At 71.2% G+C, this 51,392-nt stretch carries 41 protein-coding genes; 25 read left to right on the forward strand and 16 right to left on the reverse strand.

The window, feature by feature from the left end:
* Positions 1-55: 55 nt before the first annotated feature.
* Positions 56-709 (forward strand): Tat pathway signal sequence domain protein, encoded by a 654-nt coding sequence (locus tag JHN45_RS26830; protein ID WP_200717713.1) that lies wholly within the window; start codon positions 56-58, stop codon positions 707-709.
* Positions 710-737: 28 nt separating this feature from the next.
* Here the strand turns inward: JHN45_RS26830 and JHN45_RS26835 are convergent, their stop codons facing one another.
* The gene (locus JHN45_RS26835) at positions 738-1,682 is read right to left on the reverse strand and encodes a lytic polysaccharide monooxygenase (RefSeq protein ID WP_201050953.1); all 945 of its coding nucleotides are present in this window, start codon (positions 1,680-1,682) and stop codon (positions 738-740) included.
* 367 nt (positions 1,683-2,049) lie between these two features.
* Here JHN45_RS26835 and JHN45_RS26840 point away from each other — a divergent pair, with 367 nt between their 5' ends.
* The 4 genes from JHN45_RS26840 (at position 2,050) to JHN45_RS26855 (ending at position 6,953) form a co-directional block, all read left to right on the forward strand.
* Entirely contained in the window at positions 2,050-3,867 is a 1,818-nt protein-coding gene (locus tag JHN45_RS26840; RefSeq protein ID WP_201050954.1) for a S8 family serine peptidase, read from the forward strand.
* A 306-nt stretch (positions 3,868-4,173) separates the two neighbouring features.
* The gene (locus JHN45_RS26845; protein ID WP_200716297.1) at positions 4,174-4,821 is read left to right on the forward strand and encodes a ScbR family autoregulator-binding transcription factor; all 648 of its coding nucleotides are present in this window, start codon (positions 4,174-4,176) and stop codon (positions 4,819-4,821) included.
* A 22-nt stretch (positions 4,822-4,843) separates the two neighbouring features.
* Complete coding sequence (locus JHN45_RS26850; RefSeq protein WP_201050955.1) at positions 4,844-6,016, forward strand: damage-control phosphatase ARMT1 family protein; 1,173 nt, start codon at positions 4,844-4,846, stop codon at positions 6,014-6,016.
* Positions 6,017-6,092: 76 nt separating this feature from the next.
* Complete coding sequence (locus JHN45_RS26855; protein ID WP_201050956.1) at positions 6,093-6,953, forward strand: TIGR03619 family F420-dependent LLM class oxidoreductase; 861 nt, start codon at positions 6,093-6,095, stop codon at positions 6,951-6,953.
* A gap of 74 nt (positions 6,954-7,027) precedes the next feature.
* On the opposite strand, the gene JHN45_RS26860 is transcribed toward JHN45_RS26855, so the two are convergent.
* Positions 7,028-8,272, reverse strand: a complete 1,245-nt coding sequence (locus tag JHN45_RS26860) for an endonuclease/exonuclease/phosphatase family protein (protein WP_201050957.1) — start codon at positions 8,270-8,272, stop codon at positions 7,028-7,030.
* Between the two features lie 168 nt (positions 8,273-8,440).
* On the opposite strand from JHN45_RS26860, the gene cyc2 reads away from it, so the two are divergent.
* Complete coding sequence (cyc2, locus tag JHN45_RS26865; RefSeq protein WP_201050958.1) at positions 8,441-10,594, forward strand: germacradienol/geosmin synthase Cyc2; 2,154 nt, start codon at positions 8,441-8,443, stop codon at positions 10,592-10,594.
* 7 nt (positions 10,595-10,601) lie between these two features.
* Here cyc2 and JHN45_RS26870 read toward each other — a convergent pair whose 3' ends face one another.
* Positions 10,602-12,134: a hypothetical protein gene (locus tag JHN45_RS26870; RefSeq protein ID WP_201050959.1), complete on the reverse strand. Its 1,533-nt coding sequence runs from the start codon at positions 12,132-12,134 to the stop codon at positions 10,602-10,604.
* A 174-nt stretch (positions 12,135-12,308) separates the two neighbouring features.
* Here JHN45_RS26870 and JHN45_RS26875 point away from each other — a divergent pair, with 174 nt between their 5' ends.
* The 3 genes from JHN45_RS26875 to JHN45_RS26885 all read left to right on the forward strand — a co-directional run bounded on the left by JHN45_RS26875 (position 12,309) and on the right by JHN45_RS26885 (position 15,149).
* Positions 12,309-12,914, forward strand: coding sequence for a PDZ domain-containing protein (locus JHN45_RS26875; protein WP_200716303.1), 606 nt, complete (start codon positions 12,309-12,311; stop codon positions 12,912-12,914).
* A gap of 125 nt (positions 12,915-13,039) precedes the next feature.
* Entirely contained in the window at positions 13,040-14,167 is a 1,128-nt protein-coding gene (locus JHN45_RS26880; protein WP_201050960.1) for an aminopeptidase P family protein, read from the forward strand.
* Positions 14,168-14,210: 43 nt separating this feature from the next.
* Complete coding sequence (locus JHN45_RS26885; RefSeq protein WP_201050961.1) at positions 14,211-15,149, forward strand: phosphotransferase family protein; 939 nt, start codon at positions 14,211-14,213, stop codon at positions 15,147-15,149.
* A 95-nt stretch (positions 15,150-15,244) separates the two neighbouring features.
* Here the strand turns inward: JHN45_RS26885 and treZ are convergent, their stop codons facing one another.
* Positions 15,245-16,993: a malto-oligosyltrehalose trehalohydrolase gene (gene treZ, locus JHN45_RS26890; protein WP_201050962.1), complete on the reverse strand. Its 1,749-nt coding sequence runs from the start codon at positions 16,991-16,993 to the stop codon at positions 15,245-15,247.
* Between the two features lie 173 nt (positions 16,994-17,166).
* Between treZ and JHN45_RS26895 the strand changes: the two genes are divergently transcribed.
* The 3 genes from JHN45_RS26895 (at position 17,167) to JHN45_RS26905 (ending at position 19,890) form a co-directional block, all read left to right on the forward strand.
* A complete protein-coding gene (locus JHN45_RS26895; RefSeq protein ID WP_200717085.1) occupies positions 17,167-17,718 on the forward strand; it encodes a DUF1707 and FHA domain-containing protein in 552 nt (183 codons plus the stop codon).
* A gap of 247 nt (positions 17,719-17,965) precedes the next feature.
* Positions 17,966-19,474 carry a M14 family zinc carboxypeptidase gene (locus JHN45_RS26900; RefSeq protein WP_201050963.1) on the forward strand — a complete coding sequence of 503 codons (1,509 nt, stop codon included), beginning with the start codon at positions 17,966-17,968 and terminating at the stop codon, positions 19,472-19,474.
* Positions 19,471-19,890 (forward strand): SSI family serine proteinase inhibitor, encoded by a 420-nt coding sequence (locus JHN45_RS26905; protein ID WP_201050964.1) that lies wholly within the window; start codon positions 19,471-19,473, stop codon positions 19,888-19,890. Before JHN45_RS26900 ends, JHN45_RS26905 begins: the two co-directional genes overlap by 4 nt.
* A 15-nt stretch (positions 19,891-19,905) precedes the next feature.
* Here JHN45_RS26905 and JHN45_RS26910 read toward each other — a convergent pair whose 3' ends face one another.
* Entirely contained in the window at positions 19,906-21,198 is a 1,293-nt protein-coding gene (locus tag JHN45_RS26910) for a M14 family zinc carboxypeptidase (protein WP_201050965.1), read from the reverse strand.
* Between the two features lie 493 nt (positions 21,199-21,691).
* On the opposite strand from JHN45_RS26910, the gene JHN45_RS26915 reads away from it, so the two are divergent.
* Positions 21,692-22,798 (forward strand): cytochrome P450, encoded by a 1,107-nt coding sequence (locus tag JHN45_RS26915; RefSeq protein WP_201050966.1) that lies wholly within the window; start codon positions 21,692-21,694, stop codon positions 22,796-22,798.
* On the opposite strand, the gene treY is transcribed toward JHN45_RS26915, so the two are convergent.
* A complete protein-coding gene (gene treY / locus JHN45_RS26920; RefSeq protein WP_201050967.1) occupies positions 22,795-25,143 on the reverse strand; it encodes a malto-oligosyltrehalose synthase in 2,349 nt (782 codons plus the stop codon). The genes JHN45_RS26915 and treY overlap by 4 nt on opposite strands.
* A 74-nt stretch (positions 25,144-25,217) precedes the next feature.
* Complete coding sequence (gene glgX / locus JHN45_RS26925) at positions 25,218-27,335, reverse strand: glycogen debranching protein GlgX (protein WP_200716645.1); 2,118 nt, start codon at positions 27,333-27,335, stop codon at positions 25,218-25,220.
* A 198-nt stretch (positions 27,336-27,533) separates the two neighbouring features.
* On the opposite strand from glgX, the gene JHN45_RS26930 reads away from it, so the two are divergent.
* The 4 genes from JHN45_RS26930 (at position 27,534) to JHN45_RS26945 (ending at position 31,918) form a co-directional block, all read left to right on the forward strand.
* Positions 27,534-28,340 (forward strand): Tat pathway signal sequence domain protein, encoded by an 807-nt coding sequence (locus JHN45_RS26930; protein WP_201050968.1) that lies wholly within the window; start codon positions 27,534-27,536, stop codon positions 28,338-28,340.
* Between the two features lie 82 nt (positions 28,341-28,422).
* A complete protein-coding gene (locus JHN45_RS26935) occupies positions 28,423-29,739 on the forward strand; it encodes a copper amine oxidase (RefSeq protein ID WP_201050969.1) in 1,317 nt (438 codons plus the stop codon).
* Positions 29,740-29,843: 104 nt separating this feature from the next.
* On the forward strand, positions 29,844-31,085 hold the full coding sequence (locus JHN45_RS26940) for an SAV2148 family HEPN domain-containing protein (RefSeq protein ID WP_201050970.1): 1,242 nt from the start codon (positions 29,844-29,846) through the stop codon (positions 31,083-31,085).
* A gap of 110 nt (positions 31,086-31,195) precedes the next feature.
* The gene (locus JHN45_RS26945) at positions 31,196-31,918 is read left to right on the forward strand and encodes a 3'-5' exonuclease (protein ID WP_201050971.1); all 723 of its coding nucleotides are present in this window, start codon (positions 31,196-31,198) and stop codon (positions 31,916-31,918) included.
* Between the two features lie 119 nt (positions 31,919-32,037).
* On the opposite strand, the gene JHN45_RS26950 is transcribed toward JHN45_RS26945, so the two are convergent.
* Positions 32,038-32,901 carry a phosphotransferase enzyme family protein gene (locus JHN45_RS26950; RefSeq protein ID WP_201050972.1) on the reverse strand — a complete coding sequence of 288 codons (864 nt, stop codon included), beginning with the start codon at positions 32,899-32,901 and terminating at the stop codon, positions 32,038-32,040.
* A gap of 183 nt (positions 32,902-33,084) precedes the next feature.
* Here JHN45_RS26950 and JHN45_RS26955 point away from each other — a divergent pair, with 183 nt between their 5' ends.
* The 4 genes from JHN45_RS26955 (at position 33,085) to erm (ending at position 37,263) form a co-directional block, all read left to right on the forward strand.
* A complete protein-coding gene (locus tag JHN45_RS26955; RefSeq protein ID WP_234469744.1) occupies positions 33,085-34,035 on the forward strand; it encodes a carbohydrate ABC transporter permease in 951 nt (316 codons plus the stop codon).
* Positions 34,032-34,865, forward strand: a complete 834-nt coding sequence (locus JHN45_RS26960; RefSeq protein ID WP_201050973.1) for a carbohydrate ABC transporter permease — start codon at positions 34,032-34,034, stop codon at positions 34,863-34,865. Before JHN45_RS26955 ends, JHN45_RS26960 begins: the two co-directional genes overlap by 4 nt.
* Entirely contained in the window at positions 34,865-36,148 is a 1,284-nt protein-coding gene (locus tag JHN45_RS26965; RefSeq protein WP_201050974.1) for an ABC transporter substrate-binding protein, read from the forward strand. The genes JHN45_RS26960 and JHN45_RS26965 overlap by 1 nt, the downstream gene beginning before the upstream one ends.
* 335 nt (positions 36,149-36,483) lie before the next feature.
* Complete coding sequence (gene erm, locus JHN45_RS26970) at positions 36,484-37,263, forward strand: ErmE/ErmH/ErmO/ErmR family 23S rRNA (adenine(2058)-N(6))-methyltransferase (RefSeq protein ID WP_201050975.1); 780 nt, start codon at positions 36,484-36,486, stop codon at positions 37,261-37,263.
* A 72-nt stretch (positions 37,264-37,335) separates the two neighbouring features.
* On the opposite strand, the gene JHN45_RS26975 is transcribed toward erm, so the two are convergent.
* Positions 37,336-39,579: an MMPL family transporter gene (locus JHN45_RS26975; RefSeq protein WP_201050976.1), complete on the reverse strand. Its 2,244-nt coding sequence runs from the start codon at positions 39,577-39,579 to the stop codon at positions 37,336-37,338.
* Between the two features lie 399 nt (positions 39,580-39,978).
* On the opposite strand from JHN45_RS26975, the gene JHN45_RS26980 reads away from it, so the two are divergent.
* The 4 genes from JHN45_RS26980 to JHN45_RS26995 are packed head-to-tail and all read left to right on the forward strand — an operon-like array spanning position 39,979 to position 42,927.
* Entirely contained in the window at positions 39,979-40,527 is a 549-nt protein-coding gene (locus JHN45_RS26980) for a DUF1697 domain-containing protein (protein WP_201050977.1), read from the forward strand.
* A 46-nt stretch (positions 40,528-40,573) separates the two neighbouring features.
* A complete protein-coding gene (locus tag JHN45_RS26985) occupies positions 40,574-41,596 on the forward strand; it encodes a ketopantoate reductase family protein (protein ID WP_201050978.1) in 1,023 nt (340 codons plus the stop codon).
* 25 nt (positions 41,597-41,621) lie between these two features.
* Positions 41,622-42,254 (forward strand): TIGR03086 family metal-binding protein, encoded by a 633-nt coding sequence (locus JHN45_RS26990; RefSeq protein WP_201050979.1) that lies wholly within the window; start codon positions 41,622-41,624, stop codon positions 42,252-42,254.
* A gap of 55 nt (positions 42,255-42,309) precedes the next feature.
* Complete coding sequence (locus JHN45_RS26995) at positions 42,310-42,927, forward strand: DsbA family protein (protein WP_201050980.1); 618 nt, start codon at positions 42,310-42,312, stop codon at positions 42,925-42,927.
* A gap of 180 nt (positions 42,928-43,107) precedes the next feature.
* On the opposite strand, the gene JHN45_RS27000 is transcribed toward JHN45_RS26995, so the two are convergent.
* From JHN45_RS27000 to cysD, 7 genes are all read right to left on the reverse strand, one after another.
* Entirely contained in the window at positions 43,108-45,558 is a 2,451-nt protein-coding gene (locus JHN45_RS27000) for a GTPase-associated protein 1-related protein (protein WP_201050981.1), read from the reverse strand.
* 140 nt (positions 45,559-45,698) lie between these two features.
* A complete protein-coding gene (locus JHN45_RS27005) occupies positions 45,699-46,442 on the reverse strand; it encodes a sirohydrochlorin chelatase (RefSeq protein WP_200711884.1) in 744 nt (247 codons plus the stop codon).
* A gap of 10 nt (positions 46,443-46,452) precedes the next feature.
* Complete coding sequence (locus tag JHN45_RS27010; RefSeq protein WP_200711885.1) at positions 46,453-47,331, reverse strand: ABC transporter permease; 879 nt, start codon at positions 47,329-47,331, stop codon at positions 46,453-46,455.
* The gene (locus JHN45_RS27015) at positions 47,318-48,124 is read right to left on the reverse strand and encodes an ABC transporter ATP-binding protein (RefSeq protein WP_201050982.1); all 807 of its coding nucleotides are present in this window, start codon (positions 48,122-48,124) and stop codon (positions 47,318-47,320) included. Before JHN45_RS27015 ends, JHN45_RS27010 begins: the two co-directional genes overlap by 14 nt.
* A 13-nt stretch (positions 48,125-48,137) precedes the next feature.
* Positions 48,138-49,250: an aliphatic sulfonate ABC transporter substrate-binding protein gene (locus JHN45_RS27020; protein WP_201050983.1), complete on the reverse strand. Its 1,113-nt coding sequence runs from the start codon at positions 49,248-49,250 to the stop codon at positions 48,138-48,140.
* A gap of 235 nt (positions 49,251-49,485) precedes the next feature.
* On the reverse strand, positions 49,486-50,814 hold the full coding sequence (locus JHN45_RS27030; RefSeq protein WP_200711888.1) for a sulfate adenylyltransferase subunit 1: 1,329 nt from the start codon (positions 50,812-50,814) through the stop codon (positions 49,486-49,488).
* A gap of 2 nt (positions 50,815-50,816) precedes the next feature.
* Positions 50,817-51,392: sulfate adenylyltransferase subunit CysD (cysD, locus tag JHN45_RS27035; protein ID WP_201050984.1), on the reverse strand; the 576-nt coding region annotated here is incomplete at its 5' end.

The following is a 51,392-nucleotide window of genomic DNA, read 5'->3' on the forward strand; positions in this document are numbered from 1 at the left end:
CCCCCCAAAGAACCCCCCGGTTCGACCCTCCATCTCGAAGAAGAGGTACACCCGCATGCGCACTCGCACCGTCCTCACCCTCGTCGGCTCCGTCGCCGCGCTCACCCTCCCCTTCACCGTCCCCGCCTCGGCGGCCGACACCCCCGTGCTCACCACCGGCAGCCTCGGCGGTACGCCCGTCGCCGTCGGCGATGTGCTGACCGCGCCCCTGGCCTCCGGCACCAGCGCCACCCTGTACTCCAGCGCGACCGGCACCAGCGGCATCAAGTGCACCTCGTCGCAGTTCACCGCGACCGTCACCGACAACCCGACCGCGCCGGGCACCGCCACCGAGTCCGTCTCCGGGCAGACCTTCAGCAGCAGCAGCTGCACGAGCAACGTCCTGGGCGTCCTCGGCGTCTCCAGCATCACCGTCGACAACCTGCCGTACAGCACCGCGGCCGTCTCGGACGGCACCCTGACCGTCACCCCGGCCAGCGGCTCCACCATCCAGACCACCGTCAAGCTGACCACCCTGCTGGGCAGCATCACCTGCGTCTACCAGGCACCCAGCCTGAGCGGCACGGCGAGCAACACCGACACCAGCATCAACTTCACCAGCCAGGCCTTCACCAAGACCTCCGGCTCGTCCCTGTGCTTCAGCGCGGGCTACTTCACCGCGAAGTACGCCCCGGTGACGGACAACGGCGCGGCGGTCTACACCAACTAGGAAGTAAGCAGGGCCTGTTCGCGCCGAGCTAGCGTCGGCGCAGTCGCAGGGCCAGGGCGGCGCCCCCGGTGAGCACCAGCACCGCGGCGGCGCCGCCCGCCACCATGGGCGCCGAAGGGCCGCCCGAAGAGGCGTCGACGTCGGACGCCACCGGACTGCTGCCGGGCGCGGTGGTCTCCTCGGCGGGGGAGGCCTTCTGCGCCGCGGCGGACGCCGTGGCGCTGGCCGAAGTGCTCGCGGCCGCAGGGGACTTGGACGTAGACGGTGACGGACTCGCCGTCTTGTCCTTCGAACCGGCCGTCCCCGCCGTGGACTTCGACGAAGGAGTGGTGCCGCCGGGGAACACCACGTCCGAGCACGAGTAGTACGTGTCCTCGGTGCTGCTGTTCTGCCAGATCGTGTAGATCAGTTGCCGCCCCGTCCGGCCCGTCGGCAGCGTCGCCTTGATGCGGTACGCGCCACCCGTCAGCGGCGGGTCCTTCACCTCGGCGAACGGCTGCGTCGGCAGCTCGGACCAGGTGAGCGGCTTCGACGGGTCGTAACCGGCCTTCGTCAGATACAACTTGAACGTGCCGGTGTGCGCGATCGTCGACGCGTACGTCATCGTCAGATTCGCCCCCGGCGTCAGCCGCGTCGACGGGAAGTCGCTACGGGCGAGGTCGAGCCCCTTGTAGTCGGACAGACCGCCGCTGCACAGCTTCCCGTCGGGGATCAGCTGCCGGTCCCGCCCGTTGACGTTCGGGACCCGGATGTTGTCCCAGAACGTGAAGGGCTGTCCGTTCGCCGCCACGGCCGCCTTGCAGGCCGCCGTTTTGGCCGCGCTGCCGCCGTCCGGCGAGCAGGCGTACACCCGGCTGACCGGATACGTCGGCGCCCCGTGCGCCTGCGCCGGACCCGCCGCCCAGACGGTGAGCAGCAGCGGGGCCATGGCGGCGCCCGCCATGGCGGTGCGATGTGCGGTCATCCGGGACATCCGGAACGTCTCCTCGGCCGGGGCGGGAACGGTCTGTCCGTGTCATACGGCCCTCGGGCCCCCCGCGTTCAGTCCGCCCCCACGGCCCTCGGGCTCCGCGTGTTCGGTCCGCTCCCGCCGCGTGAACCGGGGCAGATCGGTCAACCGGCCGATGTCGAGGGCGGTTTCCGGCCCGATCGAGGGTTTCCCCCGTATCTCTATGACCTTCTCTTTGCCTATCGTTTGGCCACAGCTGACCCACAGGCAACCCCTGATGAGGCGGCTGCCGCGTCCGGCGCTCTTCGGATCGACCCCCCGCCGCTTCGACGACGAAGCGAATCGACCGCGGCTCCGCCCTGCTCGGAGTCCGGCCACGAAAGGCAAGCCCTTGCGCACTCCCACGGCATTCCCCACCGGACGGACCCTGATATCCGTCGCCGCGGTCTCCGCGGCCCTCCTTGCCACGGTGGCGACCTCGGTGGCCGTCGCCCAGGAACCCCCCACCGCCCTGACCGCCGCGCCGACCCTGTCCGGCCAGACCGAGGCCGCCCCCGGCACCCTCGCCCAGCGTCTCATCGTCGGCTACAAGTCCGGTGCGGCGGAGGCGAGTTCGAACCGGGCCGCCGAAGCCGACGCCACCGCCAAGGGCAAGGAGACCGGCGAGGACGTCGACTTCCAGCGCCGTCTCGGCACCGGCGCCGCCCTCGTCGGCCTCGGCGACGCGAAGAGCACCACCGAAGTCGCCGACGTCATCGCCGAGTTCAGGTCCGACCCGCAGGTCTCCTACGTCGTACCGGACCGGCTGAACACCCCGCAGGCCGACCCGAACGACACCGAGTACGGCAAGCAGTGGGACCTGTTCGAGGCAGCCGCCGGCATGAACGTCCCCGCCGCGTGGCCGACTTCGACCGGCAGCGGGGTCACCGTCGCCGTCATCGACACCGGTTACGTCACGCACTCCGACCTCGCCGCGAACATCGTCGCCGGGTACGACTTCATCACCGACACCGCCGTCTCGGTCGACGGCGACGGCCGCGACAGCAACCCGGCCGACCCCGGCGACTACTACGCGGCCAACGAGTGCGGTACGGGCATCCCGGCCAGCAACTCCTCCTGGCACGGCACCCATGTGGCAGGCACCATCGCCGCCGTCACCAACAACAGCAAGGGCATCGCGGGCATCGCCTACGGCGCGAAGATCTCCCCGCTGCGCGTCCTCGGCAAGTGCGGCGGCTACGACTCCGACATCATCGACGCCATCACCTGGGCCTCCGGCGGCACCGTCTCCGGCGTCCCCGCCAACGGCAACATCGCCAAGGTCATCAACATGAGCCTCGGCGGCGACGGCGCCTGCACCTCGGCCACCCAGAGCGCGATCACCGCCGCCGTGAACCGCGGCACCACGGTCGTGGTGGCGGCGGGCAACGACAACGACAACGTCGCCAACCACTCGCCGGGCAACTGCGCCAACGTCATCTCGGTCGCCGCCACCAACCGTGCCGGCGCCAAGGCGTCCTACTCCAACTACGGTACGGGCGTGGACATTTCGGCCCCCGGCGGCCAGACCAGCACCGGGACCGCCAACGGCATCTACTCCACGCTGAACTCCGGCACCAAGACGCCCTCCACCGAGTCGTACGCCTACTACCAGGGCACCAGCATGGCCACCCCGCACATCGCGGGCCTGGTCGCGCTCATGAAGTCGGCGAACCCCGCGCTCACCCCGGCCCAGATCGAGTCGGCCATCAAGACCAACGCCCGCGCCCTGCCCGGCAGTTGCTCGGGCGGCTGCGGCGCGGGACTCGCGGACGCGGCCAAGACCGTCCAGGCCGTCAGCGGCAACGGCGGTACGACGACGGGGACCACCTTCTCCAGCGGCACCGCCGTCGCGATCCCCGACGCGGGCTCGGCCGTCGAGTCCCCGATCGCCGTCAACGGCCGTACCGGCAACGCGCCTTCGGCCCTCCAGGTCGCCGTCGACATCACCCACACCTACCGCGGTGACCTCGTCCTCGACCTGGTCGCCCCGGACGGCTCGACGTACCGTCTGAAGTCCGCGAGTACCTCGGACTCCGCCGACGACGTCAAGGCCACCTACACCGTGGACGCCTCCGGCGAGACCGCCAACGGCACCTGGAAGCTGCGGGTCCAGGACACCGCCGCCCAGGACACCGGAACCCTCAACAGCTGGAAGCTCACCTTCTGAATCCACAGGTCGTGCACAGAAACCGACCGGCCGACCCGTAAGGAGAGGCGCGCCCCCACGGGCGCCTCCCCGGGGCGGCCGGTCGTCCGTATGGCCGAGAACGGTTGCTGACACGTGCCACAGATACCGAAAGTGGTCAAGAGTCGGGGTGGGGGTGACAGAGAGGTGCAAGTGATGGGAACGTGAGGGATGTTGGTGGTCTTCGAGGGCTAGGTCGAGGGCGTCGGACGGTGAGCTACTGTGTGCAGGGGGTAACAAAAAACGGCATGAGCCGTTGTTTTTTCCTTCACGGGAGTGTTTCAGTCGATGGTGAGGCAGCTACGGGCCGAACAGACCCGCACAACGATCATCACGGCCGCCGCCGAGCTGTTCGACCGGCAGGGCTATGAGTCCACCAGCCTCAGCGACATCGTCGACCACGCCCAAGTCACCAAGGGCGCCCTGTACTTCCACTTCCCGGCCAAGGAAGACCTCGCCCACACCATCCTGGAGATGCAGGTCAGGGCCTCGCGGCAGATGACCAAGGACATGGACAGCCGGGGCTACTCCTCACTGGAGACGCTGATACGTGTCACTTTCGGCATGACCAGGCTGGCCGTCGAGGGCCCCATCCCACGGGCCGGACTCCGGCTCGCCGCAGGGGAGATCGAGGTACGGCCCCCGATGCCGCACCCCTTCACGGAGTGGCTCGACATCGCCGCCCGCAAACTCGCCGGCGCGGTCGCGGAGGCCGACGCGCACCCCGACATCGACGTGGACGCCGTCGCCCGCACCCTCATAGGCCTCTTCGTCGGTATCCGCGTCATCGGGCGCGCTCTGGAACCGGTTGCCCTCCAGCCCCGCAGAACCGCCGAGATGTGGCACCTGGTGATCCGCGGCGTGGTCCCCGTCCCGCGCCGCGCCCGCTATCTCGGCCTCGCCGCGCGACTGGAGCGGGAGATCGGCGCCGGCTGACCCGCCCGGTACGGTGAGCCGCATGCCCGACACCCCCGCCGCGCCCGTGATCCTCGGCAACGAGCCCGGCTCGTTCCCCCACAGCGTGCTGGCCGAACGGCACCCCGCCATCATCCAGCAGGTACGCGACGCCTTCCCCTACGGCCCCGCACAGCACCGCGCCCTCGACGCCCTGCTGAAGAACTGCACCGAGGGCACGGTCCAGCCTCTCCCCGCCGACGCCCCCGACCGCGCCCAGTGGGCCGCCTGGGGCACCGACGAGTACGCCGGACGCTCCTGGTACGACGTCCCCTGGCTCTGGTCCGAGAGCTACTTCTACCGCCAACTCCTGGGCGCCGTAGGCTACTTCGGCCCCGGCGCCTGGCAGGGCATCGACCCGTTCCGCCCGTTCAAACGCGCCGAACTCGACGCTCCCGAGACGGACGAGGAACTCGCCGCCCTCGACGCGCTGGAGGACAAGTCGCCGGCGGAGCGCGGGCAGGCGCTGCTGCACGGCTCCCTCTGGGGCAACCGCGCGGACCTCGGCTTCCGCCTCTCCGCCGCCGGAGCGGAATCGGCCTCGCGGGCCCCCGTCCCGGCCCTGGTCGCCGACGACAGCGACCGGTTGTGGTCGCTCCTCTCCGGCACCCTGTGCCTCGTCGCCGACAACGCGGGCCGCGAACTCATCCCCGACCTGCTGCTGATCGCCCACCTCCTCGACCAGGGGCGCATCGAACAGGCGGTCCTGCACATCAAGCCCCACCCGTACTACGTCTCCGACGCCACCACCACCGACGTCGTCGACGCCCTGCACCGGCTGACCGGAGCGCCGGGTGCGGCGGCGACGTACGGCCGCCGCCTCTGGTCGGCCATGGCGGACGGCCGCCTCACCGTGCGCGCCCACCCCTTCTCCTGCGCCCCGCTGCCGTACGCCGACATGCCCGCCGACCTCCGTGCCGAGTTCGCCGCGGCCACCCTGACGATCGTGAAGGGCGACCTCAACTACCGCCGCCTGGTGGGTGATTGCCGCTGGGCCCCGACCACACCCTTCGTGGACGTCACGGCCTACTTCCCGGGCCCGGTCGCCGCCCTGCGCACCCTCAAGTCCGATGTCATCACCGGCCTCGCCGCCGACACGGAGGCCGCGTTGGTCGCGGCGGAGGAACAGCGCTGGCGCACGGGCGGCACCCATGCCCTGATCCAGGTGCGGGCGTGAACGGGGTGTCCCCGGCGCCCGTCGTGCTGTTGGGTCGTCACTGACGTTCTTGTCGCACGAGGGGAGTACGACCGAGATGCGTATCGGAGTGGCACCGCACCGTCTGTGGCCCGACCGGGACGAGGAGGTGGACGGGGTCCTTCAAGTCGCCGTCAGAGCAGAGGAGTTGGGGTTCGACCATGTCTTCGCGAGCGGCCACGCGGTGGCCGGTGCGACGGGCGTGACCCCGGATCCGCTGATCCTGCTGGCGGCCGTGGCCGGGGCGACACGACGGATCGGGCTGGTCACCAGCGTGCTGGTGGCGGCGCTGTACAACCCGCTGATCCTGGCCCACCAGACCGCCACCCTCGACCGTCTCTCCGGCGGTCGTCTCACGCTCGGTGTCGGCACCGGCTGGGACACCGAGGAGTACGCGGCCGTCGGCGTCCCGTTCGCAGGACGGGGCCGCCGGACCGACGAACAGCTCGCCGTCGTACGGCAGTTGTGGCGCGGTGAGGGCTCCGCGCGGCTCGGGGTGCTGCCCCGTACCGAGGGCGGACCCGGCGTGTGGATCGGTGGACAGAGCGACGCGGCACTGCGCCGGGCCCTGCGCTTCGGCGACGCCTGGCACGGCTCCGGGGTCGATGCCGAGGGGCTCACCGAGGTGCGGGCGCGGCTCGACGCGCTCGGCGGGGAAGCGGGACGCGATCCCGGTGAACTGGCACTGACGGCAGGGCTGTTCCTCGTGCCGCCCGGGTTCGCGCCCGCCGTGAAGGTGCCGGGACGCCCGCTGGGCGGAGCCGACGCGAGCGCCGAGAGCGTCCGGGACGAACTGGGCCGGCTGTCCGACGCCGGGCTGGTCTCCGCGTCCCTTTGGTTGCCGGTGAGCACGGAGGCGCTGCCGGACGCGCTCGCGTGGGTCGGCGAGGAGGTCGTTTCGCGTCTCGCGGGGGAGTGAAGTCGCCCTTGAGTCAAGGGAGTTGACCATGCCCTGATGCCGGGCCGCCGCTGTGGGAGCGGCCCGGCGTCGGCTCAGCCGAGCCGTACGTCCTGCCACACCATCCGGTGGTCCGAGGTGACGACCGTGGTGCCGTCGCCGACCAGGCGGTACAGCGGGTCGTCGGAGGTCGGCCAGAACACGCCGTTCTTCCCGGGGACCAGGCCCTTGGACGGCAGGACGTGGTCCACGCGCAGATTGCCCGGCGCCGTGTCGTTGAAGTCGCCCGTGTCGTAGGCCGGGTTGCCGATCTGGCCGGTGTTGGCGCCGCCCTGGAGCTTCGCCGCCTCGACTCCGCCCGCGCTGGCGGGCGGCTTCGCGGGCAGGTTGATCGCCGGGTGGTCGAGGAACTGCCGTACGGCGTGGTCGTAGCTGTCGCCGTCGTACGGATCCGCGTTCTGGTCGCCCGCGATCACGAACCGCGCGCCGGGCCGCAGCCCGCCCCGGACGCCCTTGTCGTCGTAGAGATAGGTGCTGCGCGCGTGGCCGCCGATGTAGTCGGCCCACAGCCGGATCTCGTCGTGGTTGCGGCGGCCGTTGCGGTCCTCCGGGCCGTCGAAGGTGGGCGGCGTCGGGTGCGAGACCAGGAAGTGCACGGTCTCGTGGCCGAGCCGGACCGGCACGTCCCAGTGGCTCTTGGAGGAGAGCCGGAAGACCGCGCGGGCCGCGTCGCTGTAGTAGCCCGGCGGGATCACGTTGCCCGGCATGTCCTTCCAGAGGAAGTGCTGGAAGGTGCGCACCGCGCGGGTGTCGATCGGGAACTTGGACAGGACGACCATGCCGTACTGCCCCGGGAAGAAGCCGTAGCCGAACGCGTCCTGCCCGTACGCGTCCGAACCCGGCGTCGTGACCACGCCGTTCTTGCCGTCGAGATCGACGCCCGAGGGGACGCCCGTGTTCACCGGGCCGGTGAAGTGGTACGGGAAGTGGATCGGACGGGCGCCGTTGTGGCCCCGGGACAGGTAGTTGTCGAGGAACAGCCGGACCGCCGCGCCGCCCTCGACATAGTCGAACTCGTTGATCAGCAGGATGTCCGGGTTCACCCGCTGGATCGTCTCGGCGACATTGCGCGCCTGGGCGTTGTCGGGCGTCGACAGATCGGTGACCAGCGCACCCTGCGTGGCACGGTTCAGCGAGGCGTTGAACGTGGCGAACCGCACGGTCCGCCCGTACCCCTGGCGCCCGGACGCCGACGCCGGGAACGCGGCGGTACCGGCCAGCGCCGCCCCGGCCAGGGAGGCGAGCGCGGTACGGCGGGAGAAAGAGCTGGAGTGGTTCATCGGGACTCCGGCGAGGGAGGGGACACGTGAACCCCCGTAGTCTGCGCGCGTAGAAGTGAACGCCACAAGATGCGGGCGAAACTCATGGGTTCACCGCCGATTCACGCGATGGTGTGATCATGTCCCCTGCCCGGGATGGCCGCCCAGGGCCACGGGTAGGGCCCGGCCATGACCCAGCCGTTCGAACTCCCGCACTTCTACATGCCGTATCCCGCGCGCCTCAACCCGCATCTGGACGAGGCCCGCGCCCACTCCTCCACGTGGGCACGCGAGATGGGCATGCTGGAGGGCTCCGGGATCTGGGAGCAGGCCGACCTCGACGCGCACGACTACGGCCTGCTCTGCGCCTACACCCACCCCGACTGCGACGGGCCCGCCCTGTCGCTGATCACCGACTGGTACGTGTGGGTCTTCTTCTTCGACGACCACTTCCTGGAGATCTTCAAACGCAGCCAGGACCGCGCCGGCGGCAAGGCCTACCTTGACCGGCTCCCGCTCTTCATGCCGCTGGACCTCACAACTCCCGTACCGGAGCCGGAGAATCCGGTCGAGGCGGGGCTCGCCGACCTGTGGGCGCGCACGGTGCCGTCGATGTCCGTCGACTGGCGCCGCCGCTTCGCCGTCGCCACCGAGCACCTCCTCAACGAGTCCCTGTGGGAGCTGTCCAACATCAACGAGGGGCGCATCGCCAACCCCGTCGAGTACATCGAGATGCGCCGCAAGGTGGGCGGCGCCCCCTGGTCGGCGGGGCTCGTGGAGTACGCGACCGCCGAAGTGCCCGCGTCCGTCGCCGGATCGAGGCCGCTGCGGGTACTGATGGAGACCTTCTCCGACGGCGTCCACCTGCGCAACGACCTCTTCTCCTACCAGCGGGAGGTCGAGGAGGAGGGCGAGAACAGCAACGGCGTGCTCGTCCTGGAGACCTTCTTCGGCTGCACCACCCAGGAGGCCGCCGACACCGTCAACGACGTCCTCACCTCCCGGCTCCACCAGTTCGAGCACACCGCGTTCACCGAAGTGCCCGCCGTGGCCCTGGAGAACGGACTCACCCCGGACGAGGTCGCCGCCGTCGCCGCCTACACGCAGGGGCTGCAGGACTGGCAGTCCGGCGGCCACGAGTGGCATCTGCGCTCCAGCCGCTACATGAACGAAGGCGCCCTCGACAACTCGTCGCTGAACGGGCCGACCGGCCTCGGCACCTCCGCCGCCGACATCGGCGCCCTGCTCGCCTCCGCCGGCGCCGAACGGCTGCGCGCCTACACCCACGTCCCCTTCCAGAAGGTCGGGCCCTCCCAACTCCCCGACTTCTACATGCCGTTCCAGGTCGAACTGAGCCCGCACCTCGACGGCGCCCGGCACCGCCTCGTCGACTGGATGCACTCCGTCGGCATGCTGGAGGAGGGCGTCTGGGACGAGGAGAAACTCGCCGCCGCCGACCTCCCGCTCTGCGCGGCCGGCATCGACCCGGACGCCACCGAGGAGGCCCTCGACCTCAGCTCGCGCTGGCTCGCCTGGGGCACCTACGGCGACGACTACTACCCCCTCGTCTACGGCGTCCGAGGCGACCTCGCCGCCGCCCGCGTCACCACGGCCCGCCTCTCCGACTGCATGCCCGTCGAGGGACCCGCGGTCGTCGTGCCGGTCAACGCGATGGAGCGCGGGCTCATCGACCTGTGGGCCCTCACCACCGCCGAGATGCCCGTGGACGACCGGCACACCCTGAAGGACTCCATCAACACGATGACCGAGAGCTGGGTCTGGGAGCTGTCCAACCAGATCCAGCACCGCATCCCCGACCCGGTCGACTACCTGGAGATGCGCCGCGCCACCTTCGGCTCCGACCTCACCCTCAGCATGTGCCGCATGGGCCACGGCCCGAAGGTCCCGCCCGAGGTCTACCGCACCGGCCCGGTCCGCGCCCTGGAGAACGCGGCCATCGACTACGGCTGCCTCATCAACGACGTCTTCTCCTACCAGAAGGAGATCGAGTACGAGGGTGAGGTCCACAACGCCATCCTTGTCGTCCAGAACTTCTTCGGCATCGACTACCCGACCGCGCTCGGCGTCGTCCACGACCTGATGACCCAGCGCATGCGCCAGTTCGAACACGTCGCCGCGAACGAACTGCCCGTCGTCTACGACGACTTCGACCTCTCGGACGAGGCACGCGAGATCATGCGGGGCTATGTGACCGACCTCCAGCACTGGATGGCGGGCATCCTGAACTGGCACCGCGAGGTAGACCGCTACAAGTCCGGCTACCTGGCCCGCCGTTCACACGGCTTCCTCCCGGACCGGGTGCCGGCGATGCCCTTCGCCTGACGCCCCGTCAACCGAGGTCCCTGGGGTCCCGAACCCGCTCGGTCACTTCCTCGGCGAGCTTCCGTGCGGCCGTGGCAGCGGCGCCCGAGAGCTCGCCGAGTATCGCGTCGGCGGCGGCCAGGGTCGCGCGGGCCTCTTCCGGGAGGTCCGCGTCGGCCAGCGCGCGGGTCAGGGCGTAGTGCTCCTCGGCGATGAACCGGCCGAGGTTGACACCCTGCCAGTGCCTCAGGGAGTCGTCGGCCGGGGTGGCGAGGATGTCTCGGAGGGCTGCCAACGTCCGCTTCGCCTGGGCGAGTTCACCCGTCTCCCGCTCCAGACGGGCCTGGGTCAGCCGGGCCGAGACACGGTCCCACGCCGTGTCCTGGAGGGCGGCGTAGAGGCGCTGGGCGCGCAGCGCCTGCGGGAGATCGCCCAACCGCTCGAAGTCGCGGGCGAGCCAGGACAGGGGAGATGTGTCCAGAGCCTTCTTCGCGTCCGGGCGTCTCAGCCTGCCCTGGTCCATCTCGATCTCGTCGAGGGCGCGGATCAGCGTGACCCGGGCCAGCTCGGTCAGTCCCTGATCCATGGCCAGATCGGTCCAGGTGTCCGACGGCTCGTCGGACAGGTCCGTGCCGAAGAAGCAGTCGTCCAGGGCGAGCGCCCACTCCCGCAGGGCCGCCGCGTCCGCGTCCGGTCCCGGCAGTTCGCTCAGCCCGCACGCGGTGTCGAAGTCCGTCTCCCGCACCTCGTGCAGCAACGGCAGATCCTCGGTGTGCCCCTGCAGCCCCACGAGCACGGCGGCGAGCCGGAGTTCGTCCGTCATCGACGACTCCGTCTCGCGCCGCAGCAGATGTCGCAGCAGCTCCAGATCGCCGTCCGCGCGGTCGAACTGCGCGGCCCGCAGGGCGAGTCGACGCCGTACGGGGTCTCCGGCCACCGTGTCCCACACCGTACGGTCGCCCGCGCGCAGCGCCGCCAGATCAGCTCGCCCCTGGGCCAGCACCGGCTCCCACAGCGGGGGACGGGGATGCCGGTCGAGGAGTGCGTAGGCGCCGCCCTCCCCTTCGTTCAGGAGCAGGAAGTCGGGCTCCGTACGCAGCAGGGCCGCGTGCAGCATGCCGATCAGCTCGACCGGGGAACGCTCGGACAGGCCCAGGGCGGCGCGGAGCCGGGGCCGCGCCTCGTCGAGGCCGTAGTCCTCGCGGAACTCGTCCTCCGTCTCCGTGACCACTGCCAGGATCTTCTCCGGGCCGTCGGACGGGGACAGGTCCAGATGGTCGCGCCAGCCGGGCAGACCGATCAGGAGCTCCAGCGCCTCGTCGACACTGGAGCCGATGATCCCGGCCGAGCCCTCGGAGTCGGCGTACAGCACGGAACCGTCCGCGCACACGAAGTACGTACCGCCCGTGTCGTCGCCCGCGACAGGCCGCAGCGGGCCGCCGGAGGCGAGCCGGACCGCCTCGCCGTGCTGTGCGCGGCGCAGGTCGAAGTCGAAGGGGAACGCGGCCAGTTCGGCCAGGTGGGCGTGCTGTCGGAGCAGCCGCAGGGCGTGATCGGTCATGTCACAGAACGTAACAGGCGGCACTGACAACGGGCCCGGGCCGCGGGAGTGAGGCGTCACGCACGCCTGCTGCGCGCAGGACCGGCTTCCCTCTCCTGACCCTCGGTCAGTCTCACTCGTTCGTGGCACGTCGGGCACCGGTGCGCCGGGTAGAGCATCTGCCGGAGGCGATCCATGGAACAGACCGCGTTGCGTCCCAAGCCGATGCCCGGCCAGGAGCCCGGCGACGGCACCAAGCCCGGCACGACCCGGCGCCCGCACGCCGCGCGGCGCCGCGGCCGACGGCTCATCACCCTGCTGTTCAGCGTGTTCGTCGGGACCGTCCTGGTGCTCTCGGGGGTCGGGCTCGGCACGGTCGGCGCCACCGTGATCGGTATGAGCAAACTCGCCGACATGCAGCGCCAGGCGGCCCGGCAACCGGCACGGACGGCCACCCCGGGCACCCCGGCAGACCGCTCCGCGTCCGCCGCGAGCCCGATGTCACCGCCTGCGTCGCCCACGTCCGCCACGTCGGCCGGCGCGACGCTCGGGGTGGAGGCCGTGGACGCGGAGAAGGCGGGTGCGCTGATCGTCGGCGTTCACATGCCCGGCCCCGGGTACACGGCGGGTCTTGTCCGCGGTGACGTGCTGCTCACGTTCGGCGGTGCCCGGATCGACTCGGCGGCCGACCTCGCGCACGCCGTCACCCGCGCCCACCCGGGGAAGGAGGTCACCGTCACGGTGCGTCACCGCAGCGGCGGCTTCCAGCAGTTCACCGTGGTCCCCGGCTTCGTCGTCTGACGCGCGGCGAGCCACCGAGCGTGCGGGCCGGAAGCGCGTCGTTCCCGTCGATCGGCTCGCGTGGGCCTCCGGGTGCGGGCAGGATGCTGCCCGTAGCCACCTTTCGCCCGTTCTCGGAGGCCTGAATGACCGGTAGCACGTCCGCGCCCTTCACCGCCGCCGACTACCGGGCCCGCATGGACCGCGCCGCGCAGGCCGCCGCCGACGCCGGTCTCGGAGGGCTGCTGATCGCTCCGGGCCCGGACCTCGTGTGGCTCACCGGCTACGCGCCCACCGCGCCCACCGAACGGCTCACCGTCCTCGTCCTGGCCCCCGGGCGCTCCCCGGTCCTCGTCGTCCCCACCCTGGAGGCCCCCGACGCCGCCAAGGCCCCCGGAGCCGACGCCCTCACCCTGCGTGACTGGACCGACGGCAAGGACCCCTACGCGGCCACCGCCGCCCTGCTCGACGCGACCGGCCGCTTCGGCATCAGCGACAACGCCTGGGCGATGCATCTGCTGGCACTCCAGAGGACGCTGCCCGACACGACCTATGCCTCCCTGACCGACGCGCTGCCGATGCTGCGCGCGGTGAAGGACGCGGCGGAGCTGCGGCTCATGGCAGCCGCCGGAGCGGCTGCGGACGCAGCGTACGAGGAGATCCGGAAGGTTCCCTTCGCCGGCCGCCGCGAATCCGACGTCGGCGCCGATCTGGCCGATCTGCTGCGGCAGTTCGGGCACTCCCAGGTCGACTTCACCATCGTCGCCTCGGGCCCCAACGGAGCCAACCCGCACCACGAGGTGGGCGACCGTGTCATCCAGCGGGGCGACATGATCGTCCTCGACTTCGGCGGCCTCAAGGACGGCTACGGCTCCGACACCTCGCGCACGGTCCACGTCGGCGAACCCGACGACGAGGAACAGCGCGTCCACGACCTCGTCCGCGAGGCCCAGGAGGCCGGCTTCCGCGCGGTACGCCCCGGAGTCGCCTGCCAGGAGGTCGACCGGGCCGCCCGCGCGGTCATCGACGACGCCGGATACGGCCCCTACTTCATCCACCGCACCGGCCACGGCATCGGCGTCACCACGCACGAGCCGCCGTACATGATCGAGGGCGAGGAACAGCCCCTCGTGCCCGGGATGTGCTTCTCCGTGGAGCCCGGCATCTATCTGCCCGGCCGCTTCGGGGTGCGCATCGAGGACATCGTCACGGTGACCGAGGACGGCGGTCGACGGCTCAACAACACGGCCCGCGAGATGGCCCTGGTGGACTGACGACGACCAGGAGCCCCGACCCCCGAACGGCAGCGGCGCGACCATGACCCAGGCACCGACACCCACCGCGGACACCGTCCGACAACTGGTCCGTTCCCTGCTCAAGGACAGTGCGGCCGACAGCACCGGACCCGAGGTACGGCCCGTCGCCGAGGGCGGCGAGCACTCCACGTGGTGGGTCGGCACCCGCCATGTGCTGCGCCTCGCCCCAGACCGTGAGGCCACCCTGCGGCAGCGCCGCGAACTGCGTCTGCGCGACCTCGTACGGCCGTATCTCCCCGTCGCCGTGCCGACGAGCGTGGCGCACGGCGAGTGGGCGCCCGGGCTCACCTACACGCTGGACACCAAGGTGCCCGGCCGGTCGGGCGAGGACCAGGACGTCTCCGCGGTCGGCGAGGCCGACCTCGCCGGGCTGCTCACCGGACTGCGCGAGGTGCCCGTCCGGCAGGCCGAGGCGCTCGGCGTCCCGCGTACCGCCCCGCGTTCCCTGGAGGCCCTGCGCCGCGCCGCCGAGCAGGCGGCCGAACGGCTGGCCGCCGCCGACGAGTTCGACGCCGCCCGCCTCCACCAGCTCACCCAGCCCGGCGCGGTCCAGCTCGCCGCGCAGTCCGCCACCGCGGTCCTCGTCCACCACGACCTCAAGGGCGAGCACCTCGTGGTGAGCGCCGACGGCCGGGTGCGCGGTGTCCTGGACTGGACCGACGCGGCCCTCGGCGACCCCGCGGAGGACATCGCCGGGCTCGCGCTGGCCGTCGGCGCCCCCGCCGCCGTCCGCGCCGCCACCCTCGCCGGCTACGGCGCCCGCCCCTGCCTGCGCGGCCTCTGGCTCGCCCGCTGCGACACGGTGGTCCGCCTCGCCGACCACCTCAAGAGCCGCGACAGCGGTCCTCTGCCTCTCCTGAGAGCCCAACTGCGGCGCACCTGGGAGGCGATCCTGCTGGAGCGGGTGACGGAACTGCGGGACGGGGACGGGGAGTTGTAGCGCGCAAACGTCTACGTAAACGCTCGCGTAAACGTCTACGCAAGCGTGTGCGTAAACGCTTGCGCAAGCCTTTGCGTAAACGTATGCGCAAGCGTTTACGCCTGCGCCAGCACCACGCACGACTCCCCGGGCAGCCGCAGCAACCCGTCCGCCCCCGGTACCTCCACCGGGTCCCACGCGGCCAGGATCTCCGCCGGGCGGGTGCCCAGGGGGATCGCGGCCGGTTCCTTGCCGAGGTTCACCGCGACGCGCACGTCGCCGCGTCGGAGGGCGAGCCAGCCGGCGTCCTCGTCGTAGGCCACCTTGGTGTCGGAGAGGTCGGGGTCGGTGAGGTCGGGCTGCTGGTGCCGGAGGGCGATGAGGCGGCGGTACCAGGCCAGCACGCGCGCGTGGGGCTCGCGCTCCGGTTCCGACCAGTCCAGGCAGGAGCGGTCGCGGGTCGCCGGGTCCTGCGGGTCGGGCACGTCCTCCTCGGCCCAGCCGTGGGCCGCGAACTCCCGCCGCCTGCCCCGCCGTACGGCGTCCGCGAGGTCCGGGTCGGTGTGGTCGGTGAAGAACTGCCAGGGTGTGCCCGCCGCCCATTCCTCGCCCATGAACAGCATCGGCGTGAAGGGGCCGGTGAGCGTCAGCGCCGCCGCGCAGGCCAGCAGGCCGGGGGAGAGGGAGGCCGAAAGGCGGTCCCCCTGGGCGCGGTTGCCGATCTGGTCGTGGGTCTGGCTGTAGCCGAGCAGCCGGTGGGCGGCCACGCGGGTACGGTCCAGGGGGCGGCCGTGGTGCCGGTTGCGGAAGCTCGAATAAGTGCCGTCGTGGAAGTAGCCGCCCGTGAGCGTCTTGGCGACCGCCGCGAGCGGGGACCGCGCGAAGTCCGCGTAGTAGCCCTGCGATTCACCGGTCAGCGCGGTGTGCAGGGAGTGGTGGAAGTCGTCGTTCCACTGGGCGTGCAGCCCGAGACCGCCCTCCGCGCGGGGGGTGACCACACGCGGGTCGTTCAGGTCGGACTCGGCGACCAGGAAGAGCGGTCGGCCCGTCTCGGCGGCCAACGCGTCGACGGCGGCGGACAGTTCCTCCAGGAAGTGGCACGCGCGCGTGTCCTGCAGCGCGTGCACCGCGTCCAGCCGCAGCCCGTCGATCCGGTAGTCGCGCAGCCATGCCAGCGCGCTGCCCAGGAGGAAGGCCCGCACCTCGTCGGAGCCGGGCGCGTCCAGGTTCACGGCGCTGCCCCACGGGGTCTGGTGGGTGTCCGTGAAGTACGGGCCGAACGCGGGCAGGTAATTCCCGGACGGGCCAAGGTGGTTGTGCACCACGTCGAGCACGACGCCCAGACCGAGTTCATGGGCCCGGTCGACGAACCGCTTCAGCGCCTCGGGGCCGCCGTAGGGCTCGTGCACGGCCCACAGGGAGACACCCTCGTAACCCCAGCCGTGGCGGCCGGGGAACGGGCACAGGGGCATCAACTCGACGTGGGTGACGCCCAGTTCGGCGAGATGGCCGAGCCGGTCGGCCGCCGCGTCCAGGGTGCCCTCGGGCGTGTACGTGCCGACGTGCAGCTCGTAGAGGACCGCGCCCGGCAGCGGGCGCCCCGGCCAGTCGGCGGTGCGCCACGCGTACCGCTCGTGCTCGACGACGGCGCTCAGGCCGTCCGGGCCGTCCGGCTGGCGGCGCGAGCGCGGGTCGGGCAGCGGCGGGCCGTCGTCGACCGCGAACCCGTACCGCGTGCCGTCGCCCGCCTCCGCCTCGCCGCTCCACCACCCCACGCGGTCGGGATCGCGCTCCAACGCGCGCGTGGCGCCCTCGCGATGGAGCGTCACACGGTCTGCCTCTGGTGCCCACACCTCGAACTGCACGGACGGTTCCCCTTCGTCTGCTCACCGGGATGTAGCCCGTCCATCGTGCTTCAAACGAGATCAATCCGCTTTTGAATCCACCCCTTTGGCGCAGGTGTCGTCATCTTCGCGCGCGTGCGGGCCGTTTCCGCGTCTTCTGGACACCCGGGGTTCACTGCCCGACAATCACGAACGTGACGTCGTCCTTCGAGTTCCACACGTACCCCGCGCGGTTGTCCGACGTGGAGCGCGACAAGGCGCTCAAGGTCCTCCATGACGGCGTCGCCATGGGACGGCTGTCGCACGACACGTTCATCCGGCGCATGGAGCTGGCACTCGCCGCCCGCCGGTCCGAGGAACTCGTCGCGCTCACCGCCGACCTGCCCACCGAAAGCCGCCTCTCCCGCGCCCTGTTCGGCACCGTCGAGGCCGTCTCCGGGTTCACGGTACGGCTGCGCAGGGCCTGGCAGGCCGAGCGGCTCCCCAAGCTGCTGCTGCCCCACCCCGGCAGCGGACACTCGCTGCGCATCGGCCGCGACCCCGCCAACGGGCTGCGCCTGACCCACGAGACGGTGTCCCGGGTGCACGCCGAACTCAGCCGCCAGGGCGGCATGTGGGTGCTGCGCGACCTCGGTTCGACCAACGGCACGACGGTCAACGGCCGTCGGGTGATCGGCGCGGCCGTCGTCCGCGAGGGCGATCAGATCGGCTTCGGACGGATGGCGTTCCGGCTCGCCGTGAACTGAGCCGGACCGACTCAGGACCGACTCAGGACCGACTTCGGACCGAGCCCGAACTCAGCCCCACCTCACCTCTGGCCTGGGCTTTACCCGATGTGGCGATCTTGGGTGCGAGTGAAATCCCTTTGCGTACGGCGGTGTTGACGTACCCCTCAGGCCGTGACTGACTGTGCGTACACCATGCACATCAGGTGAACCGACGGCACCACTTTTGTGGAGGTGTGCCCTGCCACCACTCCTCCGCTACCCGTCCGTGGACGAACTCGCGGCCCAGGCCGCCGCGCTCGTCGCCCGCCGCCCCCGGGACGCCCGGCTGCGCCGTGTCGGGACCTCCCGCGCCGGTACGCCCCTGTGGCTGCTCTCCGTGGGCCACGGCAGCCGCCAGGCCCTCGTGGTCGCCGGACCGCACGCCAACGAACCCGTGGGCGGCGCGACGGTGCTGCGCCTGGCCGAACGGGTCCTCGCCGACCCGCGGTTGAGCGAGGGCGCCGACGCCACCTGGAACCTGCTGCTGTCCCTCGACCCCGACGGCTCGCGCCGCAACGAGGGATGGCTGCCCGGCCCCTACAGCCTCGGCCGGTACTTCCGGAACTTCTTCCGGCCCGGCTTCCTTGAACAGCCCGAGTGGCTGCCCGACGGCGCGGCCGGAGCCCGACTCCCGGAAACCCGCGCCCTGTTGGAGGTCCAGGACGAACTGCGGCCCTTCCTCCAGTGCTCCCTGCACGGCGTCGACGTCGGCGGCGGCTTCGTCGAACTGACCCGCGACCTCCCCGGCCTCGCCCAGCGCGTCGCGCACACCGCGGCCCGCCTCGGCATCCCGCGCGAACTCGGGCCGTACGACACCCTGTACTGGCCCGGCATCGGCCCCGCCGTCTACCGCATCCCACCACCGCGCAGGGGCGATCTGGCCGCCGCCATCACCGAGGCCGCCGTCGAGTCGACCTGGTTCCACCCACACCGGCACGGCACGGTCACCGCGGTCGTGGAGGCGCCGATGTGGGGCGTGTCCGGCGTCGAGGACGGCAGCCCGCCCGCCGACGCGGACGCGGTCCTGCGCACCGTCAGCCACACCCTGCGTCACGACACCCGCATCCTGGAGCAACTCCTCGCGCGCATAAGGCCGTACGTGCAGGGCGCGGCAGCGGAGCCGGGGGAGGTGCGGCCGTGCGCGGGCGTCGGGGAGGCGGGGAAGCTCTCCCATGCCGGCGCGGTGGGACCGCCGACGGCCGACGCGGCCGACAGCCGCCCCCGGCACGACGTCGGTCGTCCCGCTCCCGTGCCGGCGGCCACGCCCGGTCTGCTGCCCCGCACGCTTCTCGTGCCCGACGCCGCGCGGCTGCTCGCGCCGGTCGACGACTACCTGCTGGTGTGCCCCGGGCTCGCAGACGCGTGGGATCCCGATGTCGACACCAGTGCCGCGCGCCCGCTGCCGCCGCTCAACACCGCGCATCTCGCGGCCCTGCGCATCGCGGGCCGGCGCCTCGCGCTGCGCACGGCGGGGCTGCTGTACCAGCTCGTCGTCGCCTCCGGGAGCGACCCGGCCGGTGTGCTGCCGGAGCTGGACCGGCTGATCGACGAGTGGTGCGCCGACTACCGGGACGGCTTCGGGGCGCGCTGGATCTCCGTCGCACGCCAGGTCGAGTACCAGTCGCGCGTGGTGCTCAGCGCGTTCGAACTGGCCCGGCGGTACACGCCCGTTCGCTCCCGTTCGGGTGAGCCGGGCTGGGGTACGGAGAGCGCGGTGCCGATGCACCTGGAATGACACACACCTCCCGAACGACCACTCTCCGGGGTGCTCTCCTGGCAGCGGCAGTACTCCTCGCCGCAGGCCAGGCACCCGCCCACGCGGCGCCCCGGCACGGCCTCCAGGGCGACTGGCTCCACCTCACCGTCACCCGTGGCGACAGCCGGTCCACTGACACGCGCGGGACCCTGCTCCTGTGCGACCCGCCCCAGGGCCATGCCCACGCGGCCGAGGCCTGTGCCGAACTGGCCGCGGTGGGCGGTGACATCGACGCCATCCCGGCCGCCAGCGTGTTCTGCCCGATGATCTACGCCCCGGTGACCGCCCACGCGCGCGGGGAGTGGCAAGGGCGTCCGATCGACTACACGAGGACCTTCTCGAACGGGTGCGTCATGGCGGCGCGGACCGGAGGCGTCTTCGCGCTCGACGGCTGACCGGTACGGGCGGGGTCAGGCCGAGCGCCGGGCACGCGCGCGTGAAGCCTCGCCGACTCCGTCCGCCTGCTCGCGCGCGTACAGCGCCGCCGCCACGACCGTGCGGGACTGGTGCTCCACCTGGTGCTCCAGCGGCACCCAGCGGGCGCGGAAGCGCTCCGCGAAGGCGTCGCTCCAGTTCGCGACGAGGTGTTCGAGCAGGGGTGCCGCGCGGTCGTCGGTCTCCCGCAGCACCCGCAGCAGCATCGCCGCCGCCCGTAACGGCAGCCGGCGCCCGAACGCGTCCACGCTGCCGACGTACGCCATCGTGGTGTCGGCCGGCGAGGTGTGCGTCCAGTCCGCGGCCAGGCCGGGCACCAGCTCCAGCGCCCACTTGGCGGCCCGCAGCAGCGGCCCGTCGACGCCCTGGAGCCGCGGCAGCGCCTCGGCGAGCACCCGCTCCACCTCCCGCCCGTCCCGCACCAGCCGGCGCGCCAGCCGCCGTAACGCCGCCGCAGGGGCGGGATGCGGTGCCGGGTCGTCCACCAGGTCGCTCGCCCACATCGGGACCTCCACGACCGCCGTCAGGCCGCCGTAGCGGTGCGCGTGGTACCAGGTGCTGTGCCGGGCGTCGTCCGGCATGCTCGGGTAGGCCGCGTCCGAACCGGGCGCCGGCATCACATGCACCCCGGGCCCCGAGGCGGGCCAGCCCGCCGCGTCCGAGGCGCCCGTCTCCACCGGGATGCGCAGCTCCGCCGCCGACTTGGCGAACGGTTCGGCCAGCCCCGGTATGTCCTTCGTCAACTGCACCCAGCTGCCGCCCAGGTCGGTGCCGTGCAGGGTCACCTGGAGGTAGGGCCGCAGTTCGTCGATCACCCGGGTCAACGCACGCGTCTCCGGGGGCAGCCGATCGGGCGGCAGCACCGAGGGCGACCACTCCGGCTGCTCCGGGCCCGCCGGGCGGAAGAAGCCGAGGTGGTAGTCGAACAGGCTGCGCGGGGCCGGGGTGACGTGCAGGCTCGCCCCGTCCGGGTCCGCGCAGAGCAGGAAGTGCCAGGAGGTGTCCGACCTCAACTCCCGTTCGCGGACCACCCGTTCGGCGAGTGCGAGGAGGGTGGAGCCGCCGGTCGGCTCATTGGCGTGGGCGCCCGCGACCACCAGGACGGCGCGCCGGGCGTGCCCCACGGACAGCAGGTGAAGTGGTCTGCCCGCGCGGGAGACACCCACTTGGCGCAGGGTGCACAGGGCGGGCCGGTGAGCGGCCAACGCCCGGGCGGACGAGACCAGTTCGGCCACACTGGGGTATCGCAACTCCGGCAGGAGACTCACCCCCGACTACTCCGCCCCGGCTTCGCAACCGCAGTACTTCATGGCCTCTGTGAACTGTCAAGAAGACCGCGGGGGAGGCTCCAGGGGGCGCCCAGGGGCATTTACCGGCAGCCGGTAGGCGCGTTGGTGCCAGCAGGGGGCCGGGGATTTCCAGGGGGTTTCCCGGGTTCTCGCGCTCACCCCCGGTGACGTCGTCGTCGTGCACACGCGCGTGCCCCCGCATCAGGGACACCGCCCTCCCGGCCCGCCACCGCACGCCCGCGGCTCGACCCGCGCCCCGGGTCCGTACGCGGGTGCGAGCCGGTGGCCGGGGACCCGCCGCACGCCGTAGGACCAGGGCGCGACCGCCTCACCCGTACGGCCGTACGGGAGCTGCGGTCCGCGCGGTGCGGTGGTCGGCTGGGGACAGCCGCGTGCGCGCAGGACGCGGACGACCGGCCGCGCGCCTCCTCGACGGCGTGCGGCGGAGCTGCGACCACGGGAGCGGACGGCGGTGCTGTGTCTCACGGACGTGACCGTCCCCCGGACCGCGGGCGCCCCGGCCCGTCCACCGGGCCCGCCGAGCCTGCGGACGGCTGTACGGGACCCGTATCCGCTCTACCGCATCCTCCGCACGCACTACCCGCTGGTCTACGACGAGCCGTTCGGAGCGTGGCTCCTCAGTCGCTACGACGATGTCCGCGCGGCCCTCGCCGACCCGAGGCTCGTCGCCGTGTCCGGGGGCGGGATCCCGGCCGTACCCGAGGCGGGCCGGTTCGTGGACCGGGTCCTGCACGGGCCCGCACTGGCCGCGCTCACCGCCGCCGTCGAACGCAGCGCCCATGTCCTCGCCCGGCGCCTCGCCGCCCGCGAGGACGCCGACCTGGTGGCCGAGTTCTGTGACTGGCTGCCCACCGCCACGGCCGTGGCCGCGCTCGGGCTGCCGTACGAGGAGACCGCGCGGGTGCACCGCTGGTGCCGCACGGGACTCGGCCGCTCCGGGGGCGGCCGTCCCGAACTGGGCGCCTTCCTGCGGCCGTTGACGGCCCGGCGGCGCGCCCATCCGGGCGGTGACCTGCTGTCCGTGCTGTGCACCGCGCGGAGCGACGGCGGCCCGCTGTCGGACGACACCGTCACCGGGCTGGTGGGCACGCTGCTCGGCGCGTCCGGCGCGAGCACCGCGCGGGCGCTCGCGTCGTTCCTCGCCAACCTCCTCGACCATCCACACCAGTTGGACGTGCTCCGCACCCGCCCCGACCTCGTGCCGGGCGCCTGGGCGGAGTCCCTGCGCCGCGATCCGCCGCTGCACATCGTGCTGCGCAGGGCCGTCGCACCCGTCGGCCCGATACCCGCCGGAGCCACCGTCGCCTGTCTGCTCGGCGCCGCGGGACGCGACCCGGAACGCTTCACCGACCCGGACCGCTACGACGCCTTCCGCACCGACCCCGGACCGCTCGCCCACGACACCGGTCTCGACGCCCTGCTGGCCGCTCTCACGGCCGAACACGGTCTACGGGCCCTCCTGTCCGCCCTGCCGGGTCTGCGCCGCGCACCGGGCCCCCGGCACCGGCCCGACGACCTGGTCCGCCGCTCACCCCGGACCCTCCGAGTGCACACCTAGTCAGAGACCTCCAGCAGCACCACCGGCGACAGCTCGAAGAGCTCCGCCACGCGCGCGTGCCCCGTGAACCGCCGCTCCGGAGCGAGCACATCGGCCCACCGCCCCGGCGGCAGCGGGAGCACCGTGTCACGCCAGCCGCCCGCCTCCGCGAGCCGCGACGACAGCCGGGTCACCGCCGTGACCGCGGCCCCCGAGCGGGCGAACGCCACACAGTGCGCCGCCGCCGGGCCCTCCGCCGTCAGCGGGGCGTACGTCGCCGCGTCGCCGAAGGCCTCGGGACGGCGGGCCCGCAGCCGCAGCGAGGCGGCCGTCACCGCGCCCTTGGCACCCGCCTCCGGGGGCGGGAACGGCACCGGCCGCCGGTTGTCGGGGTCGACCAGGGCCAGGTACTCGGCCTCGGTGCCCTGGTAGAGGTCCGGCACACCCGGCATCGTCAGCTGGAGCAGCGCGGCGCCCAGCACGTTCGCCCGGATGTGCGGCTCCAGCGCCGCGCGGAACGCGGCCACACGCTCACCGGGCGGCCCGCACGGGCCCGCCGCGACGAACGCCGCCACCGCCTCCTCGTACGACGGCTGCTGCTCCGTCCAGCTCGTGTGCAGACCCGCCTCCCGCACATGCTTCAACAGGGCGCCCTGCACGCGCTCCGCGTCCGCCGGGCCGAGACCGAACACCGTCTGCCAGGCCGCCCACGCCAGTTGCGCGTCCGGCACCCCCTCGCCGGTACGGGTCACCTCGGTCAGCACGTCCGCCCAGCGCTCCGGCACCTCGGTGAGCACGGCCAGCGCGGCCCGTACGTCCGCGCTGCGCTTGGTGTCGTGGGTCGACAGCACGGTGCCCGCCACCGGCCAGTCGCGCTGCACGCGCGCGCAGTACGCGTGGAAGTCCTCCGGGGACACCGCCGGACCGCCCGGATCGCCGCCCACCTCGGTCGCCGACAGCAGCGGCACATAGCGGTAGAACGCCGTGTCCTCCACGGACTTGGCCCGCAGCGCGGACGCCGTCTGCGCGAACCGGACCCGGAACTCGACCTCCTCGGGCCCGTCCCCGTACCGCCCCAGCAGCAGGTCCCGTACGACGTCGACGGCACCCGCCTCCTCCGCGACGACGAACGCCTGCCGGGCCTCGGCCGCCGCCTCCTCGGTGACGACGGCCCCGGTGTCGCCCGAGGTGTACGGCCGGTAGACCTCCATGCGCACCAGGAACTCCACCAGCGCGGTCCGCAGCGCCCAGGGGGCCCGGTCGCGCAGCGCGGGCTCCGGGGACGCGGCGCACAGCCGGCTCACCACCCGGGTGAGCCGGTCCAGCTCGGCGTCCAGCTCGTGCGTGAGCACCTTGTACGCCGCCCGCCGCACCGTCGCCTCCCAGTGCCCGCCACGGTCCGGCTGCGGGGCCGCGAACCTCCGGTACTGGCCCAGGAGTTCCCCCGCCCCCGCCGGGTCCGTGAACACCCCGTCGACGTGCCTGAGGGCGTCGTAGCCGGTGGTGCCCGCGACGGGCCAGGACGCCGGCAGCCGCTCCCCGTCCGCGAGGATCTTCTCCACGACCGTCCAGCGGCCCCCGGTCGCCTCGTGCAGCCGCCGCAGGTAGTCGTCCGGGTCGGCGAGGCCGTCGGGGTGGTCGACGCGCAGCCCGTCCACGACGCCCTCGCGGAGCAGCTGCAGGATCTTGCCGTGCGTGGCGTCGAAGACCTCCGGGTCCTCCACGCGGACCCCGATCAGTTCCGAAATGCTGAAGAAGCGCCGGTAGTTGAGCTCGGTGCGGGCCAGCCGCCACCACCCGAGGCGGTACCACTGCGCGTCCAGGAGCCGCGGCAACGGCAGCTCCCCGGTGCCCGCACGCAGCGGGAACACATGGTCGTAGTAGCGCAGCACGTCACCGTCGACCTCCAGGTGATCGATCTCCGAGCCGACCGGACCGCCCAGCACCGGCAGCAGCAACCGCCCGCCCTGCGCCTCCCAGTCGATGTCGAACCACCGCGCGTACGGCGACTTGGGGCCCTCCCTGAGCACCTCCCACAGGGCGTGGTTGTGGCGCGGGGCCATGGCCATGTGGTTGGGCACGATGTCCATGACCAGACCGAGACCGTGCTCCCGCGCGGTGCGTGACAGGGCCCGCAGACCGTCCTCGCCGCCGAGTTCGTCCCGCACGCGCGCGTGGTCCACGACGTCGTAGCCGTGCGTCGAACCCGGGACGGACTCCAGGACGGGGGAGAGGTGCAGGTGCGAGACGCCGAGCGACGCCAGGTACGGCACGGCCGCCGCGGCCGCCGCGAACGGGAACTCGGGCTGCAGCTGCAGCCGGTAGGTGGCCGTGGGCACTGCCGGGTCGGGTCGTTCAGGTGTCATGCAGACCTGTGTACCCGCCCGGCCGCCCTTCGTGTCATCGACCCCGGCATCCGGTCCACCGACCAGGTGCCGCCCTAGGTGGGCCGTTGCAGGACCGTCATGCTGCGGTCCACCAGGGTCAGCCGGTCCCCGGCCTTCACCTTCGCGCCCGTGCCCGCCGGCACGCCCTCCGCGCGGCCCGTGTCGACGATCACCTCCCACTGGCGGCCGTGGTTGACCGGCACCACGAAGTCCAGCGTCTGGGGAGAGGCGTTGAACATCATCAGGAAGGAGTCGTCGGCGATGCGCTCGCCGCGCTGCCCGGGCTCCGAGATGGCGTTGCCGTTCAGGAACACCGACAGCGCGGACGCCTGTGCCGAGTCCCAGTCCCGCTGGGCCATCTCCTTGCCCTCCGGGGTGAACCAGGCGATGTCCGACAGCTCGTCGTGGGTGCCCTCCACGGGCCGCCCGTGGAAGAAGCGCCGGCGCCGGAACACGGGATGCTCCTTGCGCAGCCACACCAACGCGCGCGTGAAGGCCAGCAACTCGGACGACTCGGCGTCCTCCTCGGGCCAGTTCACCCAGGCCAGCTCGCTGTCCTGGCAGTACGCGTTGTTGTTGCCCCTCTGGGTGCGCGCGAACTCATCCCCGTGGCTGACCATCGGCACACCCTGGGACAGCATCAGCGTCGCGACGAAGTTGCGCATCTGGCGGGCGCGCAGCTCCAGCACGGCCGGGTCGTCGGTCTCGCCCTCGGCACCGCAGTTCCAGGACCGGTTGTGGCTCTCGCCGTCGCGGTTGTCCTCGCCGTTGGCCTGGTTGCGCTTGTCGTTGTACGACACCAGGTCGTTGAGCGTGAACCCGTCGTGGCAGGTCACGAAGTTGATGGAGGCCAGGGGGCGACGGCCGTCGTCCTGGTAGAGATCGGACGAGCCGGTCAGCCGGGACGCGAACTCCGCGAGCGCCCGCCCCTCGCCCCGCCACAGGTCGCGCACGGTGTCGCGGTACTTGCCGTTCCACTCGGTCCACAGCGGCGGGAAGTTGCCCACCTGGTAGCCGCCCTCGCCGACGTCCCAGGGTTCCGCGATCAGCTTCACCTGGGAGACCACCGGGTCCTGCTGCACGAGGTCGAAGAACGACGACAGCCGGTCCACCTCGTGGAACTGCCGGGCCAGGGTCGCCGCTAGGTCGAAGCGGAAGCCGTCGACATGCATCTCGGTGACCCAGTAGCGCAGCGAGTCCATGATCAGCTGGAGCACGTGCGGGGACCGCATGAGGAGCGAATTGCCCGTCCCCGTGGTGTCCATGTAGTAGCGGGGGTCGTCCGCGAGCCGGTAGTACGAAGGGTTGTCGAGGCCCCTGAAGGACAGCGTCGGCCCCAGGTGGTTGCCCTCGGCCGTGTGGTTGTAGACGACGTCCAGGATGACCTCGATACCGGCCTCGTGCAGTGCCCGTACCGCCGACTTGAACTCCAGGACCTGCTGGCCGCGGTCGCCCCAGGAGGCGTACGCGTTGTGCGGGGCGAAGAAACCGATCGTGTTGTAGCCCCAGTAGTTGTTCAGCCCCATGTCGACCAGCCGGTGGTCGTTCACGAACTGGTGCACCGGCATCAGCTCCAGGGCGGTCACCCCCAGCTCCACCAGGTGCTCGATCACCGCCGGGTGCGCGAGCGCCGCGTACGTGCCGCGCAGCTCGTCCGGCAGTCCCGGGTGCAGCATGGTCAGGCCCTTGACGTGGGCCTCGTAGAGCACGGTTTCGTGGTAGCCGCGCCGGGGCCGCCGGTCGTCGCCCCAGTCGAAGTACGGGTTGACCACGACCGACGACATCGTGTGCGGGGCCGAGTCCAGGTCGTTGCGCTTGTCGGGCGCGTCGAAGTGGTAGCCGTACACCTCCTCGCCCCAGGCGATCGATCCGCTGACCGCCTTCGCGTACGGGTCGAGCAGCAGCTTCGCGGAGTTGCACCGCTGGCCCCGCTCGGGGGCGTACGGGCCGTGCGCGCGGAAGCCGTAGCGCTGTCCGGGCATGACGCCCGGCACGTACGCGTGCCGCACGAACGCGTCGCTCTCCCGCAGTTCCACCGCCGTCTCCGAGCCGTCGTCGTGCAGCAGACACAGCTCTACTCGGTCCGCGGCCTCGGTGAAGACCGCGAAGTTGGTGCCGGCGCCGTCGTACGTGGCACCGAGTGGATACGCCTCTCCAGGCCAGACCTGCATGGTCACGACTCTTTCAGCCGGGCCCCGCCACCGGGGCGCCTTGCCCCTGAGTCTCCCCGAAAGTGAGGGAACCACCTATGACTTACATCCCTCTTACCAAATGACCAGTGCGTACGACGTATGCCGTACGCCGAACCAAGTGGGACAGACACCACTCCCAGAGGTCCGGGGATGGACCCAGGGGGAGTAGGGGGAAATGTGCGAAGGACAGTGCACCGCCACCTGGGCAAAGTGGTGGCGGGTACGGCCATAGCGGTGGCCGGGACCGCCGTGATGGTCGCCGTCACCCTGCCGGGCACGGCCGGGGCCGACGAGTCGGGGGGCACCGGCAAGGCCGCCGGATCCGCGCAGCAGGCGGCGGACGGAGTGGGCGCGGCACCCGGTGTCGTGCAACAGGCCCCGGCCGAGGGCGAGAAGGGCAAGGGCCGCGACCCGCTCACCGACGACGAGACCAAGCGCGTCGAACAGCTCGCGGTGAACCAGCAGTTCCTCAACTCCAGTGAGAACGTGGACGGGAAGCGCGGACCGCAGCGCCTCGACGTCCAGCTCGCCGACCCGAACCCCGACGAGCTGGACAACCCGAACGCGCCGCGCCGCGCGGACGTGACGTTCTACGACTACAAGGACGACACGGTCGTCACCAAGACCGTCAACCTGGACACCGGCAAGGTCGAACAGACCGGCACCCAGCACGGAGTGCAGCCGCCGGCGAGCCACGCCGAGGACGTCGAGGCGGCCCAGCTGCTGCTCGCGGACCCGCTGGGCGCGGGCCTGAAGGCGGACTACAAGGACGCCACCGGCAACGAACTCACCTCGCCCGACCAGCTGTTGCTGACCGCCATGATCTACAAGGCCACTCCGGGACGGCAGTCCGGTGTCCTCGACCAGTGCGGCACGCACCGCTGCGTACGGCTGTTCCCGAAGGTCAAGAACGGGCCGTGGATCGACGCCCGTGACTTCGTCATCGACCTGAGCGCCCGCAAGGTCGGCAAGCTCACCGGCTGAACCGATCGCACCGACCCACGCGGATCGCACCGTCCTTCGTCACTGTCCCAACTTGCTTCTCCTGTAAGGGAGTCACTTCTTCATGCGCGTCAACAGAATCAGCCGTGCCCGCAGTCGGGGGGCCGTGGCCCTCACGGTGGCCGCCCTGGCCGCCGGAGCCACCGCGGGCGCGGGCCCGGCCGTCGCCCAGCCGAAGGCCGCGCCGAGCGCCGCCGCACCCGGCTGCAGCGCCGCCTACACCATCGAGCAGAAGCTCTCCACCGGCACCACCTGGCGGATGTGCTGGCACTACGAGCGCGAGGCCGGCCTCGTCCTGGAGAACATCTCCTACCAGCCGCCCGGCGAGGCAGCCCCCATCAAGGTGCTCGCCGACGCGAAGCTCGCCCAGATCCATGTGCCGTACGACGACGGCAAGAACGAGTACAGCGACCTCACGCAGTACGGCTTCGGCACCGGCCTGATGAACATGCAGCCCGGCGAGTGTCCCGGCGGCACCATCAAGACCGTCAAGGTCCCCGACGCCATCGACCCGGACCACCCGAACGTCAAGGGCCTCTGCACGACGACCCGTTCGCGCGGCCACGCCTTCCGCATGCAGGGCGACAGCGCCAACAAGGTCTTCCAGACCCAGGGCAAGGACTTCCTCGTCTACACGGTCAACCAGGTCGGCTGGTACGAGTACATCACCGAGTGGCGCTTCCAGGACGACGGCACCATCAACATGAACGTCGGTGCCACCGGCAGCCTTTCGCCCTACGACTACGACGCGGGCGACGGCCGCGGCTGGCCGCTCGGCAAGAACGCCACGGCGTACGCGACGAGCCACCAGCACGACGTCTTCTGGAAGTTGGACTTCGCCCTCGACGGCTCCTCCAAGGGCCGCGTCGAGCAGTACGACTCCACGGTCACCACGCACGGCGCCAACACCCCCACGAACAAGACCACGTTGACCAAGGTCACCAAGGAACTCGCGGGCGACGCGAAGAACATGCGCTGGTGGCGCATCGTCAGCGCGACCGGCAAGAACAAGGACAACCACGCCCGGTCCTACGAGATAGTCCCCGGCCCCACCACCAAGTACCCGGGCCGCAGCTTCACCCAGCACGACGTGTACTTCACCCAGTACAACAAGTGCGAGCAGTTCGCCAGCGACAACCTGCCCAACTGCGGTGCCGGGCACCCGAAGCAGGTCGACAAGTGGGTCAACGGCCAGACCCTCACACAGCCCGTGGTCTGGGTGAACGTCGGCTTCCACCACATCGCCCGCGACGAGGACCAGCAGCCGATGCCGGTCCACTGGCAGGGATTCTCGATCGCCCCGCGCGACGTCACCGCTATGAATCCGCTCACTCCCGCCGAACTCGCGAACCAGAACGGCAATGTGAACGGCGGAAGTTGAGAAACGACCCTGTCCATCCGGCTGCACCGCCGACCGGTCCCGGAGTACCCTTCCTTGATCGTTGAGACTGGGGAGAGCTCGGGGGAGCGGAAGGCGGTGCACGGGTGGGCTCGGGAGGGCTGGAGTTGCCCCCTGGTGACGAGGGTCACGAGGGGAACTCCGCAGAAGTCCCGCCCGGCGCGGTGTCCCTGGCACGTCCGATGGACGCGGCTGGTTCCATCGGTCCGGAGCTGGACTGGGACGCCGACGCCTGGCGTGAGGTGCGTACGCGCGCCCAGCGAGCCGGCCGCGCCTACATCTGGCTGAACCTGGTCGAACAGCGGCTGCGCGCCGTCGTGGCCGCCGTCCTGCGGCCCATCTACGAACCCGTCCACGGCGACGAATGGGTCGTCGCCGCGGCCGGTCCGGCCGGCCAGGAATGGGTGCAGCGCGCGGTCGCCGTCCGCGAAGTCAGCCGCCGCAAGGGCTACTTGCTCGACCCGGCCGACGACAACGTCCTCAGTTTCCTGACCCTGCCGCAGCTGCGCGAGCTGATGGTGCAGCACTGGCCGTGCTTCGAGCCGTACTTCGACGAGCGCCGCGACGTCGAACTCGCCCTGGACGAACTGGAGGTGACCCGCAACGTCGTCTCCCGCAACCGCGCCCTCTCCGAGGCCGTCCTCAACCAGGCCGAGCGGGCCTCCGCGAAACTCCTGGAGACCCTCGGCGCCGGCAGCGACGTGCCCTCGGCCCGCCGGCTGCCCGTGGACGCGGTCGAGGAACTGATCGGCGACCGCTTCGCCGACGTGGTCGCCGTCCACTCCGACCGGGTGCGGCTGATGCGCCAGTTCCCGGCCGAGGACATCTTCGGCGGGGCCCGCCGCGTCGACGCGATCGGCATCGGCCTCAACCTCCTCGTGCAGAACTTCTCCGGCCGACGGCTGATCCGCCTCGCCGAGTCGGGCTGCCGGGTACGGCTGCTGTTCCTCAACCCGGCCTCCAGCGCGGTGAAGCGGCGCGAGCGCGAACTCGGCATAAAGCGGGGCGAGTTGAGCCGCGCCGTCGAGATGAACATCCTGCACATGCGACGGGTGCGGTCCCGGCTGCGTGACCCGGGCGCCTTCGAGATCCAGGTCTTCGACGAGACACCCCGCTTCACGGCGTACCTCGTCGACGGCGACGGCTCGGACGGCATAGCCGTCGTGCAGTCCTATCTGCGCCGCAGCCGCGGCATGGAGGCCCCGGTGCTGGTGCTGCGAAACGGAAGCCGACTCGTCAAGTCGGACGAAATAGACGACAGCGGTCTTTTCCCCACCTATCGCGATGAGTTCGAGCAGATGTGGGCGGATTCGCGACCGGTGTCCTGACCTGTCCGAGGCCGCCCGGGCGCTAAGCGGAACGCGGTCCTCGGATTGTCAGTGGCTCATGCGAAGGTGGAGACCACTGGGGGAAAGCACCACCGAGAAGGGGGGCCGTCATGGCCTGGCACCAGGAGCTGCTCATCGGCTTCGACCTGGAGACGACCGGCACGGAGCCGCGCGAGGCGCGCATCGTCACCGGCGCGGTCATAGAGGTCAGGGGCGGACGGCCCGCGGGCCGCCGGGAGTGGCTCGCGGATCCCGGCGTGGAGATCCCGGCCGACGCCGTCGCCGTGCACGGCATCACGAACGAACGCGCCACCGCCGAGGGCCGCCCGGCCGACGAGGTCGCCGACGCGATCGCGGACGTCCTCACGACCTACTGGAAGACGGGCGTCCCCGTCGTCGCCTACAACGCGGCCTTCGACCTCACCCTGCTCTCCGCCGAGCTGCGCCGGCACGGACTGCCGTCCCTGCGCGACCGCCTGGGCGGCATCGACCCCGCCCCGGTCATCGACCCGTACACGATCGACCGCTCCGTCGACCGCTACCGCCGCGGCAAGCGCAACCTCGAAGCGGTCTGCCAGGAGTACGGCGTGGTCCTCGACACCGCCCACGACGCTTCGTCCGACGCCCTGGCCGCCGCCCGCCTGGCCGGCGCGATAGCCGACCGCCACCCCAAGGTCGCGGCCCTCGGCCCCGCCGAACTGCACCGCCGCCAGATCGAGTGGTACGCGGAATGGGCCGCCGACTTCCAGAGCTTCCTACGCCGCAAGGGCGAACAGGACGCGGTGATCGACGGCACATGGCCGCTGCGGGAGCTGGAGGACGAGACGGTGTGAGAGGGCGCCTTCTGAAGCGCCCCAGGGGCAAGCGCCCTTAAGGGGCGCGGGGAACTGCGCGACCAGCCACAACGGACCCGCAGCCGCCCGAATACAGATAGCCCCCGTTCAATAGGCGCTCAGAACGGAAACCACCGCACCGTCTCGTCCCCGTCCCGCAAAGACCCCACCCGCCGCTCGAACTCGACCAACGCCTCGGGATTACTGGGCGCATGCTGCGCGACCCACGCACAACTGGCCGTCTCCCGAGCCCCACGCAGCACCCCGCAGCCCTCCCACTCCCGCACATCCCACCCGTACGCCTCGGTGAACGAGTCATACGCCCGGGCAGGGAAGGCATACCGGTCGCGGGACAGAGCCATCACCACCAGGTCGTGCTCGCGCAGGTCGGCGGAGAAGGTCTCCAGGTCGACCAGGACCGGCCCGTCCGGCCCGACGTGCACATTCCGAGGCAGCGCGTCGCCGTGGATCGGCCCCGGCTCCAGATGGGGCGTGAGCGCAGAGGCCGCAGCCGCGAACCCGTCGCGCCGCTCCCGCAGATACGCCGCGTCCGCCGGATCGATCGCGTCACCCGCGAGCCGCAGCCAGCGCTCGACACCGCCCAGCAGCTCGCGGGGCGGGAGTTCGAAGGAGGGGGAGGGGAGCGCGTGGACGAGGCGTAGCAGTTCGGCCAAATCCCGGGGTTCGGCCGGGCGTACGGAATCGGACAGCCGGTGCCACACGGTCACCGGGTGTCCCTCGACGAGGCGCGCCTTCGGGTCGGCGGCCCGCACCGCCGGCACGCCCGCCTCGGCCAGCCACACCGCGACGTCCAGCTCGCGCCGGGCGCGGTCGAGGAGTTCGGCGTCGCGGCCCACCTTGACGACCAGGTCACCGGCGGCGAACACCGCGTTCTCGCCGAGGGCGAGGAGCCGCGCGTCCCGCGCCGGTCCGGGCAGTACGTCCGCCGCGGCCAGTACGTCCCGCGCCCGTGCCTCGTCCATCGTCCGCCTCCGTGTCGTCCCTGTGTGTGTCCATGTGCGTGTGCGTACGGCGTCGGGTTCCCGCCATCCGACGGCCAGTGTCGCATTCGCACAGGTGGGACGGCATGCGAGGTGCCTTGACGAGGCACACGGCGTTCACGACCATGACGGGGCCCGACCGGGCCGTGCAAAGGGGCTGATTCCATGACATCGGTGACGGGGGTATCGGTGACGGAGGCGCGGAGGCCGCCGAGCCGCGCGCCCGGCCGGGGCCGACAACGACGGGCTTCGGACCGCGCGGCCTGGTTCCTGGTGTTACCCGCGCTGATCCCGATCCTCGTGCTCAGCGTCGGCCCCCTCCTCTACGGCGTCCTGCTGGCCTTCACCGACTCCCAGTCGGGGCGGACCGCGCCCACGCAGTGGATCGGCGCCCTCAACTTCCGCGACCTGCTGCACGACACCCTCTTCTGGGAGTCGTTCCGCATCGGACTGGTGTGGGCGGTCGGGGTCACGGTCCCCCAGTTCCTGCTCGCCCTCGGCCTCGCCCTTCTCCTCAACCAGGACCTGCGGCTGAGATGGCTGGCCCGGGCGCTGGCGATCGTCCCGTGGGCGATGCCCGAGGTCGTCGTCGGCATCATGTGGCGGATCGTCTACAACCCGGACGCCGGCGTCCTCAACGAGACCCTCCACGACGTCGGCCTCGGCAACGGCCGCGACTGGCTCAGCAGTCTGGGCACCGCACTGCCCGCCGTGATCGTCGTAGGCGTGTGGGCGGGCATGCCCCAGACGACGGTCGCCCTGCTCGCCGGACTCCAGAACACCCCGCGCGAACTCCACGAGGCGGCGGCCGTCGACGGCGCCGGAGCCTGGCGCCGCTTCCGTACGGTCACCTGGCCCGCCCTCAGACCGGTGGCGCTGGCGATCACGGCGCTCAACCTGATCTGGAACTTCAACTCGTTCGCCCTGGTCTATGTCCTGACCAGCGGCGGCCCCGGCGGCCGCACCCGGCTGCCCATGCTCTTCGCCTACGAAGAGGCCTTCCGCTACGGCCAGTTCGGGTACGCGGCGGCGATGGGATGTGTGATGGTCGCGGTGATCTCGGTGCTCCTCGCCGTCTTCCTCGTAGGCCGACTGGGAGGAGGACAGGACCAGTGAAGACCAGTGCCAAGGCTCGCGCCGGACAGTACGCGGCCCTGCTCGCGTATCTCGTCTTCCTCGCCTTCCCCTTCCTCTGGCTGATCTCCACCGCCTTCAAGTCACCGCGAGAGCTGGGCAGTCTGCACCCCACCTGGATCCCCCGGCACCCCACGCTCGCCAACTTCCGCCAGGCCTTCGACGAACAGCCGCTGCTGCACGCCGCGTTGAACTCCCTGCTCGCCGCGCTCGGGGCCGCGCTGATCGCCGTGGTGATCGCGACGCCGATGGCATGGGTCATGGCCCGGCGCCGCACCCTGCTCGCGCGGGCCGCGACCGGGTGGGTGGTGGTCAGCCAGGCGTTCCCGTTCGTGCTGGTGATCATCCCGCTGTTCCTGGTGCTGAAGAACCTGCGGCTCATCGACTCCCTGGCCGGGCTGGTGATGGTCTACGTCGTGTGGTCGCTGCCGTTCGCGCTGTGGATGCTGGTCGGCTATGTGCGGGCGGTACCGGCCGAGTTGGAGGAGGCGGCGGCGGTCGACGGCGCCGGAAGACTCCGCACCCTCGTGTCGGTGACGGCACCGCTGCTCGCGCCGGGGATCGTGGCGACGGCGCTGTTCGCGTTCGTCACCGCGTGGAACGAGTTCTTCTTCGCGCTGGTCCTGCTCAAGACCCCGGAGCATCAGACCCTGCCGGTCGTCCTCACCCACTTCATCGGCGCGGAGGGCGTGGCCGACCTCGGCCCACTCGCCGCCGCCGCGTTCCTCGCGACCCTCCCCTCCCTGCTCGTCTTCGCCCTGATCCAGCGCCGGATCACGGGCGGCATGCTCACCGGGGCGGTGAAGAACTGATGCGCCCCCGCTGGATCCTCATCCTCGTCGTAGGCCTGCTCCTCGCCGGCTGCACGAGCGGAGGCGACCACGGCTCCGCGAACGGCGGGATCACCCTCCGCTTCCAGTCCCTCGCCTGGCAGGAGGAGTCCGTCACCGCCAACAAGGAACTGGTGAAGGAGTGGAACGCCACCCATCCGGACGTCAAGGTCGAGTACGTACAGGGCAGTTGGGACAGCGTCCACGACCAGCTGCTCACGTCCTTCGAGGGCGGTGAGGCGCCGGACATCATCCACGACGCCTCGGACGACCTCGCGGACTTCGCCTACGGCGGCTACCTCGCCGACCTCAGGGACCTGCTGCCCGCCCGCCTCAAGTCCGACATCCCGCAACGCAGTTGGGAGACGACGACCTTCGGGGACGGTGTCTACGGCGTGCCGTTCCTCCAGGAGCCGAGGGTGCTGATCGCCAACGCGACCTGGCTGAAGAAGGCGGGCGTACGCATCCCGACTCCCGAACACCCGTGGACCTGGCTGGAGTTCAGGACCATCACCCGGCAGCTGAGCGGCGACGGCAAGTACGGCGTGGCCTGGCCGCTCAAGGAACCGGTGTCCGCCACGCTCAACCTGTCCCTCTCGGCGGGCGGCGCGCTGTTCCACCGGGACGCGGACGGCAAGGTGACCGTGCGTCTCGACGCGGCCGACGAGGTCGTACCGCGCACGATCCACGACCAGGCGAACGTGGACCACAGCGCCTCGCCGACGACGCTCGGGAGCGGCGGCTCGGACACCCTGCCCGGATTCTTCGGCGGCAGGTACGCGATGGTCCCGCTCGGCTTCTCCTACCGCCAGCAGATCGTGCAGCAGGCGCCGAAGGGCTTCGACTGGCAGGTGCTGCCCGCCCCGGCCGGCGCCGACGGGCTCACGCAGGGCGTCAGCCCACAGACCCTGTCCATCGCCGAGGACAGCCCGCACAAGAAGGAAGCCGCCGAGTTCATCGACTTCCTGCTCCAGCCCAAGAACATGGTCCGCCTGGCCCTCGGCGACTGGATGCTCCCCACCGGCACGGAGGCCCTCGAGGACCCCGCCCTGCACACCACCAAGGACGACTGGTCCACCGGCACAGCCCTCGCCGACGACCTCACCTCGGCCCCCGCCCAGTCGGTACGCGGCTACCCCGAATGGAAGGACAAGGTGGCCACCCCGGCCTACCAGGAGTACTACAGCGGCGCGATCACCCTCGCCGAACTACGCCAACGCCTCCAGAAAGACGGCAACTTGGTACTGGCGAGATACCAACGATGAGATGAGGCTTCTAGGGGCGCGGGGAACTGCGCGACCAGCCCCGACGCACCCGCACCCGCCACACAACCGCACCACGCTCCCCGGACGGCGCACCTCACCGCGAAATCCCGTTGCCCCACCCCACCCGCCCCACCTAGCGTGAGCGGCATGTCAGCCGCGAACGCGATCACGAACTCCGGTCTCGGCCGGAGCTGCACGTATGCGATCCGCATGCGCCGCGGCCCCGGTGCCCTGACCGGCCCGGGCGTCCACGCCCGCTGACACTTCTCCCTGTTCTTCCGGTCGGGGCCTTCGTCTGCCCGTATGCCCTTCACGGAAGACAAGGACCGCAGGCCATGGCCCGCCCCACCCGCGTTTCCCGCGCGCTCTCGCAGAACTTCCTCGCCGACCGCGCCACCGCAGAGTTCGTCGCCCGCCTGGCCGTCCCCCACGGCCACCAGATCCCCCTCCTCCTCGAAGTGGGCGCGGGAAAAGGCGCGTTGACCGCGAAGCTCGCGCCCCACTGCCACGAACTCCACGCCCACGAGATCGACCCCCGACTGGTACCCAAGCTCCGCACTCGCTTCGCCGCGACACCCCAAGTGCACGTCATCGCAGGCGACTTCATGGACACACGGCCCCCACGCGTCCCGTTCTCCGTGGCGGGAAACGTGCCCTTCTCCCGTACCGCCGACATCGTCGACTGGTGCCTGCGCGCCCCCGCCCTCACCGACGCCACCCTGCTCACCCAGCTGGAGTACGCCCGCAAACGCACCGGGGACTACGGGAGTTGGACCCTGCTGACGGTACGCAGCTGGCCGCGTCACGAATGGCGGCTGGTAGGGCGGGTCGACCGCAGGAGGTTCAGTCCCGTGCCACGCGTCGACGCCGGGATCGTACGGATCGAGCGGCGCCGGACCCCGCTCCTCGAACCCACCGAACTGCCCGGCTGGCGGTACCTGGTCGAGCTGGGCTTCTCGGGGGTGGGAGGCTCCCTGCATGCCTCCCTGCGCCGGGCCCACCCGAGACGCCGCGTGGACGCCGCGTTCCGCGCAGCGCGCCTCGACCCGCACGTCCTCGTCGGCGAGGTGCCCCCGGACCACTGGCTGCGGCTGCACAAGGAGCTGACGTCGTAGCAGACGGCGTAGGGCAGCAGTGAGGGCCTGTCGGTTCCCCCGGGATACCAACAGGCCCTCAGTCAGTGGGAGTTACACCCGCACAGGCTCCCCTTCGCCCGCCACCGAGGACGGGACCGGCTCCGGGGCCTCGTCGTGGGTGAGGTCGGGGAGGCGGTGGAGCCACTTCGGGAAGTACCAGTTGCGCTCGCCCAGCAGCGCCATCACCGCGGGGAGCAGGACGCCCCGGATGACCGTCGCGTCGATGAGGACCGCCGCCGCGAGGCCGACGCCCATCTGCTTCATCGACTGCATGGACAGCGTGCCGAAGATCGCGAACACGGCGACCATGATGATCGCTGCACTGGTGACGACACCGGCCGTGGTGACCACGCCGTGCTGGATCGCGTCCCGTGTCGTACGGCCGCGCAGCCTCGCCTCGCGGATGCGGGAGACGACGAACACGTGGTAGTCCATCGACAGGCCGAACAGGATCACGAAGAGGAACAGCGGCAGCCAGGTGACGATCGCGCCGACACCCTCCGCACCCACCAGCGAGGCGCCCCAGCCGTGTTGGAAGACGGCGACGAGGATGCCGTAAGCGGCGCCCACCGAAAGGAGGTTGAGGACGATCGAGGTGATCGCGACCGTCAGTGAGCGGAACGACAGGAGCATCAGGAGGAAGGCGAAGACCACGACGAACGCGAAGACCGGGACGACCGATCCGAGGAGCTGGTCGTTGAAGTCGTGCGAACCGGCGACCTGTCCGGTGATCGGTGCCTGGACGCCGTCGACCTTGCCGAGGGTGGCGGGCCGTACGTCGTCGCGGAGTGTCTCCAGGCTCTTCGCGGCCTTGTCCTGGTCGGAGCCGCCGACGAGCGGGACGTAGACGAAGGCGACGTTCTGTGCGTCGTGCAGCTTGATGTCGACCGGGCCGAGCGAGGCACCCGAACTGACCGCCTCCGCCTTGAAGTCGGCCAACGCCTGCTTGACCTCGGGGGAGTTGATGTCCTTGGCCTTGACGACGACCTCGGCCGGTTCGGAGCCGCCGGGGAAGGCGTCGTTGACGCGGTTGTAAGTCCCCACGATCGGGAGGGAGTTGCCGAACTCCTGGTCCAGGGTGAGGTTCTCGGTCTTCATGCCGACGGCCGGTGCGGCGATCGCCAGCAGGGCGCCGGCCGCGACGAGGACGGAGACCAGCGGCTTGGCGAGCACGCCCTTCAGGACGGCGGTCCAGAACCGGCTCTCGCCGTTGCCCCGGCGGCTGCGCCGGCGCAGGAACGGGATGCGGCCCTTCTCGACCCGCTCGCCCAACAGCGAGAGCAGCGCGGGCAGTACGGTCACCGAGCCGACCATGGCGACCGCGACGACCATCAGCGAGGCCAGGCCCATCGCCTCGAACTCGGCGAGCCCGGTGAACAGCATGCCCGCCATCGCCACGCACACCGTGACACCGGAGACGATGATGGCGCGGCCACTGGTCGCGGCGGCGATCCGCAGCGCGGCCCCGGCGTCCCGGCCGGCCTCGCGCTCCTCGCGTTCGCGGCGCAGATAGAACAGGCAGTAGTCGACGCCGACGGCCAACCCCACAAGCAGCATCACGGAGTTGGCGGTGTCGCTCATCGGCTGGACATGGCTGACGATGCCCATCAGACCCATCGTCGCGATGATCGCGGTCATCGCCAGCGCCACCGGCAGCAGCGCCGCGACCAGCGCGCCGAAGGCGATGAGGAGGATGCCGAGAGCGACGGGTACGGCGGAGTACTCGGCCTTCTTGAAGTCGTCGCCGAACGCGTCCTTGTACTGCTTCGCCATGCTGGCGCCGCCGATCTCCTCGATCCGCAGCGATCCGTGGTCCTTCTGCACCTCGGCGACGGCGTTCAGCACCGGCTCCACCCGGTCGCCCGCGGTGTCCGAGTCCCCGCGCATGTCGAACTGGACGAGCGCGCTCCGGCCGTCCTTCGAGATCGTCCTCGTGTCGTACGGCGAGGTGACGTCGGTGACCTTGCCGGTCCCCTCGACGGCCTTGACGACGGCGGTGACCGCGGTGCGGAACTCGCTGTCCGTGGAGGTGAGCGACGCGTCCTTCGACTGGATCAGGATGGTCTCACTGGCCGGTTCCTTGATCCCCGCGTCGTCGATGATCTGGGCGGCGGTGTGCGTCTCGCCCTTCAGCTGGTCGCTCTCGTCGACGTCCACCCGGCCCGCCGCCGAACCGATTCCCATCGCCAGAACCACGAACAGCACCCAGATGCCGACCGCGGCCCACCGGTGCCGGGCGCTCCAGCCGCCGGCCCGGGCGGCGAGGCCCCGCACCCGCGAATCTCCGTTCCCCATGACGGGCTTGCCCCCTTGTGCACGGTGACAGCCGCCTGCCGCCACCTCATGGTTCGAAGGTATGCGCGGGATAAGAACGTCTCCTCGTGCTGACCGGTGAAGTACCGGGTGCCCGGCTCCTCCGCACGGACCCCGGGCCCTCACCACTGGGGAGGACGGCGGCCCCTTACATCTATCCGGGCGCCTCGGGGATGGTGATCAGGGTGTCCGATGCGTCGGCAGGGGTCCGCTTTGTTATTAAGAAAGCTTGTTGAACAAGTCACAGGTGCTGGTAGGAGTGCCCTCAGGTGTTGATCCGGAGCCACCTCATCCGCCAGAGTTTCCGCGCACCCACGCACCACATGAAGCGGCCGTCGTGCCCACCCCCACGGGGCACGAAGGCCGCTCTATGGTGTGCGGATGACGACGACGTACGCGGCGCTGCTGCGCGGGATCAACGTGGGCGGCAACAAGAAGCTCCCGATGGCCGAGCTGCGCACGCTCCTCGAAGGCCTCGGACACGACGACGTCCGCACCTATCTCCAGAGCGGCCAGGCCGTGTTCACGAGCGGCCACGGGGACGAGGAGTCCCACGCGGCGGAGATCGCCGGGGCCATCGGGAAGCGGTTCGGCTTCACGGTCGACGTCGTCGTCCGCGACCACGCCTACCTGAAGGCCGTCGCCGACAACTGCCCTTTCCCGGCGGCCGAGTTGGAGGCCAAACAGCTCCACGTCACGTACTACTCGCAGCCGGTCGCCGAGGACCGCTTCGCGGAATTCGACCAAGCCGCCTACCTGCCCGAGGAGTTCCGCCTCGGCGACCGCGCGCTGTATCTCTACGTCCCCGACGGCCTCGGCCGCTCCAGGCTCGCCGTCGAACTGGCCCGGCCGCGCCTGAACAAGGGCCTGATCGCCACCACCCGCAACTGGAACACCGTGCTCAAGCTCGTGGAGCTGACCGGCAGTTGAGATCCCTCCTGGAGGGAGAGATCCACACTGTGCGAGGCTCGTCCCCATGCGCTACATCATCATCGGAGCAGGGGCGGTCGGCGGGGCCATCGGCGGTCGGCTGGCCGGGGCGGGGTGCGAGGTCGTCCTCGTCGCGCGGGGTGCGCATCGGGCGGCGCTGGCCGAGCACGGGCTGCGGCTCAAGGTGCCGGACGGTGAGTCGACGTATCGGCTGCCGGTTGTCGAACAGCCTGCGGAACTGGGTGAGTTGAGGGCCGACGACGTCCTCCTGCTCACCGTCAAGACGCAGGACAGCGAGGCCGCGCTCGCGGCCTGGGGACCCGCGCCGGTTACCGGTGGGGGTACGGCGGCCGAGCGGCTGCCCGTCGTCTGCGCGCAGAACGGGGTGGAGAGCCAGCGCCTGGCCCTGCGCCGCTTCCGGCGGGTGTACGGCGTCTGCGTGTGGCTGCCCGCGACCTTCGTCGAACCGGGCGTGGTCGCCGCCGAGGGCGCTCCCCTCACCGGCATCCTGCACCTGGGCCGTTATCCGCACGGCTCGGACGAGACCGCCCGGCTGATCGCGGCCGACCTGGAGAAGTCGCGGTTCGAGGCGCCGGTCGTGCCCGACGTGACGCGCTGGCAGTACTCCAAGCTGCTCGGCAACCTCGCCAACGCGATCGAGGCGGTCTCCGGGCCGCTCGGAAGCGAGGAGAGCTTCGCGTTCTACGGGCGGGTGCGGGCCGAGGGCACGGCCGTGCTCGATGCCGCCGGTGTCGCGTACCCGAGTGCCGAGGAGGAGAAGGAGGCGCGCGGCGACAAGATCCAGCTGGCGGAGGTCGAAGGCGCGCCGCGCGGCGGCGGCTCCTCCTGGCAGTCGCTGAACCGGGGCACCGGCACCATCGAGGCCGACTACCTCAACGGCGAGATCGCGCTGCTGGGGCGGCTGCACGGCGTACCGACACCACTCAACGACCTGCTGCAACGGCTGGCGAACGGCTTCGCGCGCGAGCGCAGGGCGGCCGGTTCGCTGCCGTTCGACGAGCTGGTCCGCCTCGCCGACGAGGCTGTCGCGTTTGTTCAAGAGTCCTGACGGCGCGCTGCCTAGCGTGGGGTGCATGAGCAACGACGACCTGCACCCGGACCGGTCGAACCACCACGACCTGCACCCGTACATGATCGAATGCGCCGCCGAGGCGGCCCGTGTCGCGCGCGGTGTCCGTACGACACAGCTCGACAACCCGACGCACTGTCCCGACTGGGACGTCCGCGCCATGGTCAACCACTGGGTCCTCTACACCTCGCACGGGCTGGAGCACCGCGCCCTGCGCAAGCAGCTCTCCGAGGAGCTGACGGCCCGCGACTTCACCGCCGACCCGGACTGGGCGGAGGCCTACGCCGCCCAGCTGGACCTGGCCGTCGCCGCCTGGGCCGACCCGGCGGTGTGGGAGGGCGAGGTCGACCTCGGCATGGCGAAGATGCCGGCCGACGAACTCGCCTCGATGATCATCAAGGAACTGGCGGTGCACGGCTGGGACGTCGCCACGGCCACCGGCCAGGAGTACCGCGTCTCGGACGGCGCCGCCCGCCTGATCCTCGACGTGGTCGAGAAGCACGGCGCGCTCTACCGCCAGTACGACGGCTTCGCCGACCCGGTGCCGGTACCGGACGACGCCCCGGTCTTCGAGCGGGCCCTCGCGTCCAGCGGACGGGACCCGAGGCAACAGGCCATGAGCAAATTGGACCACTGAAAGAACGGGTGATTGGGTCCAGATTTCGCCCCAATCGGCGGTTAGCGTTCTCCGTATGAGCACTGACACCGCCGTCCGCGTCGACTTCTACTTCGACCCCGCCTGCCCCTTCGCCTGGATCACCTCCCGCTGGCTGCTGGAGGTCGAGCGCGAGCGCCCGCTCGACCTCCGCTTCCACGCCATGAGCCTCTACCTGCACAACATCGGCAACGAACTCCCCGACTGGTACCGGGAGTTGGTCGACAAGTCGATCGGCCCGGTACGGGTGGCCGTGGCCGCCGCCGAACAGCACGGCGACAAGGTCCTGCGCGACCTCTACACGGCCTTCGGCGTCCGCATCCACGAGCGGCGCTACGACGACTTCGACGCCGTGGTCGCCGAGTCCCTCGCCGAACTCGGGCTCCCCGCAACGCTTGCCGAGGCCGCCCACGATCCGTCGTACGACGACGCCGTGCGCCGCAGTCATGAGGCGGGCGTCGAGGCGGAGTCGGGTGGGTATGTGGGGACGCCGACCCTGCACGTCGACGGAACGGTGTGGTTCGGGCCGGTGCTGCGGGCCATTCCGCGCGGCGCGAAGGCGGCCGAACTCTTCGACAGCTTCCGGGTGTTGGCCACGCACCCCGACCTCTTCGAGCTGAAGCGGACGCGTACCGGGGGACTGTCCTTCGACTGACCTCGGCGATTTCAAGTCGCCCAGTGACATAAACGCGACGAGTGGCGCAGTACAGAGAGCGACCCCCGCGACACGGCTCACGCCTGCGGGGGCCGTGCTGCGGACGGGCCGTCCGGGGTCCGACATCACAGGGGAGTGCCGGACTTCGGGCGGCTCCTCCCTACCGGTCGCCGGGGTGGGTCACCCGCCGGGGTGTTCGGCGCGCCGGCCCCGCCCCGACAGCCGTCCCGCGAGGCGCCCGAGCGTGCCCGGGCGGTTCCAGGCACGGAACGCGTCGAGTTTGCCGTGGCCCGAGCGGTCCAGCGCCGCCTCGACCTCGCCCTGCTCCCGCGCGGACAGCGCCCGCACGATCGGCCGCAACACCTTGGCCAGCAGGGCGGTACGGGTCTCGTCCCAGCCGGGATACGTCCCCGGGAACGCGCTCCAGTCGCGGAACCGGTCGGCGAGATATGCGGGGTCGGCCCGCAATCGGTCCCCCACCCGCTCCGAGCGGGCCGCCCGCTCGTAGGCCGCGAGCAGTCGTGGCTCGCCCGAACGGGCCAGCGCGTACAGCTCGTTCTCCGGTGCCGCCCCCTCCAGGAGCCGCGACGCCAGGGCCTGGAAGGCGCGTTCGGCGACGGTGTCCGGCACCGGATCGGCGACGGCACCGGTCGTGAGGTCGAGCACCCGGCCGACCCACTCCTCGCCCTCGCTCCCGGTGCCCAGCCGCCCGGTGAACTCCAGCAGGAGCAGCGCCGTGCGCCGGCCCGGCCCCAGTTCCGTGGTGAAGCAGCGGAGCAGATCGGTGGCGAGCGCCGGTATGCCGGGGTCGTCCGGGGGAGCGGCGAGTGCCGCCTCGATCAGCAACTCCCGGGTGCCGGCGGCACGGTGGGTGTCGGAACCCAGTTCCTTCAGCAGCAGGCTCGCCTCCGCGCCGGTCGGCAGTTCACCGCCGGGCCAGGTGAGGCGGAGGGCCGTACGCAGCACGGTCGGATCGGCGTGCGGCGAGACCCCGGCCGTCCGGAGCAGACCGTGGAACCGGTCGAGCCGGTCGTCCGACCCGTCCGGCGCGACACACATCCGCAGATGCGGAAAACCGGACTGCTGCAGGTCCAGTGGCAGCCCCGACCCCTTCAACACCCTTGCCACAGAAGCCGGTTCGGCGGCGGCGAGCGTGTCGAGCGAACCGAACAGCGCCACCCTGAGCCCGGGGTGGGTGTGCACCGCGTCGAGGAGCGCGGGTGGACAGCCCACGTGAGGAGTCTCGCCGTTCGACGGGGACGCGGCCGGGGCGTTCACCGACTCCCGCGCCAACCGCTCGGCCAGCTCCGGCAGTTCGTCCTGGCAGTCGACGTCGAGGAGGTCGGCGGCCCGCAGCAGTGCGAGGGGCCGTCCGGCGGCCGGTTCGGCCGTGTCCGCGATACCGGCCCGCAGTGCGGGCGCGAGATCGCGGGCCAGGTCGTCGTGGTCCCGCGCGGTGAGGGACCCGGCGCGCAGCGTGGGCACCGGCCCATGGGCGAGGACCGCCGACGCCAGCACCCGCGCGGCGAGCGGCGCCGACACCGCGGCCGTCACCCGTCCGTCCAACCGCGCCAACAGTGCGGCCAGCGCGACCTGTTCGGCCGCACCGGGCAGGGTCTCCGAGGGGGAGCCCAGATGCGGCACCGGGCCGCCGCACAGCCCGGCGACCAATGCCGTCAGCCTGTCGTCCGGCAGCACGTCCACCTGCTCGGCCGCCCAACTCGCCGCCACCGCACGGGCGTCCGTACGCAGGTCGATCCCCGCGACGAGGGCGGCCACCGCCAACGGGCCAAGGTCTTCGGGGTCGTTGTGGAACAGGTCGGGGCGACCCGCCCGCCAGACGCGGGAGCACACCTCGGCCCAGGCGTCCGTGACCGGCCCGGACGGCGGTCGGCGGGTGCAGTCGTGCACGCGGTAGCGCGGGTCGTCGGCGACGGGCTCGGAGGACGGCAGCGCGCCGACGAGCTGCTGGCGGGCCTGCCGGGGGTCGCGGGTGTACGTCGTGAAGGTGAGCCGGTGCGCCTGTTCGCGGGGCAGGACCGTACAGGCGAGGGCGATCCAGCGGGCCACGTCGGCGCTGTCGTGTTCCACCACCACGATCTGCCCGGCGCCAGGGTCGGCGGCCACCGCCCGCAGATCGGCGAAGAACGGGGCGAGCCGCTCGGCCCGGGACACCGCGAACGGGACCAGCGCCTCCTTGCGCAGCAGCCCCGACGGCTCGACCCGGGCGACGGGATCGGCCCCGCCGTCCGGGGGAGTCGACTCGGCCCAACGCGGGGACTCCCAGGTGGAGATGGGCAGCACACCGTCCGGCAGCCGGGTCCCGGCGGGCAGCAGGAGGGCATGCGCGTGGAAGGAGAGCGGACCGCCGGCCCAGTCCGTGCCGGTGCACACCGAGCGGCTCAACAGCCGCCCGCCGTCGGCTAGTTCGCTGAAGCCGAAGACCGTGGGGAATCTCTTGAGCTGCTCGGCGTCGGCGTGCTGCGGACTGTCGGGCGGTGGCTCGTACCCGAGGAGCCGCTCGGCCTCCCGCAGCACCCCGGGCGGCACTTCCGCGCCGACCGCCGTGAACCGGGGGCCGGAATCCTCGGAACCGGACGGCGCCGAGGTGTAGTGCAGCTGGGCCGGCACAGGCCCTTCACGATGCCCGAACTCCTGACCCGCCACGTGTACTTGCTCCCCAATAGCCTTCGGAGGCACCATCCCAGCAGATCCGGGAGCCGGGGGAGACCCCTTTCCGGGAAACCGGGCAGGTGGGAACCGTGAACGCGCTACGCGCCGACGGCCGCGAGCACCGGCGCCAGGGCTGCCGCGTCGTAGCGCTCCAGCAGTACCCGCGCCACCTCCGGCGCCGGACCCAGCACCTCGGCCAGCACATCCGCGTCCGCCGCGCCCCGCGCGATGCGGTCGGGGAGGAAGCCGGGGGCCAGGACGTACGGGGCGACGGCGACGCGTTCGCAGCCCAGGGCACGGAGTTCGCGTACCGCGTCCTCCGTGCGCGGCAGGGCCGCGGAGGCGAAGGCGGGCCGCACGGCGCACCAACCCGTCCGCCACCACTCCCGCGCCAGGCCGTCGATCACCGCGATCGCCTCCGGGTCGGTGGACCCCGCCGAGGCCAGCACGACCCCGGTCGACGCCTTGTCGGCGGGCGTCAACCCGGCCTCGTACAAACGCCGTTCGAGAGCCCGCGACAACAACGGAGACGGGCCCAGTACCTCCGCCTGCCGGATCCGCAGCCGTGCCGGTGCCTCCCGCAGGACCGCGGGGATGTCCGCCTTCGCGTGGAACGCGCGGGTGAGGAGGAGGGGGAGGGCCACGACGTCCCGTACACCCTCCGCCGCGAGCGACTCCAACACCCCTTGCGCGGAAGGGATGTTGAAGTCCAGGAAGCCGACCTCCACGCGCAGCCCGGGCCGCCGCGACCGTACCCGCCGGACGAGGGCGTGGACGGTCGCGGCGTGCCGCGGATCGCGGCTGCCGTGGGCGATGACGAGGAGGACCGGCCTCTGGTGCATGCGGATCAGCTCAGCTCTTCACCAGCAGTCCGCGGCTGCGCAGGACCCACCGCTCCAGCGGGCTGAAGATCAGCAGGTCGATGGCGATGCCGACGAACAGGATCAGGATGATGGCCTCGAAGACCATCGCCATGTCGCTGTTGGTGCGGCCGTTCTCCAGCAACTGGCCGAGCCCCACGCCCAGATCGGGGAACTGGGCGATGATCTCGGCCGCCATCAGCGAGCGCCAGGAGAACGCCCAGCCCTGCTTCAGGCCCGCCACATAGCCGGGGAGCGCGGCGGGCAGGGTGACGTGCCAGATGCCCTTGACGCCGGTCGCGCCCATCGTGCGGCCCGCCCGCAGGAACAGCGGCGGCACCTGGTCGACGCCGGACACCAGGCCGTTGGCGATAGAGGGGACCGCGCCGAGCAGGATCACCGCGTACATCATCGAGTTGTTCAGACCCAGCCAGATCACGGCCGGCGGTACCCACGCCACCGACGGCAGCGACTGGAGGCCGGACAGGATCGGGCCGATCGCCGCGCGGATGAACTTCACCCGCGCGACCACCAGGCCCAGCGGAGTGCCGATCAGCAGCGCGAAGAAGAAGCCCAGCAGACCGCGCGAGACGCTGGTCCAGATGTAGCCGAGGAGATCGCCCTGCAACCAGGCGTTCTTGAACTCGGTGCCGACGGCGCCCGGCGAGGGCAGCTTGCTCGGGTCGTCGACGATCGGGGTCAGGATCAGCCAGACGACCATGACGACCGCGAGGGCGACGATCGGCGGGAAGATCTTGTTGACGAAGGTCTGCCGGAAGGTCGGACGGCCGGTGACCGTGGTCTCCAGAGCGTCCAGGCCTGCCTCGACGCTCCCGGCGTCCTTGACCGTCGTCGTCTCAGTGCTGGCCATGACGGCGGATCTCCCCACGCAGTACATCGGTGATCTCAAGGGACAGTTCGGCCACGGGCGCGTCCTCGATGCGGCGCGGCTGCGGGATGTCGACCGTCCACTCGCGGGCGATCCGGCCGGGCCGGGAGGACAGCAGGATCACCCGCTGGGCGAGCCGTACCGCCTCCCGCACGTTGTGCGTGACGAACAGGACCGACAGGCCCGTCTCGCCCCAGATACGGGTGAGTTCGTCGTGCAGGACGTCCCGCGTGATGGCGTCCAGGGCCGCGAACGGCTCGTCCATCAGCAGGATGCGGCTCTCCTGGGCGAGCGCGCGGGCCATCGCGACGCGCTGCCGCATACCGCCCGACAGCTCGTGCACCCGCTTGCCGTACGCGCCCGGCAGCCGGACCAGGTCGAGCAGCTCCTCGGTCCTGCCGCGCCGCTCCTCCTTCGGAACTCCCCGCAGCCGCAGGGCGAGTTCGATGTTCTTGCCCGCGGTGAGCCAGGGGAACAGGGCGTGCTCCTGGAACATCAGAGCCGGGCGGCCGTCCGTGGTGATGGACCCGGTGGTGGGCTTGTCGAGGCCCGCCACCAGGTTCAACAGGGTGGACTTGCCGCAGCCCGAGGCCCCCAGGAGGGTGACGAACTCGCCGGGCGCGACATCGATGGTGATGTCGTCCAGGACGAGCTGCTGCCCGCCCGGTGTCGCGAAGGACTTCGAGACATGCTCGAGGCGTGCCGCGTACTCGACCGTCTCGGTGGTCTCCTTGGCGAGGGTCGTGGCCATGGTCGTCACCTCCTGGGAAGTCATCGGGATCCCTCGATCAGCTCGTGCCGAGACCGGCGGCGTCGACCGTGCTGTCGCCGTCCGCCTTGAGGACCTTGTTGAGGAGCGTGAGGTCGTAGATGCCCTTCAGATCGGGCTTCTCCAGCAGACCGGCCTTGACCGCGTGCTCCGCCTCGGTGTTGAGGGTCGAGGCCAGCGGGTCGTTGGTGAACTGGATCGAACTCCACGCCGGGTCAAGGACGTTGGCGGGCAGCGCCTTGCCGGAGTCGGCCTCCAGCTGCTTGTTCGCCGCGGCCTTCGCCTCGGTCGGGTTGGCGTTGATCCACTTGTTGGCCGCGACCGAGCCCTTCAGCACGGCCTCGACGACCTTCGGGTGCGCCTTGAGGAACTTCTGCGACACGATGATGTTCGTGATCACGAACTTCTTGTCGGGCCACAGCGTCGACTCGTCGAGCAGTACCTTGCCGCCCTCGGCGACCAGCTTCGACGCGGTCGGCTCCGGCACCCACGCGCCGTCGATCGAACCGGCCTTGAAGGCGTCCGGCGTGATCTTGTTGTCGGTGCGGACGACGGTGACGTCACCCTTGCCGCTCTGCGCGTCGACCTTCCAGCCCTGGTCCGCGATCCAGTTGAGGAACGCCACGTCCTGCGTGTTGCCCAGCTGAGGCGTCGCGATCTTCTTGCCCTTGACGTCCTTCAGGGACTTGATCTTCTTCGGGTTGACGACGAGCTTCACGCCGCCCGACGCCGAACCGCCGATGATCTTCAGGCTCTTGCCGTCGGACTTGGTGTAGCCGTTGACCGCCGGGGAGGGGCCGATGTAACCGATGTCGATGGAGTTCGAGTTGAGCGCCTCGATCTCGGACGGGCCGGCGTTGAAGGTCGCGTACTCGGCCTTGGTGGCGCCCAACTCCTTCTGGAACAGGCCCTGTTCACGGCCGACCAGCGCGGTCGCGTGGGTCAGGTTGCCGAAGTAGCCGATCTTCACGGAGGCGAGACCGTCGATCTTGGAGGACCCGGCGGCTACCTTCTCCTTGGAGTTGGTGCTCTTGGAGTCCGACCCGTAACCGCACGCGGCGAGGGTGAGCAGAGGGAGCGCGGCGACCACGGCTATGCCGCGGCGCAGGAATGTCGAGCGGTTGACAGGCACGGGAGGGGTTCCTCTCGTTGGCCCGGCGGTCACGGTCTCAGGTCGTGGCCGGGAGGTCGGCAGGTCTTCGTCTTCGTCGTGTCCGGGACGGCGGGTGGGGGGACTGGGCGCGCGAGCGGTGCGCGTACGTCAGCCCGCACATCGCGCCACTCCGCCCTGCCCGCTGCCGAGGGCGCCGCTGCCGACCCGGCCGCCCTCCTTCGCGAACGTGGAGTAGAAGTCCCTCGACGTCATGTCAGAAGTCCCAACCGTCGTCGTCCGTACCGTCCTTGACCGGCTCGGGCGCCGCGAACGACTCGCCGACCATGCCGGCGGTGAGCGTGGTGCCGTCCGCCGGGTCGATCAGGATGAACGAGCCCGTGCGGCGCGAGTCGGCGTACGAGTCCACCGGCAGCGGCTCCGCGGTGCGGATCTTCACGCGGCCGATGTCGTTGGCGACGAGCTGTCCCGGATGCGGGTGCAGGGACAGGTCGTCGAGTGTGAGGCGGGACGGGATGTCCTTCACGATCGCCTTGACCGTGCGGGTGCCGTGCTTGAGGAGCACCCGGTGGCCCACGGTCAGCGGCTGGTCGGCGACATGGCAGACCGTCGCCTCGATGTCCTGCGTGGTCGCCGGGGCGTCCTTGCTGGGCACGATGAGGTCGCCGCGGGAGATGTCGATGTCGTCCTCAAGGAGGAGGGTCACCGACTGCGTGGTCCACGCGGTGTTGACCGGCTTGCCGAGCAGGTCGATGGCGGAGATCCTCGTGGCCCGCCCGGACGGCAGCACCGTCACGGCCTCGCCGACCCGGAACGTACCGGCCGCGATCTGCCCCGCGTACCCCCGGTAGTCCGGGTGCTCGGCGTTCTGCGGTCGGATCACGTACTGCACCGGCAGCCGCGCGTGGCAGTGGCTCAGGTCGTGGGCGACCGGCACCGACTCCAGGTGCTCCAGGAAGGTCGGCCCGCCGTACCAGTCCATGTGCGCGGACGGCTCCACCACGTTGTCCCCGGCCAGCGCCGAGATCGGGATCGCGGTGATCTCCGGGACGCCCAGCTCGCTCGCGTACGCCGTGAACTCCTCGGCGATCGCCGCGAACACGGACTCCTTGTACTCGACGAGGTCCATCTTGTTGACCGCGAGCACCACGTGCGGCACCCGCAGCAGCGCGGCGATCGCCGCGTGCCGCCGGGTCTGCTCGACGACGCCGTTGCGGGCGTCGACGAGGATCACCGTCAGCTCGGCGGTGGAGGCACCCGTCACCATGTTGCGGGTGTACTGCACGTGGCCGGGGGTGTCGGCGAGGATGAACCGACGCTGGGGCGTGGCGAAGTAGCGGTACGCCACGTCGATGGTGATGCCCTGCTCGCGTTCGGCGCGCAGTCCGTCGGTGAGCAGCGCGAGGTCGGGCGCGTCCTGCCCGCGATCGGCGGACACCCGCTGCACCGCCTCCAGTTGGTCGGTGAGGACCGACTTGGAGTCGTGCAACAGCCGCCCTACGAGCGTGGACTTGCCGTCGTCGACCGAACCGGCCGTCGCGAACCGCAGGAGGGTCGTCTCGGTGAGTTCCGTGATGGTGCTCATGGTTAGAAGTACCCCTCGCGCTTGCGGTCTTCCATCGCGGCCTCGGACAGCTTGTCGTCGGCACGCGTCGCGCCCCGCTCGGTCAGCCGGGAGGCCGCGATCTCGGTGATGACCTGCTCCAGCGTCACCGCGTCGGAGTCGACGGCACCGGTGCAGGACATGTCACCGACGGTCCGGTACCGGATGAGCCGCTTCTCCACGCTCTCGTCCGCCTTCGGCCCGCCCCACTCACCGGCGGTCAGCCACATGCCACCACGCGCGAACACCTCACGCTCGTGCGCGAAGTAGATGTCCGGCAACTCGATGCCCTCGCGGGCGATGTACTGCCAGACGTCCAGCTCGGTCCAGTTGGACAGCGGGAACACGCGGACGTGCTCGCCGGGTGCGTGCCGTCCGTTGTAGAGGTTCCACAGCTCGGGCCGCTGGCGGCGCGGGTCCCACTGCGAGAACTCGTCCCGCAGCGAGAACACCCGTTCCTTCGCCCGGGCCTTCTCCTCGTCCCTACGGCCCCCACCGAAGACCGCGTCGAACTTCTCGGCCTGGATCTTCTCGGTGAGTGGCAGGGTCTGGAGCGGGTT

The sequence above is a fragment of the Streptomyces sp. MBT53 genome, assembly GCF_016654115.1.
Lineage (GTDB): Bacteria > Actinomycetota > Actinomycetes > Streptomycetales > Streptomycetaceae > Streptomyces.

Bases quoted from the DNA above. Each gene is read 5' to 3' on its own strand.
- JHN45_RS26830 (WP_200717713.1), top strand. From the start codon at position 56: ATGCGCACTCGCACCGTCCTCACCCTCGTCGGCTCCGTCGCCGCGCTC.
- JHN45_RS26835 (WP_201050953.1), bottom strand. From the start codon at position 1,682: ATGTCCCGGATGACCGCACATCGCACCGCCATGGCGGGCGCCGCCATG.
- JHN45_RS26845 (WP_200716297.1), top strand. From the start codon at position 4,174: ATGGTGAGGCAGCTACGGGCCGAACAGACCCGCACAACGATCATCACG.
- JHN45_RS26850 (WP_201050955.1), top strand. From the start codon at position 4,844: ATGCCCGACACCCCCGCCGCGCCCGTGATCCTCGGCAACGAGCCCGGC.
- JHN45_RS26855 (WP_201050956.1), top strand. From the start codon at position 6,093: ATGCGTATCGGAGTGGCACCGCACCGTCTGTGGCCCGACCGGGACGAG.
- JHN45_RS26860 (WP_201050957.1), bottom strand. From the start codon at position 8,272: ATGAACCACTCCAGCTCTTTCTCCCGCCGTACCGCGCTCGCCTCCCTG.
- cyc2 (WP_201050958.1), top strand. From the start codon at position 8,441: ATGACCCAGCCGTTCGAACTCCCGCACTTCTACATGCCGTATCCCGCG.
- JHN45_RS26870 (WP_201050959.1), bottom strand. From the start codon at position 12,134: ATGACCGATCACGCCCTGCGGCTGCTCCGACAGCACGCCCACCTGGCC.
- JHN45_RS26875 (WP_200716303.1), top strand. From the start codon at position 12,309: ATGGAACAGACCGCGTTGCGTCCCAAGCCGATGCCCGGCCAGGAGCCC.
- JHN45_RS26880 (WP_201050960.1), top strand. From the start codon at position 13,040: ATGACCGGTAGCACGTCCGCGCCCTTCACCGCCGCCGACTACCGGGCC.
- JHN45_RS26885 (WP_201050961.1), top strand. From the start codon at position 14,211: ATGACCCAGGCACCGACACCCACCGCGGACACCGTCCGACAACTGGTC.
- JHN45_RS26905 (WP_201050964.1), top strand. From the start codon at position 19,471: ATGACACACACCTCCCGAACGACCACTCTCCGGGGTGCTCTCCTGGCA.
- treY (WP_201050967.1), bottom strand. From the start codon at position 25,143: ATGACACCTGAACGACCCGACCCGGCAGTGCCCACGGCCACCTACCGG.
- glgX (WP_200716645.1), bottom strand. From the start codon at position 27,335: ATGCAGGTCTGGCCTGGAGAGGCGTATCCACTCGGTGCCACGTACGAC.
- JHN45_RS26935 (WP_201050969.1), top strand. From the start codon at position 28,423: ATGCGCGTCAACAGAATCAGCCGTGCCCGCAGTCGGGGGGCCGTGGCC.
- JHN45_RS26945 (WP_201050971.1), top strand. From the start codon at position 31,196: ATGGCCTGGCACCAGGAGCTGCTCATCGGCTTCGACCTGGAGACGACC.
- JHN45_RS26950 (WP_201050972.1), bottom strand. From the start codon at position 32,901: ATGGACGAGGCACGGGCGCGGGACGTACTGGCCGCGGCGGACGTACTG.
- JHN45_RS26955 (WP_234469744.1), top strand. From the start codon at position 33,085: ATGACATCGGTGACGGGGGTATCGGTGACGGAGGCGCGGAGGCCGCCG.
- JHN45_RS26965 (WP_201050974.1), top strand. From the start codon at position 34,865: ATGCGCCCCCGCTGGATCCTCATCCTCGTCGTAGGCCTGCTCCTCGCC.
- erm (WP_201050975.1), top strand. From the start codon at position 36,484: ATGGCCCGCCCCACCCGCGTTTCCCGCGCGCTCTCGCAGAACTTCCTC.
- JHN45_RS26975 (WP_201050976.1), bottom strand. From the start codon at position 39,579: ATGGGGAACGGAGATTCGCGGGTGCGGGGCCTCGCCGCCCGGGCCGGC.
- JHN45_RS26980 (WP_201050977.1), top strand. From the start codon at position 39,979: ATGACGACGACGTACGCGGCGCTGCTGCGCGGGATCAACGTGGGCGGC.
- JHN45_RS26985 (WP_201050978.1), top strand. From the start codon at position 40,574: ATGCGCTACATCATCATCGGAGCAGGGGCGGTCGGCGGGGCCATCGGC.
- JHN45_RS26990 (WP_201050979.1), top strand. From the start codon at position 41,622: ATGAGCAACGACGACCTGCACCCGGACCGGTCGAACCACCACGACCTG.
- JHN45_RS26995 (WP_201050980.1), top strand. From the start codon at position 42,310: ATGAGCACTGACACCGCCGTCCGCGTCGACTTCTACTTCGACCCCGCC.
- JHN45_RS27005 (WP_200711884.1), bottom strand. From the start codon at position 46,442: ATGCACCAGAGGCCGGTCCTCCTCGTCATCGCCCACGGCAGCCGCGAT.
- JHN45_RS27010 (WP_200711885.1), bottom strand. From the start codon at position 47,331: ATGGCCAGCACTGAGACGACGACGGTCAAGGACGCCGGGAGCGTCGAG.
- JHN45_RS27015 (WP_201050982.1), bottom strand. From the start codon at position 48,124: ATGACTTCCCAGGAGGTGACGACCATGGCCACGACCCTCGCCAAGGAG.
- JHN45_RS27030 (WP_200711888.1), bottom strand. From the start codon at position 50,814: ATGAGCACCATCACGGAACTCACCGAGACGACCCTCCTGCGGTTCGCG.